This window comes from Rhizobium indigoferae (assembly GCF_034554815.1).
GTDB lineage: Bacteria > Pseudomonadota > Alphaproteobacteria > Rhizobiales > Rhizobiaceae > Rhizobium > Rhizobium leguminosarum.
On record NZ_CP140639.1, the window covers coordinates 57,672 to 115,342 of the forward strand.

Annotated in this window: 47 protein-coding genes, 1 tRNA gene and 8 pseudogenes (2 of these 56 cut by a window edge); 41 read left to right on the top strand and 15 right to left on the bottom strand. The window is 57.4% G+C overall.

The window, feature by feature from the left end:
* The 3 genes from U5G49_RS35540 to U5G49_RS35550 form a co-directional block, all read left to right on the top strand.
* Positions 1–23: the final stretch of an ABC transporter substrate-binding protein gene (locus U5G49_RS35540; RefSeq protein WP_284200519.1), read on the top strand. The gene continues 1,081 nt to the left of window position 1, outside the view; the window shows 23 of its 1,104 coding nt (coding positions 1,082–1,104); its start codon lies beyond the left edge, outside the window; its stop codon occupies positions 21–23.
* 149 nt (positions 24–172) lie between these two features.
* Positions 173–1,267, top strand: a complete 1,095-nt coding sequence (locus U5G49_RS35545; RefSeq protein ID WP_284200520.1) for an ABC transporter ATP-binding protein — start codon at positions 173–175, stop codon at positions 1,265–1,267.
* Positions 1,268–1,283: 16 nt separating this feature from the next.
* Entirely contained in the window at positions 1,284–3,056 is a 1,773-nt protein-coding gene (locus U5G49_RS35550) for an ABC transporter permease subunit (RefSeq protein ID WP_284200521.1), read from the top strand.
* Between the two features lie 210 nt (positions 3,057–3,266).
* On the opposite strand, the gene U5G49_RS35555 is transcribed toward U5G49_RS35550, so the two are convergent.
* Positions 3,267–4,151, bottom strand: coding sequence for a MurR/RpiR family transcriptional regulator (locus U5G49_RS35555; RefSeq protein WP_284200522.1), 885 nt, complete (start codon positions 4,149–4,151; stop codon positions 3,267–3,269).
* Between the two features lie 224 nt (positions 4,152–4,375).
* On the opposite strand from U5G49_RS35555, the gene U5G49_RS35560 reads away from it, so the two are divergent.
* The 6 genes from U5G49_RS35560 to U5G49_RS35585 all read left to right on the top strand — a co-directional run bounded on the left by U5G49_RS35560 (position 4,376) and on the right by U5G49_RS35585 (position 11,876).
* A complete protein-coding gene (locus U5G49_RS35560) occupies positions 4,376–5,701 on the top strand; it encodes an aspartate aminotransferase family protein (RefSeq protein WP_284200543.1) in 1,326 nt (441 codons plus the stop codon).
* A gap of 9 nt (positions 5,702–5,710) precedes the next feature.
* Positions 5,711–6,262 carry a carboxymuconolactone decarboxylase family protein gene (locus tag U5G49_RS35565; RefSeq protein ID WP_284200523.1) on the top strand — a complete coding sequence of 184 codons (552 nt, stop codon included), beginning with the start codon at positions 5,711–5,713 and terminating at the stop codon, positions 6,260–6,262.
* 25 nt (positions 6,263–6,287) lie between these two features.
* Positions 6,288–7,466 carry a M24 family metallopeptidase gene (locus tag U5G49_RS35570; protein ID WP_284200524.1) on the top strand — a complete coding sequence of 393 codons (1,179 nt, stop codon included), beginning with the start codon at positions 6,288–6,290 and terminating at the stop codon, positions 7,464–7,466.
* Positions 7,467–7,606: 140 nt separating this feature from the next.
* Entirely contained in the window at positions 7,607–8,323 is a 717-nt protein-coding gene (locus U5G49_RS35575) for an aspartate/glutamate racemase family protein (RefSeq protein WP_284200525.1), read from the top strand.
* Between the two features lie 31 nt (positions 8,324–8,354).
* Positions 8,355–9,536: a M24 family metallopeptidase gene (locus tag U5G49_RS35580; RefSeq protein WP_284200526.1), complete on the top strand. Its 1,182-nt coding sequence runs from the start codon at positions 8,355–8,357 to the stop codon at positions 9,534–9,536.
* Positions 9,537–10,043: 507 nt separating this feature from the next.
* Positions 10,044–11,876 (top strand): CocE/NonD family hydrolase, encoded by a 1,833-nt coding sequence (locus U5G49_RS35585; protein ID WP_284200527.1) that lies wholly within the window; start codon positions 10,044–10,046, stop codon positions 11,874–11,876.
* 159 nt (positions 11,877–12,035) lie between these two features.
* On the opposite strand, the gene U5G49_RS35590 is transcribed toward U5G49_RS35585, so the two are convergent.
* A complete protein-coding gene (locus U5G49_RS35590) occupies positions 12,036–12,500 on the bottom strand; it encodes an Lrp/AsnC family transcriptional regulator (RefSeq protein WP_284200528.1) in 465 nt (154 codons plus the stop codon).
* Positions 12,501–12,688: 188 nt separating this feature from the next.
* Here U5G49_RS35590 and U5G49_RS35595 point away from each other — a divergent pair, with 188 nt between their 5' ends.
* From U5G49_RS35595 to U5G49_RS35625, 7 genes are all read left to right on the top strand, one after another.
* Entirely contained in the window at positions 12,689–14,092 is a 1,404-nt protein-coding gene (locus U5G49_RS35595) for an aspartate aminotransferase family protein (protein ID WP_284200529.1), read from the top strand.
* Between the two features lie 153 nt (positions 14,093–14,245).
* Positions 14,246–15,655 (top strand): aldehyde dehydrogenase family protein, encoded by a 1,410-nt coding sequence (locus U5G49_RS35600; RefSeq protein ID WP_284200530.1) that lies wholly within the window; start codon positions 14,246–14,248, stop codon positions 15,653–15,655.
* Positions 15,656–15,735: 80 nt separating this feature from the next.
* Positions 15,736–16,434, top strand: coding sequence for a CoA transferase subunit A (locus tag U5G49_RS35605; RefSeq protein ID WP_284200531.1), 699 nt, complete (start codon positions 15,736–15,738; stop codon positions 16,432–16,434).
* Positions 16,435–16,452: 18 nt separating this feature from the next.
* A complete protein-coding gene (locus U5G49_RS35610) occupies positions 16,453–17,082 on the top strand; it encodes a 3-oxoacid CoA-transferase subunit B (RefSeq protein ID WP_284200532.1) in 630 nt (209 codons plus the stop codon).
* 54 nt (positions 17,083–17,136) lie between these two features.
* Positions 17,137–18,318: an acetyl-CoA C-acetyltransferase gene (locus U5G49_RS35615; protein WP_284200533.1), complete on the top strand. Its 1,182-nt coding sequence runs from the start codon at positions 17,137–17,139 to the stop codon at positions 18,316–18,318.
* 14 nt (positions 18,319–18,332) lie between these two features.
* A complete protein-coding gene (locus U5G49_RS35620) occupies positions 18,333–18,830 on the top strand; it encodes a UPF0262 family protein (RefSeq protein ID WP_284200534.1) in 498 nt (165 codons plus the stop codon).
* Between the two features lie 151 nt (positions 18,831–18,981).
* Complete coding sequence (locus U5G49_RS35625; RefSeq protein WP_322790962.1) at positions 18,982–20,394, top strand: Glu/Leu/Phe/Val family dehydrogenase; 1,413 nt, start codon at positions 18,982–18,984, stop codon at positions 20,392–20,394.
* A gap of 411 nt (positions 20,395–20,805) precedes the next feature.
* Here the strand turns inward: U5G49_RS35625 and U5G49_RS35630 are convergent.
* Positions 20,806–21,627, bottom strand: a pseudogene (locus U5G49_RS35630) (aldehyde dehydrogenase family protein); the annotation flags it as partial.
* Between the two features lie 501 nt (positions 21,628–22,128).
* Between U5G49_RS35630 and U5G49_RS35635 the strand changes: the two are divergent.
* The 7 genes from U5G49_RS35635 (at position 22,129) to U5G49_RS35665 (ending at position 30,548) form a co-directional block, all read left to right on the top strand.
* Positions 22,129–23,736 (top strand): ABC transporter substrate-binding protein, encoded by a 1,608-nt coding sequence (locus U5G49_RS35635; RefSeq protein WP_284200536.1) that lies wholly within the window; start codon positions 22,129–22,131, stop codon positions 23,734–23,736.
* A gap of 4 nt (positions 23,737–23,740) precedes the next feature.
* Positions 23,741–24,682, top strand: coding sequence for an ABC transporter permease (locus U5G49_RS35640; protein ID WP_284200537.1), 942 nt, complete (start codon positions 23,741–23,743; stop codon positions 24,680–24,682).
* A gap of 1 nt (position 24,683) precedes the next feature.
* Entirely contained in the window at positions 24,684–25,556 is an 873-nt protein-coding gene (locus U5G49_RS35645; RefSeq protein ID WP_284200538.1) for an ABC transporter permease, read from the top strand.
* A 1-nt stretch (position 25,557) separates the two neighbouring features.
* Positions 25,558–26,565, top strand: coding sequence for an ABC transporter ATP-binding protein (locus U5G49_RS35650; protein WP_284200539.1), 1,008 nt, complete (start codon positions 25,558–25,560; stop codon positions 26,563–26,565).
* The gene (locus U5G49_RS35655) at positions 26,562–27,584 is read left to right on the top strand and encodes an ABC transporter ATP-binding protein (RefSeq protein ID WP_284200540.1); all 1,023 of its coding nucleotides are present in this window, start codon (positions 26,562–26,564) and stop codon (positions 27,582–27,584) included. Before U5G49_RS35650 ends, U5G49_RS35655 begins: the two co-directional genes overlap by 4 nt.
* A gap of 87 nt (positions 27,585–27,671) precedes the next feature.
* The gene (locus U5G49_RS35660; RefSeq protein WP_284200541.1) at positions 27,672–29,060 is read left to right on the top strand and encodes a CapA family protein; all 1,389 of its coding nucleotides are present in this window, start codon (positions 27,672–27,674) and stop codon (positions 29,058–29,060) included.
* Positions 29,061–29,537: 477 nt separating this feature from the next.
* The gene (locus U5G49_RS35665; protein WP_322790963.1) at positions 29,538–30,548 is read left to right on the top strand and encodes an IS30 family transposase; all 1,011 of its coding nucleotides are present in this window, start codon (positions 29,538–29,540) and stop codon (positions 30,546–30,548) included.
* Positions 30,549–30,657: 109 nt separating this feature from the next.
* On the opposite strand, the pseudogene U5G49_RS35670 reads toward U5G49_RS35665, so the two are convergent.
* Positions 30,658–30,899 (bottom strand): annotated as a pseudogene (locus U5G49_RS35670) (IS110 family transposase); the annotation flags it as partial.
* A 401-nt stretch (positions 30,900–31,300) separates the two neighbouring features.
* Between U5G49_RS35670 and U5G49_RS35675 the strand changes: the two are divergent.
* From U5G49_RS35675 to U5G49_RS35705, 7 genes and pseudogenes are all read left to right on the top strand, one after another.
* On the top strand, positions 31,301–32,935 hold the full coding sequence (locus U5G49_RS35675) for an MFS transporter (RefSeq protein ID WP_193444897.1): 1,635 nt from the start codon (positions 31,301–31,303) through the stop codon (positions 32,933–32,935).
* Between the two features lie 375 nt (positions 32,936–33,310).
* Positions 33,311–34,543 carry an ATP-grasp domain-containing protein gene (locus tag U5G49_RS35680; RefSeq protein WP_193444896.1) on the top strand — a complete coding sequence of 411 codons (1,233 nt, stop codon included), beginning with the start codon at positions 33,311–33,313 and terminating at the stop codon, positions 34,541–34,543.
* Positions 34,544–34,773: 230 nt separating this feature from the next.
* Positions 34,774–35,865 (top strand): KamA family radical SAM protein, encoded by a 1,092-nt coding sequence (locus U5G49_RS35685; RefSeq protein ID WP_193444895.1) that lies wholly within the window; start codon positions 34,774–34,776, stop codon positions 35,863–35,865.
* A 103-nt stretch (positions 35,866–35,968) separates the two neighbouring features.
* A complete protein-coding gene (locus U5G49_RS35690; protein ID WP_193444894.1) occupies positions 35,969–37,204 on the top strand; it encodes an ATP-grasp domain-containing protein in 1,236 nt (411 codons plus the stop codon).
* A 560-nt stretch (positions 37,205–37,764) separates the two neighbouring features.
* A pseudogene (locus U5G49_RS35695) lies at positions 37,765–38,049 on the top strand (IS66 family transposase); the annotation flags it as partial.
* Positions 38,050–38,298: 249 nt separating this feature from the next.
* Positions 38,299–39,726 carry an ISNCY family transposase gene (locus U5G49_RS35700; protein ID WP_322790964.1) on the top strand — a complete coding sequence of 476 codons (1,428 nt, stop codon included), beginning with the start codon at positions 38,299–38,301 and terminating at the stop codon, positions 39,724–39,726.
* Positions 39,727–39,972: 246 nt separating this feature from the next.
* Entirely contained in the window at positions 39,973–40,983 is a 1,011-nt protein-coding gene (locus U5G49_RS35705; protein ID WP_284200511.1) for an IS30 family transposase, read from the top strand.
* 141 nt (positions 40,984–41,124) lie between these two features.
* Here the strand turns inward: U5G49_RS35705 and U5G49_RS35710 are convergent.
* Positions 41,125–41,523 (bottom strand): annotated as a pseudogene (locus tag U5G49_RS35710) (IS30 family transposase); the annotation flags it as partial.
* Between U5G49_RS35710 and U5G49_RS35715 the strand changes: the two are divergent.
* The 6 genes and pseudogenes from U5G49_RS35715 to U5G49_RS35740 all read left to right on the top strand — a co-directional run.
* Positions 41,511–42,021: pseudogene (locus tag U5G49_RS35715) on the top strand (ISNCY family transposase); the annotation flags it as partial. The pseudogenes U5G49_RS35710 and U5G49_RS35715 overlap by 13 nt on opposite strands.
* A pseudogene (locus tag U5G49_RS35720) lies at positions 42,022–42,374 on the top strand (transposase); the annotation flags it as partial.
* 120 nt (positions 42,375–42,494) lie between these two features.
* Entirely contained in the window at positions 42,495–42,845 is a 351-nt protein-coding gene (locus tag U5G49_RS35725; protein ID WP_082935752.1) for a transposase, read from the top strand.
* Positions 42,842–43,186, top strand: coding sequence for an IS66 family insertion sequence element accessory protein TnpB (gene tnpB / locus U5G49_RS35730; RefSeq protein ID WP_003592504.1), 345 nt, complete (start codon positions 42,842–42,844; stop codon positions 43,184–43,186). The genes U5G49_RS35725 and tnpB (U5G49_RS35730) overlap by 4 nt, the downstream gene beginning before the upstream one ends.
* Positions 43,187–43,260: 74 nt before the next feature.
* A complete protein-coding gene (locus U5G49_RS35735; RefSeq protein WP_130820205.1) occupies positions 43,261–44,853 on the top strand; it encodes an IS66-like element ISRle3 family transposase in 1,593 nt (530 codons plus the stop codon).
* A gap of 124 nt (positions 44,854–44,977) precedes the next feature.
* A complete protein-coding gene (locus U5G49_RS35740; RefSeq protein WP_193446732.1) occupies positions 44,978–45,286 on the top strand; it encodes a hypothetical protein in 309 nt (102 codons plus the stop codon).
* Positions 45,287–45,324: 38 nt separating this feature from the next.
* Here U5G49_RS35740 and U5G49_RS35745 read toward each other — a convergent pair.
* Together U5G49_RS35745 and U5G49_RS35750 are read right to left on the bottom strand one after the other, a co-directional pair.
* Positions 45,325–45,609 (bottom strand): annotated as a pseudogene (locus tag U5G49_RS35745) (transposase domain-containing protein); the annotation flags it as partial.
* Position 45,610: 1 nt separating this feature from the next.
* Positions 45,611–46,006, bottom strand: coding sequence for a hypothetical protein (locus U5G49_RS35750; RefSeq protein ID WP_097543928.1), 396 nt, complete (start codon positions 46,004–46,006; stop codon positions 45,611–45,613).
* A gap of 151 nt (positions 46,007–46,157) precedes the next feature.
* On the opposite strand from U5G49_RS35750, the gene U5G49_RS35755 reads away from it, so the two are divergent.
* The gene (locus U5G49_RS35755; RefSeq protein WP_097543929.1) at positions 46,158–46,460 is read left to right on the top strand and encodes a hypothetical protein; all 303 of its coding nucleotides are present in this window, start codon (positions 46,158–46,160) and stop codon (positions 46,458–46,460) included.
* A gap of 335 nt (positions 46,461–46,795) precedes the next feature.
* Here the strand turns inward: U5G49_RS35755 and U5G49_RS35760 are convergent.
* From U5G49_RS35760 to U5G49_RS35780, 5 genes and pseudogenes are all read right to left on the bottom strand, one after another.
* Positions 46,796–46,890: transfer RNA gene (locus U5G49_RS35760), tRNA-OTHER, on the bottom strand.
* Positions 46,891–47,199: 309 nt separating this feature from the next.
* Positions 47,200–48,729, bottom strand: coding sequence for an IS66 family transposase (gene tnpC, locus U5G49_RS35765; RefSeq protein ID WP_097543930.1), 1,530 nt, complete (start codon positions 48,727–48,729; stop codon positions 47,200–47,202).
* A gap of 68 nt (positions 48,730–48,797) precedes the next feature.
* Positions 48,798–49,151 (bottom strand): IS66 family insertion sequence element accessory protein TnpB, encoded by a 354-nt coding sequence (gene tnpB / locus U5G49_RS35770; RefSeq protein WP_193446731.1) that lies wholly within the window; start codon positions 49,149–49,151, stop codon positions 48,798–48,800.
* The gene (gene tnpA, locus U5G49_RS35775; protein WP_193446730.1) at positions 49,148–49,534 is read right to left on the bottom strand and encodes an IS66-like element accessory protein TnpA; all 387 of its coding nucleotides are present in this window, start codon (positions 49,532–49,534) and stop codon (positions 49,148–49,150) included. The genes tnpB (U5G49_RS35770) and tnpA overlap by 4 nt, the downstream gene beginning before the upstream one ends.
* A gap of 82 nt (positions 49,535–49,616) precedes the next feature.
* Positions 49,617–49,964: pseudogene (locus U5G49_RS35780) on the bottom strand (RHE_PE00001 family protein); the annotation flags it as partial.
* Between the two features lie 14 nt (positions 49,965–49,978).
* Between U5G49_RS35780 and U5G49_RS35785 the strand changes: the two are divergent.
* The 4 genes from U5G49_RS35785 (at position 49,979) to U5G49_RS35800 (ending at position 55,420) form a co-directional block, all read left to right on the top strand.
* On the top strand, positions 49,979–51,679 hold the full coding sequence (locus U5G49_RS35785; protein WP_322790965.1) for an IS66 family transposase: 1,701 nt from the start codon (positions 49,979–49,981) through the stop codon (positions 51,677–51,679).
* Positions 51,680–52,004: 325 nt separating this feature from the next.
* Entirely contained in the window at positions 52,005–53,153 is a 1,149-nt protein-coding gene (locus U5G49_RS35790; protein WP_193444887.1) for a site-specific integrase, read from the top strand.
* A 303-nt stretch (positions 53,154–53,456) separates the two neighbouring features.
* On the top strand, positions 53,457–54,068 hold the full coding sequence (locus tag U5G49_RS35795; RefSeq protein WP_193444886.1) for a type II toxin-antitoxin system Y4mF family antitoxin: 612 nt from the start codon (positions 53,457–53,459) through the stop codon (positions 54,066–54,068).
* Entirely contained in the window at positions 54,068–55,420 is a 1,353-nt protein-coding gene (locus U5G49_RS35800) for a HipA domain-containing protein (RefSeq protein ID WP_193444885.1), read from the top strand. The genes U5G49_RS35795 and U5G49_RS35800 overlap by 1 nt, the downstream gene beginning before the upstream one ends.
* Positions 55,421–55,585: 165 nt before the next feature.
* Here the strand turns inward: U5G49_RS35800 and U5G49_RS35805 are convergent, their stop codons facing one another.
* From U5G49_RS35805 to repB, 3 genes are all read right to left on the bottom strand, one after another.
* Positions 55,586–55,822, bottom strand: coding sequence for a hypothetical protein (locus U5G49_RS35805; protein WP_193444884.1), 237 nt, complete (start codon positions 55,820–55,822; stop codon positions 55,586–55,588).
* A gap of 229 nt (positions 55,823–56,051) precedes the next feature.
* A complete protein-coding gene (gene repC / locus U5G49_RS35810) occupies positions 56,052–57,266 on the bottom strand; it encodes a plasmid replication protein RepC (protein ID WP_193444883.1) in 1,215 nt (404 codons plus the stop codon).
* Positions 57,267–57,453: 187 nt separating this feature from the next.
* On the bottom strand, positions 57,454–57,671 hold the final stretch of the coding sequence (gene repB / locus U5G49_RS35815) for a plasmid partitioning protein RepB (protein WP_193444891.1). The gene runs 820 nt beyond the window's last position; only the last 218 of its 1,038 coding nucleotides appear in the window; the start codon falls outside the window, past its right edge — the gene reads right to left on this strand; the stop codon is at positions 57,454–57,456.

Sequence of the window (57,671 nt, forward strand, 5' to 3'; positions counted from 1 at the left end):
GGAACGAGTGGATTCTACAGTAGTCCAATTCGTGCCAACGATGTATCGGCGGCGCTCATCAAGCCGGTCGCCTTTCTGGTTCTGATTTGATCAGATAGCGCCGTCCAATCCCACTGCCTACTTTTTGGGACTACGCGTCTGTTGGGCGCGTGGTCCTAACGGAGTATTCGAAATGGCCTTGAAAATGAAAAGTTACCTTCCTACCGAGGACGAATTGTTGGAGAAAGCCCCAGTTCCCGCCCAGATTGAGTTCTGCAACGTCACTAAGTTATATGGGGCGGTTGCGGCGGTCAAAGATATCTCGCTCTCGGTGTCTCGTGGCGAGTTCTTGACCATACTGGGGCCGAGTGGGTCGGGGAAAACCACAGCGTTGATGCTGCTTGCTGGGTTCACCACTCCGAGCGAAGGAGATATCCTGATCGCCGGGAAATCAGTCTCGGAAGTTCCGTCTTATCGACGCGATCAGGGAATTGTATTCCAAAGTTACGCACTTTTCCCGCACTTGACCGTCGCCCGCAACCTCGAATTTCCACTTGAAATGCGTGGTGTCAATAGCGCGGAAAGGGCGAAGCGGGTTAGCCGGATGCTTGAGCGCGTCCGCCTCAGTGAATTCGGTGGTCGCATGCCGTCCCAATTGAGCGGGGGTCAGCAACAGCGCGTAGCCCTTGCGCGCGCCTTGATCGCGGATCCGCCTATCCTGCTGCTCGATGAACCGCTTGGCGCACTTGACCGAAATCTGCGCGAGCAGATGCAGATTGAAATCAAGGATCTTCACCGGGAATTTGGGAAGACGACTATCTGTGTGACCCACGACCAAGAAGAAGCGCTCACCTTGTCTGATCGCATCGTGGTGATGAGATCTGGGCAGATAGAGCAAATCGACACGCCCGAAGCCTTATACGACCGTCCGAACACGCGCTTTGTCGCAAACTTCCTGGGCGAGGCCAACGTTTTGGAAGGCGCAGACTTAAAGGTTCAATCCGATGTCGTGCCTTCGCCCGGAATGGTCGCAATGCTCCGACCCGAGCGCATTTGCGTCAACGCGCCGACTGGGCCGAGGCGCAGCGATGCGGAGCACAGGCAATCTGTTGCCGGCGTCATAGAAGATATGATCTATGCCGGTCCCTTGAGAAAATACAGGGTACGTGTTGGCGACACAGTTCTGATCGCTCGAGAGCACGTCGCCTCCGGGCAAGAGGTGTTCGGCGCAGGCGACGAGGTTCGCCTCGACTGGCTTCGATCAGACGTTCGGTTTGTAACCGCCTAAACCCGGGGGCTCGCTAATGACAATGATACGACGATTGCGCTCAAGCCCGGTTCTGTTGACGGTGCCTGCCTTCGGGGTCATGTTCGCCGTATTCGGCATACCGATGATCCTTCTATTCCTGACCAGTCTCAACTCACCAGAATTCTCCCTTGCCAACTATATAGGGTTCTTCGAGAAGAAGTCTTATGTCTTAATTCTCGTTCAGACGCTCAAGATAAGTTTGGTGGCCACTGCAATCTGCCTGCTGATCGGCTATCCCACAGCTTACCTGATTGCTGTTGCAGGCCGGGCGCGACCTGTCCTTATGGTGATGGTGTTCCTGCCTTGGTTGACGAGCGCCCTGGTGCGGACGTACGCGTGGACAGTTGTGTTGGGAGACAATGGGCTTATCAATAGCTTGTTGCTGAACCTAGGTGTTATCGACCGACCACTCACCCTCATTTATAACCGTTTCGCGGTCTATGTCGGGATGGTGCACATCATGCTGCCCATGATGATCTTGCCATTGCTTAGCGTGATGGTGAACATCGACAAAACTCTAATGGCGGCGGCCCGCAGCATGGGCGCAAAGCCTTTCACAGCGTTCTTGCGTGTGTTTCTTCCGCTTAGCGTCCCTGGAATTAGAAGCGGATGCATACTCGTTTTTGTTGTCTGCCTCGGTTTCTACATCACACCGCAAGCGTTGGGTGGCCTTGGCGACACCATGCTCTCTACTCTCATCAATTCGCAGCTTACGACGTCATTGGATATGGCGCCGACTGCCGCTGCTGCCTTCATTCTTCTTGCCGTGGCACTCGTGGTTCTCTCCACGGCAGGCGTAAATCTCGCCAGCTCACACGGTCAATCTGGGTCCGTGGAACACAAGATCAAGGCGAACCGCTGGCTATCACTCTCCAAGGTAAGCCGCTATCTAAATGAACTTGCAACACCGTTCCGGGCTCGGTACTGGGCGACGAAGCTTTATAAAAGTCACAGGGATACCCGTTGGGCAAATCTCATCGGGGCATCGTTTCTTGCACTTGTATTGACCTTTCTGCTGGCGCCGGGACTGATCGTCATCGTGATCTCGTTTAGTCCGGGCGAATTTCTCGAGTTCCCGCCGACAACATGGTCTCTGCGCTGGTATTACTCCTTCTTCCAGGACCCGACGTGGACTGGTGCTCTGTGGAACAGCTTCAAATTCGGGCTTATAGTGAGCGTCGCATCAGCGATAGCCGGTACAATGGCAGCTTTGGGCCTGAGCCGCTGCTCACCCAGTTTCCGTTCAAGCATGACGATGGTTATTCTCACACCGATCACATTTCCGATCATTGTGGTGGCCGTCGCTGTCTATCTTGGCTTGGCAAGAATCGGTTTGGTAGGAACCAGCACTGGCATCATCTTGGGACATATCATCGGTGCGATTGGTTATGTTGTAGTGATTGTCCTCGCCACTCTTTCTGGGTTTGACAGAAGACTTGAACAGGCTGCAATGAGCATGCGTGCCGGGCCGACGCGAACCTTTGTGCGTGTGACATTTCCTCTAATCCGCTCTGGTATTATCGGCGGCGCGCTGTTTGCCTTTCTAGCTTCTTTCGATGAGGTCATCATTACATCGTTTGTCAGCGGCTATGCGATACCGACATTGCCCTTGAAGATGCTCGAAAATTTGAAGCAGCAGGTCGATCCAACGATTGCCGCAGTGGGGTCCTTGCTCACCTTGCTGCCTATTGTTTGGCTGGTGGCTCTATATTTCACTCTATGGCGAGGACGGAGCTCGCTGCAAAACGCTGCCGCGAACCCGGCTTAAGGCTTAAATTGAGGCCAGTCCTGGTTCAAATCTGGGGCTGGCATTCCCCATCGCCTGCCAATCTATGGTCAGGACGCAACTCGGCAAATAGAATCATCGTCGATCGTGCGGAAGTCGGCCTATCGTCTGGCTGGGTATCGAAGCGAGCGGCTCCGAAACTCAGACTGAGGTATGAAGCGACGCCCACACGTTGGTGGTCTATCAGGCTCTTCAGATTTTTCGACGCGGTATAGATGCAGAGTAGGTATTCATCGAAGAGAGATAGCTGTCGACGCGCTTGAGCTCCTTTAGCGCCGCCTTTCGATCGTGGCTTGCCAAAAGCCCGCATAGCACCTCTGAAATTGCCAAAGCCGGTGTCAATGTATGGAAGAAGGTATGGCTCTCGGTTGGAAACAGGACTGCATGCTCGGCAATCGTAACCAGTGGTGAAACCTCACTGTCCGTGATCGCGAGCACGCTCATACCTTTCTCAACGGCGGCTTCCGCGACTTCTAGCGTATAGCGAGAGTATGGGTTTATTGAAACGGCCAGGAGAACGTCATCAGTCGTCGCGCGAATGAGCGCGTCGCCGCCCGTGCCGGCAGGACCGTCCAAATGGACTGTCTTTTCACCTAATAACGTCATCACGTAATGAAAGTGCCAGGCGACCGAATGGCAGGAACGCAGGCCAAGAACATAAACTCTTCGGGCTGTGGCTAAACGCTCAGCCAGCTCGTTCAGTTTTGAAAGCGTTTCCGGCTCGCATAGCCGGGCAATCTGGGCTGAAATGCTCTGGAGCATAAGGTGCGCGAGGCCCTCATCATTCGATCCAGCTTCGTCTCTTTGCATCGCGCGTGCTGCAAAACCGTCCGCATTTACGCGGATGACGTCAGCATGTTGTACGCGGAAGTCTTCATAACCCGGAAAGCCAAGAAATTTTGCAAGGCGCGTCATGGTCGAGGGCTGGACACCCGCATTGCGCGCCAGTTCGCGCATCGAGACGAGCGCGACCTCTTGTGGATGCTCGAGAATATGGCGAGCTGCTTGTTGCAACTGCTCGGACATGTCGTCGAACCGTTCGATGATGTGCGAGTGGAGTGGACCCTTTTGCAACATTTGCCTCACAATGACTTTGATGAACCAAGCGGACCATGTCTCCAACGGGTTTGGAAGTCAAACACGATATGGAAAGCTGGTGTCGGCGCCTCTCCACGTTGAATAAGAACAAATGCATCATAAGTGGCATTCTTAAAACAGTTGTTGCATTTTTTCGTGAAAACTGGCAATCAATGGACATCCAGAAGCGCCGGCACGCCGGCCGTGAGCAGCCCGAGTTTGCTATGACAAAAATCCTCCATCGAACCATTGGTACAACTTTGCCCAGCGCCGTCGCCGGGGAGGGCGTCCACATTACCGACAGCGAAGGGCGCACATATATCGACGGTTCCGGGGGAGCAGCTGTCAGCTGCCTTGGACATAATCACCCTGAAGTTGTCGATGCCATGAAGGTGCAAATGGGGCGCATTGCCTACGCTCACACGTCATTCTTTACCACCGATGTGGCTGAGGAACTCGCTGAGCAACTTATCGCCCTCACGCCAAGCGGCCTGGACTATGTCTACTTCGTCTCTGGCGGATCCGAAGCTGTCGAGGCTGCGCTGAAGATGGCCCGACAGTATTTCGTCGAAATAGGTCAGCCTCAGCGGCGTCATATCGTTGCGCGCCGGCAAAGTTATCATGGAAATACGATCGGCGCGCTGGCGACGGGTGGGAACGAATGGCGTCGCGCTCAGTTCAAGCCCATCTTGCCGGAAACCCACCACGTTTCCCCATGCTATGCCTACCGGGATATGTGGCCCGATGAAACCACTGAGGCTTATGCCAACCGGCTGGCCGAGGAACTCGAGGATCAGATTCTCAAGTTGGGATCTGACACAGTTATGGCTTTCGTCGCTGAACCTGTCGTCGGCGCGACCCTGGGCGCAGTGGGCCCCGTGGCGGACTACTTCAAACGTATTCGGCAAATCTGCGACAAGTACGGCATATTGCTCATCCTAGATGAGGTCATGTGCGGCATGGGTCGTACCGGCACGATGTTCGCGTTCGAGCAGGAACATATCGTTCCCGATCTGGTGACTATCGCAAAGGGCTTGGGGGGTGGGTTCCAGCCAATCGGCGCTGTCTTGCTTTCCGAGAAGATCTATCGTGCGTTTGCGGATGGATCGGGTCTCTTCCAACATGGGCACACGTACATCGGCCATCCGATTGCGGCGGCGGCGGCTAACAAGGTCGTGGAGATACTCAGGCGCCCGGAAATCATTGCCAACGTCGTCAAGATGGGCGATCGCCTTCAGGCCGGACTCGATGCGGCGCTCGGCCAATCGCCATATGTCGGCGACATTCGTGGCAGGGGCCTATTTCGGGGTGTGGAAATAGTCGCCGACAAGGATACGAAACAACCGTTCGACGCGGCGCGCAAAATCCACGCCAAGATAAAGAAAGAGGCGATGGAGCAGGGCCTGATGTGCTACCCGATGGGCGGCACAATTGATGGTAAGCTCGGCGACCACGTGCTGTTGGCTCCTGCCTTCATCGTCGAGCCTGAGCAAATCGATATGATCGTAGACAGGCTAGCGGCTGCTATCAAAGCCGCGATCGAAAGCTGAGGCCGTGCGATGAATATCTCAAACAAGATGGTATCGTCCTGCCCGCCGATAACCGACGAAGAGTGGCCCGTCGAAATTGATGACATGAAGGCAGGTTTTGCGGGATCACTCAATGTTTACCGCACAATGGCGCACCACCCCGCACTGCTGAAGGCATGGGCTCCATTACGTCAGCATATCGTCAAAGACAGTGCGTTGGGCCCTGTCCGCTCGGAACTTGTCATCCTGCGGGCGGCCCATCGGATGGGCTCAACTTATGAATGGGTCCATCACGTAAGCCGCTCTCGTGCATTGGGCATTTCAGACGCTCGGATTCGCGAGATGAGCGGAACGCCAGTTGGAGAGGACGGGCTGATTGCGCGCGCCGTCGATGCGCTATTCGACGACGCACGCCTCTCTTCGGATATTGAGCAAGCCATTTCTTCATCTATGGGAACTGAGGCTGTGCTCGATCTAATTGCCACCGTCGGGTTCTATTCCGTGCTCGGCTACATCTTGATGACCTTCAACACCCCAATCGACGAGGGTGTCGTCAATGAGATGATAAATCGGCCGATTTGAGTTTTCGACCAGGGTGAGGGCGAGGATGATAAAAGAACTGCACTTCGAACTTAGCGAGTTTCAAGCTCGACTTGCCGGCGTGAAGACGGAAATGGCGCATAGAGGGATAGACATCCTCCTTCTTTCTGAACCGCCTAATCAGAACTATCTCACCGGCTACAATGCCTATTCCTTTTACACGCCCCAGATGGTGATCGTCGCTCAAGATCACGACGAACCTGTCTGGGTTGGTCGATTTATGGATCGCGTTTCGGCCACCATGACTACCTATCTCGCGGAAGACAATATTCGCGCCTATCCGGACACGTACGTTCAATCGGCCACGCTATCAGCCTATGGCTTCATGGCTGAAATCGTGAAGGAACTTGGCGGCGAAAATGCTCGCATCGGGGTGGAGATGGGTGGTTACTACTATCCCGCCCGTGGGCACGTTGACCTCACCCGGGCGCTACCTGATGCCGAGTTCGTGGACGCTGATCTTCTCGTAGGTTGGATCCGCCTGGTGAAAAGCCCTGCTGAGGTTGCGATTATGCGCCAAGCCGGACAACTTGCTGACGTCGCAATGAAGCGCGTCGTCAACACGGTAGAAGCCGGCGTGCGTGAATGCGACATCGCGGCTGCAATCTACCATCAACAGGTGTCCGGCACGGCAGAATTCGGCGGCGATTACCCCTGTTGCCCCCCGGATCTTTGCATAGGCGAGCGCTCGATCGCTCCGCATGCTGCGTGGACCGACGACCGTCTTCCGGACTCTACGGTCGTCAATCTAGAACTCTCGGGGTGCCGGCACCGCTACCAGGTCAACCTCGCTCGTACAATTGTCGTGGGCAAGCCGTCACCGTCGTTCCAAGATCTGTCGGAAATAGCGATCGAAGCGTTGAACGTTGGCCTTGAAGCGGTCCGTCCCGGCCGGACCTGTTCGGAGGTTGAAAGCGACTTCAGACAAGCACTCGCTCGCCATGGAATTGAGAAGGAGTCGCGTATCGGATACCCGACCGGTATTGGCTTCCCCCCGGCCTCGGGCGAACGTACTGCAAGCATTCGCAAGGGCGACGAAACAGTCCTCAGGCCCGGCATGGTCTTCCACATGATGCCAGGCTTGTGGCTCGACAAGGTCGGGATCACCATCACACAGAGCTTTGTGGTCTCAGACACTGGTTATGAGCCTCTGACGACGACCCCACGAAAACTGTTCGTCAAATAAGGTCGTTATTTAAAATGAGCAAGCTCATCAGCGATCTGATCTGCGAGTCGGGAATCGTCACACAGATGCCCCACGTTTTGCTGTCGTCTTCCAGGTTTGCCAAACAGCAGCCTCGGCCATCTGAATGAAAGGAATACATCGTGATTTCACAAAGCAGCGGGATGCTTGGAGTTCTTGAGCTTGACGAGGGTCTGTCGGAATGCACCCCCGCTCCTCGCGAAGGCTCACTCCTGAATCCAGCAACATTCGGCCTTCCGATCCTCACTGAGATCGTTGAAGGTGCTTTAGCTGAGCGCGTCATTCGAGGTGATCCCTCACTCGAAGGCGCCTGCGTGACTGCCGCCCATAAGCTTGTTGAGCGAGGTGCCAGCGTCATTGTTGGAGACTGCGGCTTTTTGATCCGTCATCAGGACGCGATTTCCGCAGCAGTGGATGTACCGGTCATAACCTCCAGTCTGCTCCTCATACCAATTCTACTTCGCCAGCTTGCTCCTGCAAAAAAGATCGCCGTTTTGACAGCTGACACACGGCATTTGGGCGAAGAGCTATTGGGTGTCCAGAATGCGCGCGACCGTGAACGCTTGGTCATAGGAGGGATCGAAGGCGGCATTTACATGCGCAATACTTTGGCTCGTCCTCTCGTGCGAACTGATCTCGAACAGATCGAACATGAGGTTGGCGAGTGCATTGAACAACTGCGCGGCCAGTATCCCGAAGTGGCGATGTTGCTTTTTGAGTGCACCGGGTTCCCTGTCGTCTCGAAGGCTCTTCGGCGCAAAACAACGCTTCCGATCTATGACATCACGGACCTCTGCGCGCTGACGCTCAATGCAGTGCTCGGCCGGACCCCGACCTAGATCCCCGACTGCATTCAAGAAGGAATTAGCAATGAGCGTTGCAACGCTTCGATTTGAACTCACCGAATACAAAATGCGCCTGGAGAAGGCGCGTAACGCAATGGAACGGGCCGGGATCGATCTGTTGGTTGTTACCGATCCGGCCAACATGCACTGGCTCACCGGCTATGACGGATGCTCCTATTATGTACCCCAGTGCGTCGTGGTGACAAAGAGCGATGAACCGTTGTGGTTTGGCCGACGCATGGACGCAAATGGTTGCCGCCGGACCGCCTACATCAGCGAGGACAGGATCAAATGGTACGGTGACGAATACGTGCAGTCCGACACTCTTCACGCCATGTCCGCTCTGGGGGCGATCATTGTAGATGAAGGACATGGCTCATCGGTCATTGGTGTAGAGAAAGATAGCTCTTGCTTTTCCGCCGCATCGTTCGAGGCCCTTGCGGCGTCGTTACCGAACGCAAGATTTCAGAAGGCCGACAGGCTTATAAATTGGCAGCGGTTGGTGAAGTCACCTCGAGAGATCGAGTATTTGCGCGGTGCGGGTAAAATCGTCGAGGCTATGTATCAGCGGGTTTCCGAGGTGTTGTGTCCTGGGATCAAGCAGTCTGACTTGATTGCCGAGCTTTCGTACGTAGGAACACGCGGGGTCGACGGCTATTGGGGGGATTATCCGGCCTGCGTACCGAACCTGGGAGCCGGTGCGGATGCCTCGGCGCCGCACCTCACATGGACCGATCAGCCAATACGCGGTGACGAAGCCATATTCTTTGAGTTCGCGGGCGTGCACAAGCGCTACCACTGCCCGCTTTCAAGGACATATTATCTCGGCAAGCCGACTGTCCAGATACGAGACGCAGAAGCTGCAGTTCTGGACGGCATGCAAGCGGGACTTGAGAGGGCGGTAGCCGGCAATTGCTGCGAGGACATCGCCAAAGCCTATTCGGGAGCGTTGGCGCGGTACGGTTTCGAGAAGACAAGCCGATCCGGTTACCCCATTGGCATCGGCTATCCTCCGGCCTGGGGAGAAAACTCCGCAAGCTTCCGACAAGGCGACAGGACGGAACTGCAGCCGGGCATGGCGTTTCATTTCATGTCAGGGTTGTGGTACGGCGACTGGGGCATCGAGATCACAGAAAGCTTTCTTATCACTGAAGGTGAGGTCGAGTTTCTCTCGAGCGTTCCTCGTAAGCTGCTCGTTATAGACTGAAATCGACGTCTGAATGCCGCGGGTATTATCCAACGCAGCCGTTCGCTTTTGCCGACCGGAAGACTTGGGTAATTTGAGGATGTCTGCTGCTTGCTCTGGGTAGATCGAGGTACACGCGAGAGTGGCGCCACGATAGAAATTTGATCTTGGTTCCGACAAGCATTCTGTGGTGTCGGATCAAAGTCGGGCGATGGCTGTCTTCGCGCGCATGTCCGATCAAGGAGGCCGTTGCGCCCAGCCGGACGCAGCACGCAATTACACCCGCGCTCACTGCATTGCCAGATACTGCGTGATCACCTCGTGCACCACTCAAGCCGCAACTCAGCCTGCTAATTCGATCCGTCAGACATGGCCAACCCGCAGAGGCGACTCATCGATACGTAAAAACCATTCGGCGGTCTTAGCGGGCGGAATATCTGCCAGAAAGCTCACTTGTCGTTTGAAACGAATGTTGCATATTTGTGTGTATGAGACATATAAATCATAGTTTAGTCAGGGAGAAGCGGCATGACAGCCATCAGTCAGGATCAGGTCGAGGCCGGTGCACCAAACGACGTAGATCTTCGTTCACCACGAACTGCCGACTCACAACAAGAACGGCGAGCACTCTTCCGCTTGGACCTCGATGCGGTTGTTGAAGGTAGGCACAAACTAGGCGATTTGAACTCGGTCTATGTGCCCGCAAACGACGGCGTAAGGATAGCCCTGGATGTCACCCGTCCGATGGGTGATACCGTTGACAGCAAACGCGACACTATCTTGGTGATGACGTGCTACGGGCGGGGAAAGAAGCGCGAACCCTCGAATTCTTATGCCGATTTATTTGTCCCGCATGGCTACGCAGTTGTTGTTGGAGACGTGCGTGGTACCGGGGCCTCCTTCGGGGTCTGGCCCGGCCACCGCTCACGCGAGGAGATCCTGGACTTCAGCGATATCTTGGATTGGATCGCAGAGCAGTCTTGGTCCACTGGTAACGTGGTCGCCTATGGGCTGTCTTACACGGCGAACTCCGCAGATCTGATCGCCTCGAGAAACCACTCTGCGCTGAAGGGAATCGTCCCGAGATATGTCGATTACGATATCTTTTTTGAGACTTGGCCTGGCGGTGCTCCCAACCTCACGCTCGACAGGTGGAGCGAACTGGTCGAATCGCTGAACAGGGATCAGAACAGCAAAGATAATTCTAATCGCTCCAGCAATCTCCGAGCGGGCATTCGTCCAGTTGGAAGCGAGGCGGAATTGGCCGCGGCCTTGCTCGAGCATGGGCAAGCACCTTCCTTCATATCCGTGAGCACAGTCACTTGTAGGGAAGAATGGTTGAGCAAGATTTCTGGATTTGATTTTTCGCCGCAAGCCGCCGCGGACCTTATCTCCAAGTCTGGCGTCCCAATGCAAAACTGGAGCAGCTGGTTCGATTCCGGGGCGGCGCAGGGCTCAATTCGACGCTTTCTGCTTCAGTCAAATCCGATGAATGTGATCATCGGACCTTGGAACCACTGTGGCCGCAAAGCTTACGACCCGCTCCGTCCCGACGTTGACGATCTCGTTCCAACCATGCAGTGCCAGCAGGCAAATGACTTTCGTTTCGTGAATGGGTGTTTCAACGGCGAAGCTGTAAGCCAGCCTGATAAGGTCATCCACTACTACACGTGCGGCGAGGGTGTCTGGAAATCGACGCGCTCGTGGCCAGTCCCGGCCACGCGCCAACGCTGGTACATTGCAAGTGGCTCGCGCCTGTCTTCCTTGCCCGAGGAAAGCGGCTTCGACTTGCTGCAAGTCGACCGTGAATTTCGGGACGTGCTGACTAACAGGTGGGACACCAACGGCGGGATTGGGACTGGCGAAGTAGATTACGACGATCGGCAACAGTATGCGGCCGCACGTCTGACCTACACCAGCGCACCATTGGAACGAGACCTCGAAATCACCGGACACCCCATCGCGGAGTTGAATGTCTCCTCGACTCGCGAAGATGGTATCTTCTTCGTCTATCTTGAAGCGGTAAGCCCGGATGGGGTTTCCTGCTATCTCACAGAGGGAGTGTTGCGCGGACCCCACCGCAAAGTCTGGAAGGGTTCCCCTTTCAGTGTTCTAGGTCCGCAGCAGAGCTACTTGAAGAGTGATGCCGAGCCGCTGGTACCCGGTCAACCAGCAAAGTTGGCATTTACGCTGCTTCCTATATCGGCGCTCCTGCCGGCCGGCTACAGGTTGAGAGTATGTCTTGCGGGAAGTGAGAGCACTTCATTCGCCAATGTGCCCTCGGACGGAGACGCGCCCGAACTCCAATTTTATCGCGGCGTGGAAGGTTGCTACATCGACGTCCCGGTTGTTGAACGGTGAACATACCGGGTCGTGTTCGGTAGGAACGGCCCGTCAGGGCAGAATGCAGACCTGAGATAAGCGGTATTGGAATCCTAGGACGGGCGGGCAGATTACTCGTATTGCAGCAATAGCCCGTCGACGGAGGACCTCAGTTGGATCAGAGCTGTCGCTTAAGCTCTAGCTTTCGATAGGGAACACGAAGCCGGCTTTCACTCGATCCATGACCACCATTGTCTTGAATCCTTTGATGTCATTGTTCTCGTAGAAGAAGCGTCGGGTGAATTGTTCGTAGTCTTCCATGTCCTTTGCAGTGACCACGAGCAGGAAATCGGCATCGCCGGTGACGTAGTACCCAATCATGACCTCGCGCGTCTTTCTGATTGCGGATTTGAAACGATCGATGATGTCGGCGCGCTCGCGCTCAAGAGATACGAGAACCACAACGGTGACCTGTCTGCCGACGGCTTTCGGGGAGACGATCGAGACGTCGGCTTCAATAACGCCTTCGGCGCGCAGACGCTTGAGCCGACGCTGGCAGGCAGTCGGCGAAAGGTGTGCTCGCTCGGCCAGTTCCTCGGACGTGAGCCTGTTATTCTCTTGTACGGCACTGAGAAGCACAATGTCGGCGCGATCGAGTTCCATATTTGATCAGTCCTGCAAGAATGAGAAAATTACGCAGGAATTCTGCATAGACAGTGGGATGTTTGCAGTCAACCGGCGGCGGCTTACCTGCACATTGATAAGCCAATTGAGGGGCGAACCGTCCGGCTGGCGCATAGCGTGACCTCGACCGTTCCATGAGATGATAGCAGCTAGGGAAGGACATTTCAGTGACCATCAACATTAAGGACATCGCCGAGAAGGACCGCAACTCGGTCCTGCATCCGTTCACGCAGCTGAAGGACTTTGCCAGCGGCAAGCTTGGCGAGCCGACGATTGTCGAGACGGGGAAGGGCATCCGGATCCAGGACGCTTACGGTAACCAGCTCATTGATGGCTTTGCCGGCCTTTACTGCGTCAATGTCGGCTATGGCCGAACCGAGGTGGCCGAGGCGATCTCGCGCCAAGCCTACCGGCTTGCCTATTACCACTCTTACGCCGCTCACACGACCGACGAATTGGCGATCCTTTCTGATCGTCTGGTGAAGATGGCGCCGGGCAAGATGAGCAAGATATTTTACGGTATGTCCGGTTCGGACGCCAACGAGACCCAAGCCAAGCTCGTCTGGTACTACAACAACCTGCGTGGCAAGCCCACGAAGAAGAAGATCATCTCACGCGAGCGCGGCTACCACGGATGCAGCGTCGTCGCAGGCTCGATGACCGGCATGAGCTTCTACCATGATCACATGGACCTTCCCCTGCCTCAGATCACCCATACCGGCGTGCCGCATCACTACTGGGGCGCCAATCCTGGCGAGACCGAGCGGGAATTCTCCGCGCGCCGGGCTCTTGAGCTCGACCAGCTCATCGAACGGCTTGGGCCTGACAATGTCGGTGGTTTCATTGCTGAACCCGTGCTTGGTACCGGCGGTATCACGCCGCCGCCGGAAGGCTATTGGGAGGCCATTCAGCCGGTGCTTAAGAAGCATGATGTGCTGCTGATCGCCGACGAAGTCATTACCGGTTTTGGCCGCACCGGCTCGATGTTCGGCTCGCAGCATTATGGCATCGAACCGGACCTGATCACGGTTGCCAAGGGCTTGACCTCTGCCTACTTCCCGCTCTCGGCAGCGATCGTCGGCGAGAAGGTCTATCAGGTGCTGGAAGACGGAGCCGACAAAGTCGGCGCCTTCTCGCATGGCTATACCTACTCCGGCCATCCGATCGGCGCAGCTGCGGCCAATGCCGTGCTCGATATTGTCGAGAAGGAAGATCTGCCGGGGAACGCTCGCGACGTGGGCGCCTATTTCCAGGCGCAGCTCAAGGAGAAGTTTGCTCAGCTGCCGATCGTCGGCGAGGTGCGGGGTATTGGCCTCATGGGTGCCATCGAGTTCGTCGGTGACCGCGAGAACAAGACCCGTTTCGATCCGTCGCTGAAGGTTGGTGCACGCGTGTCGAAGGCAGCTCGCGACGGCGGCCTTATCGCCCGCGCCATGCCGCATGGCGACATCCTCGGCTTCGCACCGCCACTGGTCACCACCAAGGAAGAGATCGACGAGATTGTCTCGATTGCCGAGAAGGCAGTGCGCTCGGTCATGGACGACCTGGTTCGCGACCGCCAGAAGCTCTGATTGATATTTTAGCCCTGGCGGTCGGTGATGCCGGCCGCCAGGGCTTGTGATCAACGACTGCATAAAGCCGGAACAGGGCAGGGTGCCGCCTTTGCCTTGAGGTTAAACGCGACCCTCCGACGGGGGGCCATGAGGAATAGAGGACCTGGTAATATGACTGCCGCGAAACTCCACGTCAAAACCAGCCTGGCGCCGATCTCTGTCCACAGCCCCTATGACGGCGCGCTACTTGGAACGGTCGAGGCAACCGACCCTGCCGAGATCGATCGCCTGCTGGCAACTGCCCGCCGCGGCGCCGAGATCTCGCGCAATCTGCCGCGGCACAAGCGGGCGAGCATCCTGGAAGGGGCCGCTCGGATCATCGAAAGCCGCAGCAACGCCTTTGCCGAAACCATTGTTCGCGAAGCCGGCAAGACGATCATCCAGGCGCGCAAGGAAGTGTCCCGCTGTGTCAATACGTTGAAACTGTCGGCGGAAGAAGCAAAGCGCAACGCCGGCGAGATCGTACCCTTCGATGCCTTTACCGGCTCGGAGCAACGCCAGGGCTGGTTCACCCGTGAACCGCTCGGTATCATAACCGCTATTACACCTTACAACGATCCCCTGAACCTGGTCGCTCATAAGCTCGGCCCGGCGATCGCCGGCGGCAATGCGGTTCTGCTTAAGCCATCGAACCTCACTCCATTCTCGGCGATCAAGCTGGTCGAAGCACTACGGGAAGCTGGCCTGCCCGAGGAGGTCATCACCATCTCGCATGGTGACAGAGAACTGGTGACCGCAATGATCACTGCACGCGAGGTGAGAATGGTGTCGTTTACCGGCGGTTTTGCCACCGGCGAAGCCATCAGCCGCTCGGCTGGCCTGAAGAAGCTTGCCATGGAGCTCGGCGGCAATGCGCCCGTTATCGTCATGAGTGATTGCGACTTCGAAAAGGCAGTCGAAGGTTGCGTCTCCGGCGCCTTCTGGGCGGCTGGGCAAAACTGCATCGGTGCTCAGCGCATCCTCGTCCAGGTCGAGCTCTACGACCGCTTCCGCGATGCCTTTGTTGCCGCGACGAGCAAGCTCAAGGCGGGAAATCCGCTGCAGGAAGACACAGACGTCGGTCCGATGATCTCTGCCCAAGTCGCGGAACGCGCCGAAGCCGCAGTCAACGAAGCCGTCGCTGCAGGCGCCAAGCTGCTATGCGGCCAACGACGGGAAGGATCCCTGTATCACCCGACGGTATTGGAAGGCACGCCGCCGACCTGCCGCCTTTGGCATGAGGAAGTATTCGCGCCGGTTGTCATGCTCGCGCCTTTCGACACGCTCGACGAGGCGATCGAGATGGCCAACGATCCAGAATACAGCCTGCATGCGGGCATCTTCACCAATGACATCAACGTTGCGCTCGATGCGGCCAAACGCATCGACGCTGGCGGCGTAATGATTAACGACTCCTCCGATTACCGCTTCGACGCCATGCCCTTCGGCGGCTTCAAATACGGCAGCATGGGCCGGGAAGGCGTGCGCTTCGCCTATGAGGATATGACCCAGCCGAAGGTCGTTTGCATCAATCGTGGGTGACCACCCGCACGCGAGGCGGGTTCTTCGCCGACAACAAGCGCACGCGAAAAGCTGCCTATGCCAGACTTAAAGGGGAGATTATGAACAAGATTTACGAGAGCCCACAGGCAGCCCTTGATGGCTTGCTGTTCGACGGGATGTTTCTCGCGGCCGGCGGCTTCGGTCTTTGTGGTATTCCGGAGCTTTTGATCGCTGCCATCCGCGAGGCTGGCGCGAAGGACCTGACGATCGCCTCGAACAATTGCGGCGTCGACGACTTCGGCCTCGGCGTGCTTTTGAAAACGAAGCAGATCAGAAAGATGATCTCGTCCTATGTTGGCGAGAACGCCGAGTTCATGCGGCAATATCTGAGCGGCGAACTGGAGCTGGAGTTCAATCCGCAGGGGACGCTCGCTGAGCGCATGCGAGCAGGCGGCGCCGGCATTGCTGGCTTCTACACGAAGACCGGCGTCGGCACGGTCGTTGCCGAGGGCAAGGAATTGAAGACCTTCAACGGCGAGGTCTATGTACTCGAGACCGGCATCGTTGCCGACCTGTCGATTATCAAGGCGTGGAAAGCAGACACGACCGGCAATCTTGTCTTCCGCAAAACTGCCCGCAATTTCAATCCGCCAGCCGCTACCTGCGGCAAGATCTGTGTTGTCGAGGTCGAGGAGATCGTGCCGGCTGGCAGCCTCGATCCCGATCAGATCCATCTGCCAGGCATCTACGTGCATCGCCTGATCCAGGGCAGACACGAAAAACGCATTGAACAACGCACAACGCGCGCGGCGGCTTGAGGTAAGGGGGAGAGACAGATGGCTTGGGACAGGATCCAGATGGCAGCTCGGGCTGCTCGCGAACTACAGGACGGCACCTACGTCAATCTCGGCATTGGCATTCCGACGCTAGTGGCCAATTATATTCCCGAGGGTGTCCATGTGACGCTGCAGTCGGAGAACGGCCTGCTCGGTATCGGTCCGTTCCCGATCGAGGACGCGGTCGACGCGGACTTGATCAACGCTGGTAAGCAGACGGTGACGACACTGCCGCACTCGGCCTTTTTCGACTCGGCACAGAGCTTTGCGATGATCCGCGGCGGCAAGATTGCCATGGCTATTCTCGGCGCCATGGAAGTCGCCGAGAATGGTGACCTCGCCAACTGGATGATCCCCGGCAAGCTCGTCAAGGGGATGGGCGGCGCAATGGACCTGGTCGCTGGAGTCAAGCGCGTGGTGGTCGTCATGGATCACACGAACAAGGTTGGCGACTCCAAGGTGCTGAAGGCCTGCACCCTGCCGCTGACCGGCAAAAGCGTGGTTGACCGGATCATCACCAATCTCGGCGTGCTCGATGTGGTCGAAGGCGGCCTGAGGCTCGTGGAGCTCGCCGATGGCACCACTGACAGTGAACTGCGCGCCGCAACAGACGCGACGATCGTCAACTGATCCGGCGCTCTGCGTCCGAACTATTCCAAACCCACCAAAAGCGGAGGAGCTGTCATGAGCACCCCATCCATCGTCATCGTCAGCGCGGCGCGCACCGCGGTCGGTTCCTTCAACGGTGCCTTCGGCAACACACCGGCACACGAGCTTGGCGCCGCCGTCATCAAGGCTGTGCTCGAACGCGCCGGCGTCGAGGCTAGCGAGGTCGATGAAGTGATCCTCGGTCAGGTGCTGCAGGCAGGCGAAGGCCAAAACCCGGCGCGCCAAGCCGCGATGAAGGCGGGCATTCCGCCAGAAAAGACCGCCTGGGGCATGAACCAACTCTGCGGCTCGGGCCTGCGCGCAGTCGCGCTCGGCATGCAGCAGATCGCAACCGGCGATGCGGAAATCATCATTGCCGGCGGCATGGAGTCGATGTCGATGTCGCCGCATTGCTCGCACCTGCGTGGCGGTGTGAAGATGGGCGACTTCAAGATGATCGACACGATGATCAAGGATGGCCTGACGGACGCCTTCTACGGCTACCACATGGGTATCACCGCGGAGAATGTCGCCCGCCAGTGGCAGCTGACCCGCGAGCAGCAGGACCAGTTTGCACTGGCGTCGCAGAATAAGGCCGAGGCCGCGCAAAAGGCTGGCCGCTTCGCTGACGAGATCGTTCCGTTCGTCGTCAAGGGCCGCAAGGGTGACGTCACCGTCGACCAGGACGAATATATCCGCCATGGTGCAACTCTGGAATCAATGACCAAGCTACGCCCGGCCTTCGACAAGGAAGGCACTGTCACCGCCGCCAATGCCTCGGGCTTGAACGACGGCGCGGCTGCAACCCTTTTGATGAGCGAGGCTGAAGCCGGGCGCCGTGGTATCCAGCCGCTGGCGCGTATCGTCTCCTGGGCGACGGCCGGCGTTGATCCGCAGATCATGGGCACAGGCCCTATTCCCGCCTCGCGCAAGGCGCTGGAAAAGGCCGGCTGGTCGGTCGGGGCTGTTGAACTCGTCGAAGCCAACGAGGCCTTCGCGGCGCAGGCGTGCGCCGTAAACAAGGATCTCGGCTGGGATACGTCGATCGTCAACGTCAATGGCGGCGCCATTGCCATCGGTCACCCGATCGGCGCCTCCGGTGCCCGCGTCCTCAACACGCTGCTCTTCGAAATGAAGCGCCGCGGCGTTTCCAAGGGTCTTGCGACCCTCTGCATCGGTGGCGGCATGGGTGTCGCCATGTGCGTGGAAGCGATGTGAGGGAGGCGTCTGTCATGACCGGTGCCCAGTATCGACTTAGCGGTGTCGCACTCGATTGCTCCTTCGGGACACGGGACACGCGCGTCGAGCGTGAACAGGCGCTGGCGATCATCGATCTTTTGGAAACCAACACCTTCACGCCGATTGGTCATGACGGCGGCCCCTATCGACTCAAGATCGAGACGGTGGACGGACGGTTGGCCCTGCACGTTGCAGAGGACAATGGGGTGCATATTGTCAGCCACTATCTCTCGCTTATCCCTTTCCGGCGGCTGATCAAGGACTATACGCGCATCTGCGAAAGCTACTACGATGCCATGTCCCGGCCCGGGCCAGAGCGTCTGGAGGCGATTGATATGGGCCGCCGTGGCATCCACAACGAAGCGGCCGAGCTTTTGAGAGAGCGTCTCTCCTCTAAAGTCAGCATCGACAAGGACACGGCGCGCCGCCTGTTCACGCTGATCTATGCGCTCCTCGCCCGCAATGCCGAGCATAGGATACTCTCGAGTTGAACAGCTATCAGATTGTTGCCCCTGACGGACGGTGGCCGGCGGTCAATAACTATGGAAGGAAGTACCAAGTGCATGCAACGTCACAACAGCCGGCTCCGATCGGCAAACACCATTTTCGAAATCATGCTCCTCAACCCGTGAGGGGCGCGTGATGCAGGTCAGCTCCGCAAGCTTTCTGGAAAGCGTCGATCAGAACTTCCGCCATGCCATGTCATTCCTTGATCTGCCGGAGGGATTGGCAGAGCGGATCATCCAGTGCAATTCGACCTATACGGTCCGCTTCGGTGTGCGTCTGCGCGGCCGCATGTACAGCTTCATCGGCTGGCGCTCGGTCCACAGCGAGCATTGCGAACCGGTCAAGGGCGGTATCCGCTACACATCCAATGCCGATGCCGAAGAGGTCGAGGCATTGGCCGCGCTGATGACGCTGAAATGCTCGCTCGTTGACGTTCCCTTCGGCGGTTCCAAGGGCGCGCTGAAGATCGATCCGCGCGAGTGGACACCGCAGGAACTCGAGCGCATCACCCGCCGCTTTACCCAGGAGCTCAACAAGCGCGGTCTGATCGGTCCGGGCGTTAACGTTCCGGCTCCCGATATCGGCACCGGCGAGCGCGAAATGGCCTGGATGATGGATGAGTTCCGTCGCGCCAATCCGACCGATGTCGTCAATGCCCGCGCCTGCGTCACCGGCAAGCCCTTGTCGAAGGGCGGCATCGCGGGCCGCACAGAAGCGACGGGCAGGGGCGTCCAATTCGCCATCCAAAGCTTTCTTCGCGACACTCGAACAGTCGGGCTCGACGGTCGACGCGATCTGAAGGGCGTCTCAGTCATCGTGCAAGGCTTCGGGAATGTCGGCTATCACGCCGCCAAGTTCCTGTCCGAAGAGGACGGCGCACGCATCACCGTTGTTGCTGAACGTGACGGCTACGTCACCAATACCGAGGGTCTACCTATCGAGGCGCTCAAGCAGCATCAGATCCGAACCGGCAGCATTCTCGGCTTTGAAGGCGCCAAGTCCTTTGTCGGCGATATGACCGGCATCGAACAGCGCTGCGACGTTCTCATTCCAGCGGCGATGGAAAATGCCATTCATGTCGAAAACGCGGAACGCATCAAGGCACACCTGGTCGTGGAGGCGGCCAACGGTCCCGTCAGCTTTGAGGCGGACAAGATTCTGCGCTCCCGCGGTGTGACCATACTTCCGGATCTCTTTGTCAATGCCGGTGGCGTCGTCGTCAGCTACTTCGAGTGGGTTAAGAACCTGACGCATATTCCCTTCGGCTTGATGGAACGGCGCCGGCGCGAGCGGCGCAACCAGACAATCGCTGCAGCGCTCGAGCAGATGACGGGCAAGGAGTTCCCGGCCGACATCCGCGACGAGTTCCTCGAAGGCGGCTCAGAGATCGACCTTGTTCGTTCGGGCCTCGAAGATGTCGTGCGCAGCACCTGGGCCCGCATCGGCGATCTCATGGAGAAGCAACCGGAACTCGGGGATTATCGCACCGCGGCTTATGTTGCCTCGATCCGACAGATTGCCGAAGCCTATGAGGCAATCGGTATCTGATCGGATAATCCATTGATTGGCCGCCGGGCTTCGCCAAGGCAGAACGAAACGCTTGGCGATTGTGCGGTGGCCTGTTCCTATCCAACGCCGGGGACGGATAAACAACGTCCCTGCTACATATGCCAGGAAAAGCTCCCGGCGGGTTAATAATAGGCCGCGGCGGATTCCTGCGTTTCTGTCGGCAACATTGCAGGCTTACGCGTTATTTGCACCGAGAACGCCGTCATGCGTCAGTCAGCTTGACGTATGATCGGTTTCGGTCGAGTTCCTGTCATGGCTACTGTTGCCAGTGACGGCACACAAATGCGCCTCCCAAGCAACTAGGCTGCCGTTGGACAGGTCCCGACGGCAGCGACTTTTTGTGCGCAAGTTGCCCGTTTTCACATCGTTGGCCTGCCCGCCATCCTGCCGCTATAGGCCACCCATGCAGACATACTTCATCTCGAGATAGTCCTCTAGCCCGTGCCGGGAACCTCACGCCCGATCCCCGACTGCCTGATCCCGCCAGACAACATGCGACCTGTGTTGATGCCAACCATGCCATATTCCAGCGCTTCAGCGACGCGCCACACCCGCTTGAGGTTGGAAGCGTAGAAGTAGGCCGCCAAGCCTTAGATTGTATCGTTCGCGTCGTGAACTACGTCATCGGGGTCGTCGAAGCGAATGAGTGGTGCATGCGGTCCGAACGTCTTTTCTTGGGCCACACGCATTGTTTTGTCGACGTCCGTGATCACAGTTGGTTCGAAGAATGTTCCAAAGGATGCAGAGCGGCTACCGACACAGCGAACCATTGCCGCCTTTTGCACCGCATCCGTGTTGTGCAATTCAATCTTTGTGAGCGCGTCCTCGTTGATCAACGGACCAATCATCAGGATCAAATCAGTCGCCGACCTTTAGCAATCGCAGGCGCTCGGTGAACCTTTCAGCGAATTCAGTATAGACGCGGGACTGAACGTAAATCCGCTTGGCGGATATGCAGGTCTGTCCCGCGTTGCGGAATTTTGCTTGGATTGCTCCGTCAACCGCAGCATCGATCTCGGCGTCGTCGAAGACGATAAAAGGGGCGTTGTCGCCGAGTTCGAATCTGATGCGCTTTATCACTGGCGCATGAGCAACCGGCCGACCTCTGTCGGATCGGTAAAACTGATCTTCGCACCTTAGGTTTGAGCAGCGCTCGCGGCCAATCACGTCACCTTCCTACGCATAGATTAGGGACAATACGCCATCGGGGAATGTTATCCCGATGAACTCTGTCTGGTCCGAAAGTCCGACCGCGCCTTGCCCGTTCTACGTCGGCCTCGCCGCCCTTGATGCAGGTAGCATCCGGGTCGACGCCGTTTCGGCTGAACCTGCAGGTTGGCGATGTCAACCATACACTGATCTTCGGCCCGACTCTGCTGAAAAGTTCCTTCACAGAAGGCCATCATGCTGAAGAGACTGTCGACGTCCGGAGTGTAAAGCGCCTGGCAATGGGAGAAAATCGCGTCGAATGTCTCACATGCAGCCATGTGAAACAATCGTTGCAAACGGCGAAAAAGGGGCTTATGACGGTTTACTGCTGATGCAGTTCCGGACCATGCAGTGTGGCAAAAGCAGAGGTCGCAGGAGGCGGCTAGGCATGCCTGAAGGGAAGGTATCCGTTCGAGTTACTAACTGATTGCAACTTCGACTTCCATCAAAGGATGCAATCAATACTTGCATATAGAGCTTCCAACAAGAAAAGGGGAATAGATAATGATCATATCTCGACGCAATGCGCTGAAATTGGGTGTGGCAGCCGGAGCATCACTCTCCATTCCATCCATCCTCCGCGCGCAAACAACTTCAGCCGACGAAAAAAACATCCGTATGGTTATGGGCGACGCCCTAACTGCTTTCGATCCAATCTTCACCTCCAGTGACGTCACGGCCAGCCATGCTATGGCCATTTATGATACGCTGTTCGCCTTAGACTTGCAGCTTCAGGCGCAGCCCCAGATGGTGGAAACATGGACCCTATCTGAGGACAAAAAGACGTACACGTTTCAGCTGAGGGAAGGCCTGGAATGGCATGATGGCACACCAGTTACTGCGGGAGACTGCGTGGCTTCGGTTCGAAGATGGGCTCAGGTCGATGCCGGTGGACAACTCATCATGTCGCGGGCACAGGACATTTTGAAGAAGGATGACAAGACGTTTTCGATCGTTCTGAAGGAGCCGCTGCCAATACTGATAGACATCCTCGGCGCATCCAGTGGATATTACCTTGCTATAATGCGTGAGCAGGATGCAAAGCTGGCTGCTACTGAGCAGGTAACCGCAAACATCGGCTCGGGACCGTTCAAATTCAACCTGGAACTGGCTCGGCCAGGTGCCAGCTTCACCTATGATCGTAACGAGGCTTACGTGCCGCGGAAAGGACCGCAGGATGGGTACGCAGGCGCGAGGATCGCAAAAGTAGATCGGGTCGTTTGGGATCAAATCTCAGATCCGCAGACTGCTGTAGGCGCTCTGCAGGCAGGTGAAATAGATTTCATCGAACGGCCCAGCGCAGATCTGTTTCCAGTTATTGGAATTGACCCGAACCTAGAGCTCCAAGTGTTGAATGAATCCGGCCAGGACTGGTGCCTGCGAATGAATTTCCTTCAACCGCCATTCAACAACGTGAAAGCGCGCCAGGCGGTTCTCCACCTGCTCGATCAAGAAGCGTTCTTGCGCGTAATCGCTCCGGATCCGCTCTACGGCACTCCCGTAACGTCGATTTTTGGCAACACCACGCACTACTCGAACGACGAAAATACCGGTTGGTTCAAGAAGGGTGGCGATGCGGCGAAAGCCACGCAACTTCTAAAGGAAGCGGGGTATGCGGGCGAAAAAGTCATAATTCTTCAGGACTCCACCCAGCCGGCACACAGGGATGCCTCGCAACTTCTCGCAGACTCCCTTCGAAAAGTCGGGATGAATGTTGAACTCGCTGCCAGCGACTGGGGTGGGCTTTCTAAGCGCCGAACGAACAAAGGTCCCGTTGAGAGCGGCGGTTGGAGTATGTTTATGACCACCGATACCGACTTCCTGATGAGCGATCCGACATCGCAGATCTTCATGAATGCAGGTGGTGAAAAGGCTTGGTATGGCTGGCCGAAGAACGAGGAGTATGAGGCACTCCGGGCTAAGTGGCCGGACGTCGAAACTCTAAAGGAGCGTAAGGTGTTGGCCCGACAAATGCAGAAAATCTGGTGGGATTTCGTCGGCGATATCAGACTTGGACAAGAACTGAGGCCGGTCGCCCGGCGCAAGGAACTCACCGGTATTGTCGGCATGCCTATTAACCGTGTCGCATTGTGGAACATGGAAAAGGCGTGAGTCCATGCTGTTCTACATCATCCGCAGGATGATCTCGGCCATCGCCGTCATGGCGATGGTCGGAGCGTTCATTTTCCTGCTTGTCCGATTTGCGCCCGGCGACCCCGCCGTCATTATCGCCGGTCCAACGGCGACGGAAGCGGTCGTCGCCGGTATCCGCGACCAGATGGGCTTGAATGATCCTTTGGCGGCCCAGTTCATGCGTTGGGTTCAGGAAATTGTTAGCGGCAATCTCGGAACCTCAATATTTTCTGGACTTCCTGTTAGTGAGCTCATTGCTCAACGCCTACAGCCCACTATCTCGTTATCACTGCTGACGGCGCTTCTTTCAATACTCGTTGGGGTTTCCTTCGGCGTGCTTGCCGCTTGGCGTGCTGGGGGCTGGGCAGACCGCTTTCTGATTGGTTTCTCGGCAGTTGGTTTTTCTGTCCCGGTATTTGTGATCGGCTATTTCCTCGTTTACGTCTTTGCGATCCAGACTCATTGGCTGCCTGTCCAGGGGTATAAGCCGATAAGTCAGGGTATGACAGCTTGGCTTGTGCACTTAATCCTGCCAACACTAACCTTAAGCCTTGCATACATTGCTTTTATTGCCCGGATCACCCGGTCAAGCATGCTTGAGGTATTGTCAGAAGATTATATGCGAACGGCCGCAGCCAAAGGCGCATCGTCCTATGCAATGCTGTTTCATCATGCCTTGAAAAATGCTGGCGTTCCGATCCTTACAGCGATTGGATTGAGTTTCGCCGGTCTCGTCGGTGGCGTCGTCCTTACGGAAACGGTGTTCAACATACCAGGCATCGGTCGCTTGGTTGTCGATGCCATCAACGGGCGGGATTATCCCATCATCCAAAGCGTTCTAATTATCGTCTCGGGCCTTTATGTCCTGATCAATCTCATGGTCGATCTTGCTTACACGCTCATCGACCCGCGAATCCGGTACTGACATGGCTATCTCAACAACACCAACACAATCTGGCGCTCAGGCTCAATTTCGGATCTCAGTGCTTGCCCGACGCCACCCTCTGGTCCTAACTGGCGGTGGGCTCCTCGTTCTCCTGATCCTTGCTGCACTTCTTGCTCCGTTCTATGCAGGGGATCCGGGAAAGATGGATGCATTCGCTCGCCTCCAGCCTCCCTCCAGTGATCATTGGCTGGGCGCCGATAACCTCGGCCGCGATGTTCTGGTGCGGACCATTTATGGCGCGCGTATATCGCTCATGGTTGGGCTGGCGTCAGCTCTGGTAGCAGCCTTGGCTGGGCTGATGATCGGCATTGTGGCTGGCTACATCCGCGCAGTTGACAATATGGTCATGCGTTTCATGGACGCCTTGATGTCGATTCCGACCATTCTCCTGGCCATTGCGCTAATTTCGTTAACTGGTTCTGGAATCGGAATTCTGATCTTGGCAATCGCGATTCCCGAAATACCGGGTGTGACCCGGCTTGTTCGCTCGATTGTTCTAAGCGTGCGGGAGCGGCCATACGTCGAGGCGGCTGTTTGCGGTGGCGCTCGTCTTCCGAAGGTGTTGTGGCGCCACGTTCTTCCGAGCACTCTTCCGCCACTCATGGTTCAAAGTGCTATTGTCTGCGGAACTGCAATCTTGACCGAGGCCGGCTTGAGCTTTCTGGGCATCGGCGTGCCGCCGGAGATTCCCAGTTGGGGGAATATGATTTCCAGCTCGCGCCTTTATCTTTCCATCGCTCCGCTGACGCTTTTTGCCCCTGGCATTTGCCTTGCCCTTACGGTGCTGGCTGTCAATCTATTCGGGGACGGCTTACGCGATCTGTTCGATCCGCGCGCGAAGCGGAGGCGTTGATATGAAGATGCTGAATATTGTTGACAACGACGTCCTTCTTGACGTTCGCGATCTTGAAACGCACTTCTTTGGCGAAGACAGCATCACCCGCGCTGTCGGTGGCGTGAGCTTTCAGGTCCGAAAAGGCGAAACGCTCGGTGTCGTTGGTGAGTCGGGATGCGGAAAAAGTGTCACTTCTCTGTCCATTCTTCGCCTGCTGCCAAAGCTGACTGCTCGGACAGTTGGCGGAGAGGTTCGGTTCCACGGGCAAGACTTGCTAAAGCTTTCAGATCGCGAAATGCGAAAAATTCGTGGCAACAAGATTGCCATGATATTCCAGGACCCGATGACCAGCTTGAGCCCGGTTCACACTGTTGGGCGACAGATCGCCGAAGCCGTTGAGATACACACTCGGGTCTCGCGGTCGGAAGCAATGACGAAGGCTGAGGAGATGCTGCGTCTCGTCCGTATCGCGGACCCCGAGCGCCGGCTGAAGAACTATCCGCATGAGATGTCGGGCGGCATGCGTCAACGTGCAATGATCGCCATGGCGCTTGCCTGTTCACCGGAGTTGCTGATTGCCGATGAGCCTACGACGGCTCTGGATGTGACAATTCAGGCGCAAATCCTCAGATTGATCGTCGATCTCAAAGAACGCACGGGCACCTCGGTGATGTTCATTACTCACGATCTTGGCGTTGTGGCCGAGACATGTCAGCGCGTCATTGTGATGTACGCCGGGCAGATTGTTGAGCAGGCGATGGTCATCGATCTCTTTGCGCGACCCATGCATCCCTACACCAAGGCACTCATGCGTTCTGTTCCCGACAGGCGTCGGGGAAAGGAACGTCGTCTGCCGGAAATCCCAGGGATCGTACCCAGTCTGCGCGCCCCTATCATCGGGTGCAGCTTTGCCCCGCGGTGTTCGTTTGCGACGGACATCTGCAGGGAAAAAGCGCCAGTCCTGGAGGAACACGGGCCGGGTCACGCCGCCGCCTGCTGGCATGTAGAGAAGGTGCTTAGGGTATGAACGGTCCACTGCTTACGGTCGAGAACTTGACGAAGCACTATCCGCTTGGCGGCGGATTTTCGAAGAGAAACACTCCGGTAATCAGGGCAGTCCAGGACGTATCATTTTCCCTCGAGGCAGGTGAGACCCTCTGCATCGTCGGTGAATCGGGCTGCGGCAAGTCAACGATCGCAAGGCTCCTTATGCGCCTTATCGATCCATCTGAGGGTCGCGTGCTCCTTGAAGGTATTGACATTGCTAGCCTGAAGAAACACGAGCTCCGAAATCAACGCCGTCGAATGCAGATGGTGTTCCAGGATCCCTATTCATCGCTCAACCCGCGGCTCTCGGCAGGCCAGATCATCACGGAACCAGTTGAGAATTTTCAGCGCCTGAGCCGAACGCAGCGGGAGGCGCTCGCGGCAAAGCTCCTGCAACAGGTGGGTCTTGCTCCGGAGATCATGCACCGGCTTCCCTCCGAGCTATCGGGAGGGCAACGCCAGCGTCTCGGCATAGCACGGGCATTGTCCCTTATGCCTGCGATCATCATAGCAGACGAGGCGGTTTCGGCTCTCGATGTCTCCGTCCAAGCGCAGATCCTGAACCTGCTTATGGATCTCCAGCAAGAACTGGGCATCGCCTTCGTCTTTATCTCTCATGACCTTGGCGTCGTCGAGCATATCGGTCACAAGGTGGCAGTTATGTATCTGGGGCGCATCGTGGAACTCGCCAGGTGCGAAGACTTATTTGCAAATCCTGTGCATCCCTACACCGAAACATTGATCGCAGCCGCCCCGGTTCCCGACCCAACTCACCGCGGTCTGGAAGCGCGCCTGGAAGGGGAAGTTCCAAGCCCCGTGAATCCGCCGACGGGATGTGCGTTTCACCCTCGGTGTCCACTAGCAGTCGACCGATGCAGACAGGACGTTCCGACATTGCATACGATGGCGGATGGTCGAGTTGTCGCATGTCATGTACGGGCTCCGACCATTCGTGAGAACTCTGACATTGTAAGCGAGGCACTGCTCCTTAGCCAGTGACCAGCTAGAGGGGCGTCTCCTGACGCCCTCAAATCTTACCCGAATGTACCTATGGCACCCCTAGCGTGCAGGCTATCTGGAGAATTTATGAACGCCGACCAAAATGCATATAGAGACGAACAAGGGCCAGAACTGAACAGCTACGACGTGGCGGGCTCTCTCGAAACCAATATCGCGGACGGCTTTACGCTTGTCGCAGTTGGCGACCTCATTGTGTCGCGGCGATTAACCAACAGCTGCCACCCAGGCTTTGCGCAAGTTGTTGAAATCTTGCAAGCCGCAGATGTGACCTTTGGTAACTTGGAAACCAACATCTTCGACATTCGCTCTTTCGAAGGAAGCCCGCAAGCAGAGTATGGCGGAGCGTATCATGTCAGCTTGCCAGAAACTGGGCCTGATCTAAGGACGATGGGGTTCAATCTGGTCAGCTACGCAAACAACCACGCTTTCGATTGGGGCGTAGAGGGCATGCGCCTTACGTGCCGCGCGCTCGAGGAAAATGGCATTGCCTACGCCGGTGTTGGCGAAAATCTGTCACAGGCTGGTGCCGCACGTTTTGTAGAAACAACCAAAGGACGGGTAGGGTTGGTATCGTCCGCATCCACGTTCACACCTATGTCACGTGCCTGCGACGGAGCGGGCGAAGCTCCGGGAAGGCCTGGCATCAACACTCTCCGATTGGAGAGGAGTATCGTTGTGGAGCCCAAAATGCTCGATAGCCTCCGGATGGTGCGCGATTCACTGCCGAACTTTGGGCGGTCCGGGAGACAGTCAGACCAAGTTAAGGTTGCGAATGTGACTTTCAGAGCCGGCGAGCGGCCCGGGTATTCCTATGAGCCTAATTCTAGGGACGTCGCGAACATCCTCCGAAACATTCGCCGCGGCAAGCAGTTTTCCGACTTCTGCATCTTTACAAATCACGGGCATGAACCGGGAAATTGGAGTGAAGAACCGGCGGATTACGAGAGAGAATTCGCACATCAGACTGTCGATGCAGGGGCTGATGCTTACATCGTACACGGACCGCACCGATTGCGGGGTGTCGAAGTCTATAAGGGTCGGCCGATATTCTATAGCCTTGGCAACTTCATGATGGACGATCTCCGGACCCCTGTGGGCGCTGACATGTACGAAGTCTATGACAAGGACTTGATCGACGCCACAGACGCTGACGTGACCGTGTCCGAAATGTTATCGGGCTACGAAACTTCACCCGGTTTCAGCGCCCCTGTATTCTATGAGAGCATCATTGCGGTAAGCCGCTTCGAGGAAAACAGACTCACCGAGTTGCGCCTGTACCCCGTTGAGCTCGGTCACTCCAAAAGGTTCGCGAACCGAGGAATCCCTAGTCTCGCATCTGCTGCGAAAGCCGAGATGATCTTGAACCGCCTGCAGAAACTTTCCGAGCCTTACGGCACAAGGATCGCTTTCGAGAACGGAGTTGGGGTGATCAGCCTGAGTGGTGGGACAGAATGAATAGCCTCGTGCTTAACAGCGGGAAAAATTCGTAAAGCTCCAGTTCAATGTTCATCCGGACACGCAAGCAAGCCCAAATGTAGTTGTCCTGAACTAGCCTGTCGGCCCGAGGTCAATGATGAGCACGATAGCCACCCCTAGCGCCTTCTAATGGCAACTCAAACGTCGAAACGAAAAAAGCACAACGTGCTGCCCAGCCTTCACAAGGGAAAGGACAGTTAAATGTCTAGGACGGAAGACTCTTGTTCTGCGGATCTGCCGGAAGCTAAGCTGCCGAGTCTGGAAAGAGTTTTGAACTGCGCGGACGCAAATATGCGCGTAAGCTTAGATCGGCTCTTTGAATTCCTGCGCATACCTTCTGTATCCTGCGAACCTCACTATGCGCCGACGATCAGAGTTCCATAAGTCTGGTGGGTTCAAGTTTGAAGCGCGACTTGCGAAAGATGCCAATGGGTTATCGCTCGCAAGGAAAGCGCAATGAGACACACCTACTCCCATATCGACCTGGATGAACGCCGCAAGATCGCTCGCTGGCGGACGGCCGGCATCAGCGTCGAGATTATCGCCGAGAAACTCGGGCGGCATCGCTCAACGATCTTTCGTGAGCTCAAGCGCAACACGTTCGTCGACAAACTGATACCGGATCTCAACGGCTATTACTGCGTGACGGCCCATGACATGGCTTGTGAGCGTAGTGCCAAGTTGCGAAAGCTGGCGCGGTTCTCACATGTGCGGCAGTCCGTGATCGACCGGATCCTGCACGGATGGTCGCCCCAGCAGATCGCTGGTCGCATGCGGCTGGAGCGTCATCCGATCTCGGTCAGCCACGAAACGATCTACAAGTTCGGCTATTCCGCAGATGGTCAGGCCATCAAACTGTGGCGGCACCTGCCGGAACACCGGGCCAGGCGCCGGCCGCGGCATGCTCGACGTCGACACGGCCAGCGCTTCAGCCCGGAATTGAACATCCTGCGCCGCCCGGACGTCGTTGCCGATCGCAAGCAGTTCGGGCACTGGGAATGCGACCTGATCCAGTTCCGCAAGAAATTCGGCAAGGCCAATGTGACATCGCTCGTCGAACGGGTCAGCCGCTTTGCGATCTTCCTTCGCAACAACGATCGGCAATCCCGGCCTGTCATGGACGGGCTGATCCGCGCGCTGCAATCCCTGCCCCATCTTGCCCGCCGCTCGATCACCTTCGATCGCGGCACCGAGTTCACCGACTGGCCGTATCTGCAAGCAAACATCGGCACCCAGACCTGGTTCTGCGATCCGCAATCGCCTTGGCAGAAAGGCACCGTCGAAAACACCAATGGGCGAGTTCGCAAATGGCTTTCGAGAGAGGTCGATCCCTTGTCGGTGACGGACGCAGACCTTCTTGCGGTCTGCAACCGGCTGAACTCAACACCGCGGAAATGCCTCGGCTACCGAACACCGGCAGAGGTCTTTCGAAAGAAATTGCTCGCCCAGATGAGACATGCCGGATAGCTTGAAGTGCTCCGCAAGTCGCGTCTCAGCATGAACTCACACATCTATTGGCTATGGAGGACCAGATCATATAGATTCCAACCGCGTTGCATTCAATCTGGAACCAGCACACGTAAGGCTCGACGTAAGACGCCGGCATCAACCGAGCCTCGTGACCCAGTGCCATGAGAACCCGAGCCCAGTGGTGTCCGGTCGCGCGAGCCTCGATTCCGATCAGGCACGGCGGCAATGCCTTAAAGAATCCAACGACATCGTCGCGGCGAAGCCTGCGGCGGCACACGATCGCGCCAGCACCATTGACTCCGTGAACTGCTTGGCGATATCCAGACCAATTGTGGTAATCTTCTCCATGGACGGCTCTCCCTTATGTGGCTTTCGACAGCCACACTTTGGCACATTGCGATGCCGGGAGCGGAGGCCGTCCACCACATCAGGTTATGGGATACCCAATTTGAACATTAAAATCCTTTCCGCATCATTCCGATTAACGCCCTCGGCTCTCTGCGTTGAGCTCGGCCTCATTGCCCATCGATAGTTTGGACCTTTGGCGTCCGGCGCGTGACGACCGCACGCGACATTGTCCGTGGCCTTGTCGGCTCCGCGAGTCAGATCGCCCTCAACCATGTGTTCAATTTACCCATCTAACTATCTGAACAAAGCAATTGGCATTATTTTAAGTAACTCTACGACCTGGCACGACCTTTGCTGGATTATGCCAAGCCTGGTTCGATGCTTTGAAAGTCACAGAAATCATGCAACGCGAAGACCTTCCTATAGCTGACTCGACGTTCGCCCCCCTCCGCAATGCGGCGTTCCGGTCGATCTGGACCTCCATACAGGTCGCCAATCTTGGATGGCTCGTACAAACGGTCGCAATTAGTTGGCTCATGGCGACGATTTCCGCATCTGACCTGATGGTCGCGCTCGTGCAGGCATCAACCACCCTACCGGCGTTCATCCTCTCGATCGTGGCTGGAGCAGTCGCAGACAATTTCAGCCGTCGATCGGTGATGATCGCTGGCCTTTCTCTGATCGCGCTTGCCTCCATCGTGCTGTCGCTTTCTGTCGGCTTTGGCTTTGTTGGTCCTTGGCTCATTCTCGGGTTAGGGTTTCTGGCTGGCAGCGGCTTTGCGCTGAATGAACCTGCCTGGCACGCTTCGGTGGGCGATATCCTCGACAAACGAGATATCCCGGCCGCAGTGACGCTTATTTCGGTCGGCTACAACATGACGCGTAGCATAGGAGCCGCTTTGAGTGGAGCGATTCTTGCCTTCCTCGGGCCGTTGGCCGCTTTCGGCTTTGCGGCAGTTACCAATCTGGCGCCTCTCGGCTCGGTGTTGCAGAATAAATGGCATGTACGTCCGTCTCCCCTACCGCGGGAACGGATCGCAACGGCCATTCACGATGGAATGCGGTTCACCGCTCTGTCGTCAGATATCAGGGCTGCGATCATTCGCGCGACCCTGTTCGGGCTCGGCGCCATTTCGATCCTCGCACTTCTACCGCTTGTTGCCCGAGATCGTCTGGCTGGTGGCCCCATCCTCTACGGCATTCTGTTTACCGGCTTTGGGACTGGCGCCTGCATCGCCGGATTGATCAACCAGGTCTTGAGGAAGGTGGTCCCGCAGGAGTGGCTGATGGCGCTTGCGTCAATCGCTTGCGCTCTCTGCTGCCTCTCGCTCGCCTTCACCTCCAACCCGATTATTGACACCCTTGCATTAGTTTTCGGCGGCGCAGGCTGGGTCATAACCTGGACCGGTTTCGATGTATGGGTCCAGCTGGCAAGCCCAAGATGGGTCGTTGGTCGCACTGTCTCCATCTATTATGCCTGCCATTCGGGCGGCATAGCAGCCGGCAGTTGGATTTGGGGCACCGTCGCCCAATCCTACTCCTTAGCGTCGTCTCTCGAATTGGCTGCCTGCGCCCTGTTTCTCGTAGGAGCTCTCGGGTTTGTTTTGCCAGTCCTTCTCGGTGCTGTTGGCGACCAGCAGGGCTCCGAGTTTCCAGCCCCGCGACTGGCGCTTGACCTGAAACCCCGCAGTGGCCCCATCGCAGCAAGGACAGTTTATCTTATCGGGGAGGAGAGCCTCGAGACCTTTCTTCGTCACATGCGGGCACGCCGGTTCGCCATGAGCCGAGCGGGAGCGCGTGATTGGACACTCCAGCAAGACCTTCGAATCCCCGCGCAATGGGCGGAGACATATAGCACGCCGACCTGGATGGACTTCATGCGGCTGAACCACCGGCTCTCGCCAGCGGATCAGCAGATATCGGAGCTTCTTTCCGCCCTGCATGAGGGCGACCGCCCCCCCCAAACCGACCTTGCAATCGAGCGAGCGACCGACGCGCAGCCAGTCGAGCGGGCGCGTTTCGCGTCCATGAGGTGATGTGCGTATGGAATCAGCCGACCATTGCAGCCGGGCTGATCCCTTGGAGGATCACAATGTCGCATATGACCCAACTGGTGTACCGCGTCAGCCCCACCTCACTGCAAGCTCGAGGGAAGATTGTGGCCACAATGCCGGCACGCTCCGCGCCGCCGGTTCAGGTGATCACGCCTTGGCCGTCATGCCTCGACAAATGTAGGACGGCCGGAGACCAGCTGTCGGGTTTGTCTGGGCCATGTTAGGTAATTCGCTTTCGTTTGGCTGCAGTCAACATTCTTGAAAAGAAAGCACAAATTCTCTTGCGAGGCTCGATCCGCCGGAGTGGCACGCGTTTTGCTCTAAGAGAGTGGGAACACAACGAAAGGTCAACAACCAATGGCAAAACGAGCACTCATCCTGATCGAGGGCCATAGGAGCAATGGTCCGCTCTACGTCCGAGAGGCCCAGCGTCTTGGTCTTCAACCAATTACCCTGGCGACTGATCCAGCTCAGTACGACTATCTTGCGGCAGAAGGCAGCGAGGCCATCCGGATCGATACCAACGATCTCGAGACGCTGATCCGCGAATGCTTTCGGCTGCGTGCGACCTGTGACATTGCCGGCATTACAGGCTTTGCAAACCCCGGCGAGTCGGTTTTTGTGACAGTTGGCAAGCTCTGCCGGCATTTCAATCTGCCGGGGCCCGACCCCGCGTCCATAGAACGATGCTGCGACAAGTTTGTTCAACGTCAGCTCCTCGCACAAGCCGGCGTTCCGATGCCGGCTTACCGCTTGGCAACAAATGCGAGAGACGTCGAAGGCGCTGCCGCGGAGATCGGCTTGCCGGTGATTGTTAAGCCAGCTATCGGCAGCGCCAGCAGCGGTGTCCGATTGTGCCGCACCGCCGACGAGGTGTCTGACCATGCGACTCATCTGTTGGGCGAAACGCACGTATGGCAGTCTTCACCCCGGATTCTGGTCGAAGAATTCGCTCAGGGATCATATTACGGCGCTAATACAATGGGAAATGAGGTCATTGCGGTTGGTACCGGTGCCTTCGGCCCTCCACCCCATTTCGTCTTTTGTGAATACCTCTTTCCGGCTCCGCTGACAGATGACGAACATGCGCGTATCGTGGATGTTTCGCTGAGCTGCTTGCAAGCTCTCGGTCTTGACTGGGGGCCAACCAACATTGAATTCCGATGGACAAGGGGCGGCCCAGTCGTCATTGAAGTCAATCCGCGCCTTCCGGGCGGGGAATCTGAACTGGTTCAGCTGGCGTACGGCATCGATCTCATCAATGAGCATATCAAGCTTGTGATCGGCGAGGAATGCGATCTGCGCGCAAGGCATTCCCGCACTGCAGCCGCGCGCTTCCTGGTTCCTGATCGCGATGGCATCCTCGATCGGATCGAGGGCACCGGTCTGGCGGCTGCTGTACCAGGTGTCGTTGATGTCCGATTTTATGTCGCACCCAACACTCCGATCGTCAGAAAAGGCGATGCCGGGGACACGATCGGACATGTCATCGCCGCTTCAACGAACTCAGCTCAGACGAAGGCGATACTTCAGCGCGCCGTGGACCTAATTGGCTGGTCGATCACACCATTTCCGGCCCTTGATGAATAGGACCGGTTCGCGCCGTTATCGCGCCTGGGCAGGCTATGCCCGGAAACAGGCGGTATTGGCTGTAGTCTCGACAAGAGACATGCAAGGTGTAGCCAAGGCCCGCCGAGATGCTAACTGCCAGCTTCGCCTTAAAGCTTGGTTGCCTGACGCAGCCGACCTGCGCACCTTGCTTAAACACAGTGAAGAAACTGCCGCGACCGTTTTTCCGGTCTCAGGCTGAGGGGGTCTAAATGAAAACCGATCGAACGAACCGAACCGATATCAAGGCCACCAAGCTCATTGAGGGGACGCGCGCGGTTGCTCCGTGGGAGCTGAAAGCCAAAAGCATCACTCTCTATAAGGTTACAGAATTCTATAGGGAACAGATCACCAACAGTGGCCATTACGATCAGCTCAAGTACATTGTCGAGCCCTCATTCGAAGAGTTCGAGAGCCCCGGCGACCTGGATACGAGTGGTGAGCACGACAACACGATCGTGCCCGGATTTCAGCACAAGTACGCCGCGACCGGGTTAGTGTTGGTAACTGACCGTTGCGCTTCATATTGCCGCTACTGCTTTCGCAAACGCATTGTTGGCAAAGACTCCGAGGAAGTCGCAACTGATTTTGCCCAGATCTCGCAATATATTGGCAGTCATCCTGAGATAACGAATGTGCTCCTGTCGGGCGGCGATCCATTCGTGCTCAGCACTTCCAAGCTCGACCAAATTCTCGATTATTTGCTGCCTATTCCACATTTGGATACCATTCGCATTGGCACAAAAATGGTCGCCTACGAGCCCAAACGGTTTGAGGATCCAACTCTAGCGTCTTTGTTCCAACGGATCCATGAAGCAGGTAAGGCCGCAGTTATCGTAACCCATTTCGACCACATCGGTGAAATCTCGGTCGATGCGGAGCGCAACATTCGATCGTTGCGCGCACATGGTGTGCAGTTCCTCAATCAGTCTGTGCTTCTCGCAAAGGTCAACGATGATCCCGACATCTTGGCTGAGACCTTCTCTAAGTGTCACCAAATGGGTGTCCGCCCCTATTACCTCTTTCAAGGCAGGCCGGTGAAGGGCGGGTCACATTTTCAGGTTCCCCTGCGCAGGGGAGTAGAGATCGTGCACGGAATCAGCCAACGTCTCAGTGGCATCCATAAGACATTCAAATACATCATGTCCCATTACACGGGAAAGATCGAGATCCTTGACCTTGGAGCAGATGGCCGCGTGTATATGCGCTACCATCAGAACAAGTGCTCGCAAGAGATCGGAAAGGTCTTCTCCCGACCATATCTGGAGGGCGCCTGCTGGTTGGACGATTTGCCCGAAGGATGAGACCGAAAGGTGCACAGTGCTAATAAGCGTACACCCAGATAACAAGTCGACGCCGGTTTGCGCTCCAAGTACATCATTGAACACAACGAAAGGTCAACAACCAATGGCAAAACGAGCACTCATCCTGCTTGAAGGTTCGAAGGGCAATGGTCCGCTCTACGTCCGAGAGGCCCAGCGTCTTGGTCTTCATCCAATTACCCTGGCGACTGATCCAGCTCAGTACGACTATCTTGCGGCAGAAGGCAGCGAGGCCATCCGGATCGATACTAACGATCTCGAGACGCTGATCCGCGAATGCTCTCGGCTGCGTGCGACCTGTGACATTGCCGGCATTACAGGCTTTCCTGGCTTCGAAGAGTCGCTCTATGTGACAGTTGGCAAGCTCTGCCGGCATTTCAATCTGCCGGGGCCCGACCCCGCGTCCATAGAACGATGCTGCGACAAGTTTGTTCAACGTCAGCTCCTCGCACAAGCCGGCGTTCCGATGCCGGCTTACCGCTTGGCAGCAAATGCGAGAGACGTCGAAGGCGCTGCCGCGGAGATCGGCTTGCCGGTGATTGTTAAGCCAGCTGTCGGCAGCGGCAGCAGCGGTGTCCGATTGTGCCGCACCGCCGATGAGGTGTCTGACCATGCAACCCATCTGTTGGGCGGGGCGCACGTATGGCAGCCTGCACCCCGGATTCTGGTCGAAGAATTCGCACAAGGCCCACTCTATAGCACTGATACCATGGGCAAAACGGTCATTGCGGCTGGCTTCGCCGAATTTAACCGCCTGCCGCACTTCGTCCCTTGCGGAAGCATGTTTCCGGCTCCGCTGACTGATGACGAGCATGCGCGTATCGTGGAAGTTTCGCTGAGCTGCTTGCAAGCTCTCGGTCTTGACTGGGGGCCAACCAACATTGAATTCCGATGGACAAGGCGCGGCCCAGTCGTCATTGAAGTCAATCCGCGTCTTCCAGGTTGGACCACACCTCGGCTCATTGAACTCGCCTACGGCATCGATCTCATCAATGAGCATATCAAGCTTGTGATCGGCGAGGAATGCGATCTGCGCGCAAGGCATTCCCGCACTGCAGCCGCGCGCTTCCTGGTTCCTGATCGCAATGGCATCCTCGATCGGATCGAGGGCACCGGTCTGGCGGCTGCTGTACCAGGTGTCGTCGATGTCAGATTTTATGTCGCACCCAAGACGCCGATAGTCATGAAAGGGGATTACCGGGATATGATCGGACATGTCATCGCCGTTTCATCGAGCCCAGCTCAGACGAAGGCGATACTTCAGCGCGCCGTGGACCTAATTGGCTGGTCGATCACACCATTTCCGGACCTTGATGAGTAGGACCAATTCGCGCGCTTACCGTGCCCGCGCAGTGCCCGAAATTCGCCTGACGGATGGCAGCTTACCTGCAAGCTCTTTCAATCCCCAAGACCGGATCCAGGTGAACGGACCGTGGATCTTCTTCAACAGCAGGGAACAGGGTTGGTCCAGTTCTCCTGAGCCCTGGCCCGCCGGAAGCAGGATCGTGGTGCAACCGCCGGCAGCGGCGACCGTATGTGAGGTTGTATATGCTCGAAGTGGCCGGCAGAAATATCGAACTCAGACTTGGATCCGAAATGAGGAAGCCAACATGCCACCTTTATGGCTGTTGACGCCAAACTCCTCATGTGAGAGAGATCCGGGCGCCGAACACCTTTCGTGCCAACATGCCACGGCCTACCGCGGCAGGAAGCCATGTCGTGGCTTGTCATGTGCGCGCTCGGTGCCGGCATATCCATTCCGCCGACCTCAGCTGCTAATTCTCCTCTCGGTGCTGCGGTTTGACCCCGCGTTACTACACGGACACCAATCATCATCCAAATTCGCTGACAGGAAGAGAAAATGGACGAGCCAATTCGCTAGCTCTTAATCGGCGGGAGGCCTTCGAAGAGTTCCTCCATGACGGGCGCATCGAGATAGACTCCCACTTGTTGAGCGTGCAATCAGGCCTCAGGCAATTGTCTGGAAGAGTATAGCCTATTTGCCGGAAATGACCGGCGGCGGAAGGACGTGGGCCACGCTCTCTACGCTCATCCAGTCCGCCAAGATGAACGAAGTCGGATCAGCTGGCTAGGCTGACGCAGACGCCTGCGTATCGCTGCAGGTTGGCATCGAGCGAGATCGACGCTCTGATGCCGTGGAACTTCAAGAAGTCAGGCACCGAGCCAAGGCTGATATGCGCATCCGTCCGAAATATTGCACGTAGATTTGGCAGGGTTAACAGTTCCATAAGATATCTTATGCCACTTTTGCATGTAAGGGCTATTTAGTAATGCGACAGTTGGGCCAGTTAGAGATGCGACAGTCTCGCCTCTCGACGCGCTGGTCAATGTCAACGTTGGGAGCAAGGATGACGACCTTCAGCCTGGTCGAGACCATGAGCGGTCGGAGTCGTCATGTCCTTTATGATCACCATGTCGCAGAAAGAGTTGCATCGCCTCGAAGTCATCCAGAAGATCCGTGACCAACGCCTGAGCGTCGTCCAGGCCGGCGAACTGCTTGGGCTTAGCCGAAGTCAGGTCCATCGGCTGCTGCAGGCCTATGACCGAGATGGTCCAGCCGGACTTGTTTCCAAGAAGCGATCACAGCCGAGCAATCGGCGCCATAGCGAGGAGTTTCGCAATGCGGCGCTCGACCTGATCCGCGAACGTTATCTGGATTTCGGTCCGACGCTGGCGCGCGAGAAGCTGATCGAACTGCATCGCATCTCGGTCGCCAAGGAGACGCTACGGCAATGGATGACAGAGGCCGGCATCTGGATCTCGCGGCGTGAGCGAAAGAAGCGGGTTTTCCAACCGCGCGGCCGACGCGACTGCTTTGGCGAACTCGTGCAGATCGATGGTTCGCATCACTGGTGGTTCGAGAACCGCGGCCCCAAATGCGCCCTGCTCGTCTATATCGATGACGCCACCGGCAAGCTTTTGCATTTGCGCTTTGCCGGATCGGAGAACACGTTCGACTATCTGCATGCGACGAAGGCCTATCTGCAGCAATGGGGCAAGCCGCTGGCCTTCTACAGCGACAAGCACGGCGTTTTTCGCTCCACCCATGCGTCGGAGAAAGACCGCACGAGCGGCCTGACGCAGTTCGGTCGGGCGCTCTATGAGCTGAACATCGATATCATCTGCGCCAACACCCCGCAGGCCAAGGGCCGGGTGGAGCGTGCCAACCAGACACTGCAGGATCGGCTGGTCAAGGAGATGCGGCTTCGCGGCATCGATACGATCGAAGCTGCCAATGCCTATGCGCCTGAGTTCATTGCGGATTTCAATTCTCGTTTCGGCAAGCAACCGCGCAATCCGAAGGACATGCACCGGTCGCTGGCCGACCATGAGAACCTCGATGGTGCCATGTGCCGGAAGGAAGTGCGCACGCTGTCGCAATCCCTGACGCTACGCTACGACAAGGTGCTGTTCATTCTTGATCCGACGGACCTTTCTAGGCTGCTGGCGGGAAAGAAGGTCGTTGTCTGCGACTACCCGGATGGCCGCCTCGAGATCATGCACGAGAGCTTCACCCTCCCCTACAGAACCTTCGACAAGTTGCGATCGGTCCATCGAGCCGAGGTCGTTGAGAACAAGCGTTTGGACGACGTGCTGTCGATCGTCGCCGAGCTGCAGGCCGGGCGCGAACAGCAGCGTAGCAAGAGCGGCCCTCGCCGCACTGGCCAGACGGATCATATGTTCGGTATTCCCGATGGCAGCCAGGGCAATGGTTATCAGAAGCGTGGCCGCAAGCCTGGCCGGCGGACGGACTTCATGAATGATCCAAAGGTCATCGCAAAAAGGCAGAAGGCGCTGGCACGAATGGAGGCAGCAGAATAAATGGGGCACTCATAATCTCAAAGCTAAAGCCGAAGTGCTGCTCCTCACCCGCCCCCGCTCCTCCCTTGCAACCCGGCCCAGCCGGTCGGATCGTGGGCTGATCGGCGGAGCCGGTGTCGCGTTTCTAACTGGCTGACAGCGTCGCGCATCTAATCAGCTTTGACATTGCATGTAGCCGGGTGGGTTCAAGGATGAAGTGCGACTTGCGAAAGATGCCAATGGGTTATCGCTCGCAAGGAAAGCGCAATGAGACACACCTACTCCCATATCGACTTGGATGAACGCCGCAAGATCGCTCGCTGGCGGACGGCCGGCATCAGCGTCGAGATCATCGCCGAGAAACTCGGGCGGCATCGCTCAACGATCTTTCGTGAGCTCAAGCGCAACACGTTCGTCGACAAGCTGATACCGGATCTCAACGGCTATTACTGCGTGACGGCCCATGACATGGCTTGTGAGCGTCGTGCCAAGTTGCGAAAGCTGGCGCGGTTCTCACATGTGCGGCAGTCCGTGATCGACCGGATCCTGCACGGATGGTCGCCCCAGCAGATCGCTGGTCGCATGCGGCTGGAGCGTCATCCGATCTCGGTCAGCCACGAAACGATCTACAAGTTCGCCTATTCCGCAGATGGTCAGGCCATCAAGCTGTGGCGGCACCTGCCGGAACACCGGGCCAGGCGCCGGCCGCGACATGCTCGACGTCGACACGGCCAGCGCTTCAGCCCGGAATTGAACATCCTGCGCCGCCCGGACGTCGTTGCCGATCGCAAGCAGTTCGGGCACTGGGAATGCGACCTGATCCAGTTCCGCAAGAAATTCGGCAAGGCCAATGTGACATCGCTCGTCGAACGGGTCAGCCGCTTTGCGATCTTCCTTCGCAACAACGATCGGCAATCCCGGCCTGTCATGGACGGGCTGATCCGCGCGCTGCAATCCCTGCCCCATCTTGCCCGCCGCTCGATCACCTTCGATCGCGGCACCGAGTTCACCGACTGGCCGTATCTGCAAGCAAACATCGGCACCCAGACCTGGTTCTGCGATCCGCAATCGCCTTGGCAGAAAGGCACCGTCGAAAACACCAATGGGCGAGTTCGCAAATGGCTTTCGAGAGAGGTCGATCCCTTGTCGGTGACGGACGCAGACCTTCTTGCGGTTTGCAACCGGCTGAACTCAACACCGCGGAAATGCCTCGGCTACCGAACACCGGCAGAGGTCTTTCGAAAGAAATTGCTCGCCCAGATGAGACATGCCGGATAGCTTGAAGTTCTCCGCAAGTCGCGTCTCAGCATGAACTCACACGGGTACATTCTATTTCCAAGTGCGACATGCCAGTAATTTCAATGGCTTCACTTTGGAGATTTTGGCATGTCTCGATGCTATACGCAGATCACCCTCGCCGGAGCGCAATGGACGACGTTTGCGGCGCGCTTCGGGCAGATGGCGATAGAGGCCTAGCTCATACTCTTCCTTGCTGTAGATGAAGCGATAGATCGTCTCTTTGCAGACACGAACAAGACTTAGCCCCTCCGAAAGCAGGCGTCCGGCAATCTGTTCTGGAGACCAGCGAGCCTCCAACTGGTTGATGATCTCTGTGCGCAAAGTTGGGTGGCGCCGCAGCTTTCTCAGCCGGCGTCGCCGCTCCTTGGAGATATCGTGAGCAACTGTGCTGTAGTACCCGTCGTAGTCCGGCAGTTCACGGTCATGAAACGTATTGCGCTTGATCTCGCGGTAAATGGTCGAGCGATGACGTCCAAGCTGACGTGCCATCTCGTTTACCGGAACCTTTGCCGCCACCAGATGGGTTGCGGGTGTCGCGCGAGACGTTGCGCAGCTGGATGGTGGATGCGGGCCTGTGGCTCTCGCGCAAGCAGCGGCGGACGTTTCATCAGCCGCGCTTGCGGCGTGAAGCCTATGGCGAGCTGGTGCAGATCGACGGGTCCGAGCATCGCTGGTTCGAGGACCGCGGTGATCCATGCTCGCTGCTGGTGTTCGTCGACGATGCGACGGGCAAGCTGATGCAGTTGCGCTTCGTGCGCTCGGAAAGCGCCTTCAGCTATTTCGAGGCGCTGGCGCTTTACCTGCGCGATCACGGCGCGCCTGTGGTCTTCTACTCCGACAAGCATTCGGTGTTCCGGGTGGCGAAGAAGGAGGCCAAGGGTGGCCAGGGCATGACCCAGTTCGGGCGGGCGCTTTGTGAGCTAAACAATTCTCTGCGCAAACTCAAGCCAGGCCAAGGGCCGCGTCGAGCGGATGAACCGGACATTGCAGGACCGGCTGATCAAGGAAATGCGGTTAGAGATCTGCCGGAGGGCAGGAATCAGCCAGGCGACCTACTTCAATTGGAAGAAGAAATATGCCGGCATGTTGCCGCCGGAGATGAAGAAGCTGAAGCAACTCGAGGACGAGAACGCACGGCTGAAGAAGATCGTCGCGGACCTAACACTCGACCGTGAGATGCTGCAGGACGTCATTCGCCGAAAGCTCTAAGGCCTGCTCGCAAGCGGGAGGTGGTGAAGGGCATGTGCCGCGATTGGGCGATCTCGATCCGGCGTGCCTGTGGGGCGCTGAACTTCGATCGTTCAAGCTACCACTACACCTCTCGCCGTGCCGATCAGGCCGGCCTGGAACGTCGTATTCGCGAGATCTGCGGTAAGCGACAAGCTGACCCCATCTGGCGTCAGATGCGTTGGCCGCTGTATTGCGGACAGACGATTCACAAACTGTGAGCTTCTATGTCTGCGCCTAGCTCTGGAACTAGAAACTTCCATATGATCGAGGCTGTTCCGGAACGGCTTGAGGGCGCCCCACGGCAATTTCGGCGCCGCTGGTCCGATGATTTTAAAGCGCGGGCTGTGGCTGAGGCAATGGAGCCCGGCGCAAGCGTCTCGGCCATTGCGCATCGCATCGGCATACATCCCTCGCAGCTATTTGGCTGGCGTCGTGATGCTCGTGACGGACAACGATCCTCCTCGCAAGATCGGGCTGGTCAGACAGAGACTGGGACGATTGGCACACGTGCGATGATCGAGCTTATCATCGGCGACGTCGTTATCCGGGCCGACGCAGATATCGGCGAAGCACACCTGCAGCGGGTGATCCGAGCGGTGCGGTCGGCATGATCCCGTCCGGCGTGAAGGTCTTTCTTGCGAGCCATCCCATCGACTTCCGAAAGGGGCCGGACAGCTTGCTTTCGCTGGTACGGGATGCTGGCAGTGATCCGTTCAACGGTGCACTTTATGTCTTTCGGGCCAAGAGAGCAGACCGAGTCAAGATCGTGTGGTGGGATGGCTCCGGCGTTTGCCTCTATGCGAAGCGGCTGGAAAAAGCCCAGTTCTGCTGGCCCCGGATCGGCCATCATCGCGTCCAGCTCAATCATGCCCAGCTTCTGGCTTTAGTCGACGGAATGGACTGGAAGCGGGTTCGATCCACGCCGGTGAAGCCTCCCGAGATTGTTGGGTAAAACCGCTGCGGCGAAGTGAATCAGGTCCCTGAAAACATGGGCGGAGCGCGGCAAAATATGCTCTGATCATACCCATGACGCGGCCCGAGATTGAGCTCCCGGATGATGTAGAGGCTCTCAAAGCCATGGTTCTTGCCATGGCCGCAAAAGCAGCCCGCGTCGAGGCTTTGGAGAAGCAGGTTGACGATCTAGAGGCCCGCAACGCGGACGCCGATGAGCGCATCGAGCGGCTGACGCAGATCCTGAAGGCTTTCGATCGCGCCCGATTTGGCCGACGCTCGGAAAGGCTTGCGTCATCCACCGTCGATGACGAGCAGCATGCCTTTGTCTTCGAAGAGATCGAGACCGGCATTGCGACGATCAAGGCTCAGGTCACGAAAGGCCGCGGTAGCGCGGACAGCAAACGCGCTCCGCGGCCACGCAAGGGCTTTGCGCCTCATCTTGAGCGCGTCGAGGTCGTGATCGAACCGGAAGAGCTTCCAGAACATGCAGGTAAGACCAAAATCCTGATTGGAGAAGACGTCTCCGAGCGGCTGGATGTCGTGGCAGCGAAGTTCCGTGTCATCGTCACCCGCCGGCCGAAGTATGCCTTTAGGAATGAGGATGGTGTCGTCCAGGCGGCGGCTCCGGCACATATCATCGAAGGTGGCATTCCGACGGAAGCACTTCTGGCCCAGATCGCCGTTTCCAAATATGCCGACGGGCTGCCACTCTATCGCCAGGAAGCCATCTACGCACGCGACAAGGTCGAACTCGACCGCAAGCTGATGGCTCAATGGATGGGCAAGCTGGGGTTCGAGCTCAATATCCTCGCCGACTACATCCTCGATGAGATCAAGAAGGCCGAACGGATCTTTGCCGACGAAACGACCTTGCCCACACTTGCACCTGGTTCCGGATCAGCGAAGACGGCATGGCTATGGGCGTATGCCAGGGATGACCGGACTTTTGGGGGCAGCGGTCCACCGATGGTAGCCTATCGCTTCGAGGACAGTCGAGCCACCGAGTGTGTCGCACGACACCTGAGCGGCTATCGTGGAATCCTGCAGGTCGACGGATATGCCGCTTATAACAAGCTCGTCCGGAAAGATGGAGGCAATGACAGCGCCATCCTGGCCGGCTGCTGGTCGCACAGCCGGAGAAAGTTCTACGAGTTGCATGTCGCAAAGAGCTCGAAAATCGCTACCGACACCGTCGAGCGTATGGCGAGGTTATGGGAGATCGAGGAGCGTGTGCGCGGCCAAAACCCTGAAGCTCGTGTCGCTGCACGCCAGGAGATCTCCGCAGCGATCGTCCGTGACCTCTTCACTCTCTGGCAGGCGACCCTGCCGCGGGTCTCTGGAAAATCCAAACTCGCCGAAGCTCTGCGGTATGCCATCTCGCGTCGAGACATCTTCGAGCGCTTCCTGACCGACGGCCGCATCGAACTCGACTCCAACATAGTCGAGCGAGCAATCAGACCCCAAGCGATCACGAGAAAAAATAGTCTATTCGCTGGAAGCGACGGTGGCGGCCGGACTTGGGCGACCATCGCGACGCTCCTGCAAACGGCAAAGATGAATGCAGTCGATCCGCAAGCTTGGTTGACCCAGACGCTTGAGCGCCTTGCGAATGGATGGCCCAGCAGTGAAATCGACGCGCTCATGCCATGGAACTACGCCGCCTGAACGGCCCCGGCTTGTCGCTTACGGTACACTACGATTTTTCTTTGATTTTGGGGCTGGCGGGTGCTTGTGGGCGGGTGATGATGCTACCCGATCCAAATTGGGCGTCGGACCGCTTGATGCGACCGTGTATGACCTTCAAGGGGATGTCGCACTTCCCCCCCGGCTTTTATTGCCAAGCAACGTTCACTCGCTCATCAACCGTCTTGATCAAGAATATCTTAGCTACCTCAACCCATTGTATCCACCTGATCCAAGCCTCTGGACGCAAGCGAGGTGCGACCGCTTCAATAGCGATGTGGACCAGCTTCTGCTTTTGCTTCAGGTCGAGTTGGGTGCCAACTTCGTGATTATCGATCAGCAGAAACGCCATGCCGAGGACCCGGCTCTTGGCGAATTCCTCGTCGCGAATCCCAATCAGAAGCCAATGCCCTAGAAATAGTCGGGATGGCTGTAATGGGCCGACAGCGGACTTCAGCCGTGTGTTCGCTCCGGGTACTTCCACGGCATCAGCTCGCCGATCCGGCTCTGCTTGTGGCCATTCACGAGGCGGGTGAGCGTGGCGGACAGGTACGCGAACGGATCGACGGCATTGAGCTTGCAGGTTTCTATCAGCGAGGCAATGGTCGCCCAGCTCTCCGCTCCTGCATCGTGCCCGGCGAAGAGAGCGTTCTTCCGATTTAATGCTATCGGTCGGATGGTTCTCTCGACGGTGTTGTTGTCGATCTCGACGCGGCCGTCGGTCAGGAAGGTGCAGAGCTTACCTCCTCCCAATCATTATCTTAGTTTCGAGTTGCCGCCCCCGCATGTTGAGATAAACACGCCCATTCGCGCCTCTGAAAGCCAAGCCAAACTTCAAAACTTCGGTACTTGTGTCGGGATTATCTCCGCCGTCTATAAATTTTTCGACGTAATTCATCAGAGGTTGAACGGTATAATAGTCGTTTGCCCAGTCGCTAATCTGTTTGTACAGGACGGCGTCTATGCGTTTTCCTTCCGGGGTAAAGTCGACCGAATACCTGCTCGTCGCGTGGGCGAGGTTCAGCGTAGTGAGAAGCTCGATAAACTTTGGCCTCTCCTCATAGTTGAGTTGATTGTCCCGAAAGCCACGGACAGCGTCAACGTGTTCTTTCGGAAAGTCGTCGATTGAATCCATGTACGGCGAGCCCAGTGCATTGCCAGAACGCTTCAATGTGGCAGGAACGGATTTCAACAACAAGATAGAATGGGCCCAAAATCTCGCGGTAGTAGCTATGCAAGGTAGGCGTTCTGACGGAAGAAGAGACTAAAAACAGATCGGAGTCGCCGTGTTCACATTGATCGTTGACTACGCCATCGCACCTGATGGCGGCTCGCTCGCTCTGTCGGTTGAGCGACTTGACGGAAAAACGGAGTGCTTCGTCATCAACCGCTCCTTCGCTTCTCACGGGACGCCAGACTATAACGCAGTCAGCTCGAATCTCCGTTCCCTGTCCGCGAACGAATGTGAAGAAATCGCGAGACATCTGGAGGAGCTTGTTGTCGACTCGACTTCAATCGATCTGGTCACGGAGTTTATCAAAACCTTGAAAGCGCATTCTGGCAAAACACCTGAGCCGCCCGCACATTGACAATAAAGTTGCGTTCAAAGGAAATGGCTCGACAGCGGACCGAAGCGGAAATGAGCCCGCCATATGCACCAGCGGGATCGTTGCAGCTTTGTTCGAGGTCGGCTGCGAGTTGATCGCGGCCGCCGTTATCGTTCGCCATGACGACAGATGATTTGGCGTCAGCCTCACGACGAACCCTGATACACGCTTACAGCGTTGCGACAGGTCGATCAGCTCATTCGTGGGCACACGGGTGTAACCTCCGCTTCATGAAGATGGTAGATGGCGAAGCCCAGATCGAATTGTCGAGTAAGGCCACTGGCGAGAAGCCGGTGGCCCCCTACTGCAACGAAAGAAGTAAGGCGACAGGATTCGAACCTGCGCGAGCCCGAAAGCCCGGAGCGGGTCCCGTTGGACAGCCGCCCGCGATAAGCCACTCCGCCACGCCTCCTCTAAGATAGCATACGGATACCGCTATCTGAACCAGCTATTCAATTTCACAACGCTTTGACCAGATTTGCGGTAGGGCAGCATCCATCCCAGTCATCGTGACGCATCTGTTCGACCGCCGGTTTCGCTCCTCAGCGCGGCCCCGACACCGTTCTACGACTGGAGAAACTCCCTTGGCTCATCCAGCCAATCACAGATCACGGTCAATACAACATGGGGTAGAACATCGCTTACCACGCACACACCCTATCGGGCCGATGATTTTGTTCAAACAGTCAGATTTCCCAGCCTGACGAATATCTCCTCGCCTTCATATACAGCGCCATGGCATCAGCTCGTCGATCCGGCTCTGCTTGTGGCCATTGACGATGGAGGTGAGCGTGGTTGTCAGGTAGGCGAACGGATCGACAGCGTTGAGCTTGCAGGTCTCGATCAGTGAGGCAATAACCGCCCAGTTCTCCGCTCCAGCATCGTGTCCGGCGAAGAGAGCATTCTTACGACTGAGGGCAATCGGACGGATTGTTCGCTCGACAGTGTTGTTGTCGATCTCGATGCGGCCATCGATGAGGAAGATACAGAGGCCATCCCAGTATTTGGCGATATAGGCGAGCGCCTCGCCGAGCGGAGACTTACCAGCGACGCGGGCGCGATGATGCGTCAGCCAAGTTCGCATGTCTGTGATCAACGCTGCGGATCGTTCCTGCCGCCCGGCGAGGCGAGCTTCGGCAGGAAGTCGGCGCAGCTCTGCTTCGATCCGATAGAGTTCGCCGATCCGTCTCACGCCTTCCTCTGCAATGGGTGCTGACCCGGTGCGGGTGATCTCGACCAGCTTGCGACGAGCATGCGCCCAACAATAGGCAAGCCGAATGTCCGTTCCAACGCGATCCGGTGCGATCAGCCGATTGTATCCGGCATATCCATCGACCTGAAGAATGCCCGTAAAGCCTTGTAAAATCCTCTCGGCATGTAGTCCGCCGCGACCAGGAGCATAGGTGAAGGCGACGCCTGGCGGCGCACCTCCGCCCCAAGGGCGGTCATCGCGGGCCAGCGCCCAGAAGTATCCGGTTTTGGTTTTGCGGGAGCCAGGATCGAGGACCGGCGCACGGGTCTCGTCCATGAACAGCTTCGTCGACCGCTTCAGGTCGGCGATCAAAGCGTCGAAGACCGGACGTAGTTCGAACGCCGCCCGGCCGACCCAATCCGAGAGCGTGGAGCGGTCGAGATCAATACCCTGTCTGCCCATGATCTGGGCCTGGCGGTAGAGCGGCAGATGATCGGCGTACTTCGACACCAGCACATGCGCGATGGTCGCCTCCGTCGGCAACCCGGCCTGGATCAATCGTGCAGGCGCTGGAGCCTGAGATACGCCGTCGGTGCAGGCACGGCAGGCGTATTTGGGGCGACGGGTAACAATGACGCGGAACTGCGCCGGAATGATATCCAGCCGCTCGGACACGTCTTCGCCGATGCAATGGAGACCTCCGCCGCAGGCGCAGATCCGGCTTTCCGGTTCGATGATCTCTTCTATCCGTGGAAGATGAGCTGGAAGAGAGCCACGATTGGCGACGCGAGGTTTGGGCTGTGGCTTACCCTGAGGGCTATCGGCTTCATCTTCGGCATGGACGGCCGCAATGGCCGTTTCCAGGTCCTCCAGTGCGAGATCGAATTGCTCGGGATCGGCCTTCTCGGATTTGCGGCCAAAGGCTGCCTGCTTGAAAGCAGCGACCAAATTCTCCAGCCGCTCGATCCGCTCATCCTTACGGACTTCACGCGCCTGCGCTGCGATCAGCATCGCCTTCAAGGCAGCAATATCGTCCGGCAAATCGGCGGCGTCCAACATGGTGGAAATTTATCAAATTCTGCCTCGTCTCGCCGCCGGAATTTGTCGCCCGAGTCATCGTGACGCATCTATTCGATGGCTTCAGGCGCTCTCGTCTCCACGGAACGGACCCGACGCCAGTCGAGCCCTGCAAACAGAGCCTCGAACTGAGCATGGCCCAACGTCATCAGGCCATCCCTGATGCCCGGCCAAGTGAACGTGTGCTCCTCCAGCCGCTTGTAGGCCATCACCAGACCGCTGCCATCCCAGTAGATCAGCTTCAACCGATCCGCTTTGCGCGACCGGAACACGAAGACCGTCCCGGTAAACGGGTCCTTGTGCAGCTCGTTCTTGACCAATGCCGTCAATCCATCATGGCCCTTGCGGAAGTCGACCGGCTTGGTGGCAACCATGATCCGAACCCGGTTCGATGGAAAGATCATGCCGGAACCGCGCAAGCACGCGCGACAGCGGCGATCCGGGCGGCAGACGCGCCTTCTTCCAGACGTATCGTGACCGCGCCGACGATGATCTCCGGACGGCTGGCTTTCTTGATCGGTCGCTCCGAGGAGGGTGGATCGACGATAACCGCTGCGAACTCTACCGCATCCTCGGGTGCAGGTAGAACCAGCTTGCCCTGCCGCGCCATCGTTCGCCAGGTGGAGAGATGGTTCGGCTTCAAGCCGTGGCGCTCTGCGACCTCATTGACCATCGCGCCTGGCCGAAGGCTTTCCGAAACGATCTGCGCCTTGACCTCGTCAGGCCACTGCCGATGCACCTCACGTCCAGACCTTCTGGTCGTGAGAACCTCCAATGTACTCTCCATGGAGAAACTCCCGTTGCTCGTCCATGGATAGGCGATCACAGATCAGCGCGGCGAGGACAAGGTGGGAGCGGAACACCGGTTACAAAGTTCGGATACCCTCTGACGACAACGCCCAATCCGGCGACTGCGCGGCAATGCGCCGGCGGGTTCGCAACACGTCGCGGGCAATGGTGAGTTCATGGGTGGGTGTGCGGGTATCGCGAAACGCGTCGTGGAGGACGAGGTCTTCGAGGTGGACAAGTTCGCCGTCGATCCACAGTGAGGCGCAGGCGTCGGTGAAGTGGGCACGCTCGAGGAAGCCCGTTCCGACCGGAGAGCGCGTAATCCGTTCGTCCAGGCGCGTGAGCGCGAGACCGGCGTCGAAAGCCGGCCGCATCAGTAACTGGAGCAGATCTGGTGGCAGAAGGGATTCCTGTTTTTTGTGAATCATGATTCACTTCCTTTATGACGAAGCGCCGCCTCCCCATGGCCGAGCATGCCGACACGCTGTCGCTGAAGGCGCTGCGGGAGTTGGTGACTGGTCTGGTGGAGCGGGCTGATCGGGCAGAAATCCGGATCGAGAAGCTTGAGGCTGACAACCGAAAGCTTCGTGAAGACAACGACCTGCTCAGGGTAGAGAACACGCGGCTGAAGGTCGACAACCAGCTTCTGCGCGACGAGATTGCGCGGCTCAAAAACCTGCCGCCACGCCCACCCTTCAGGCCGTCGGGTATGGACCAGGCAACGAGTGACAAAACGGTTGCCGGCAGCCGAAAGCCTGCGCGGCGTCGCGGGCCGAAAGGCGACAAGAGCAGCGTCACGCGCGAAGAGGTGCTGCCTGCCAACGCACCACCCGGATCGCGCTTCAAGGGCTACAAGGATTGCGTGGTGCGGGATCTGGTTGTGCGGGCCGAAGTGGTGCGCTATCGCCGCGAATGCTGGGTGGCTCCGGATGGACGCACGATCGTCGCGCCGCTGCCTGCGGGGATAAAGGGCGGCTACGGCGCCAGTCTGCGTCGCTTCTGCCTGATGCTTCATAGCCATGGGCAGGTGACGACGCAGCGATTGACGACCTTGCTGAACGATGTCGGTATCGAGATTACAGCGTCATCGCTAGCGATGATCGCGACCAAACGCCAGGTCATCCGGTTTTTGACAGAGCGGCTGGATGGCTTTCATGCCGAGGATGCTGCCGTGCTGCTTGCGGGCCTGATCTCGGCTCCCTTTGTCACGGTTGACGACACTGGCGCCCGTCATGCCAACCGCAATTTCCACACGACACAAATCGGCGGCGAACATTTCACTGCCTTCCGCACGGCGCCGTCGAAGTCGCGGCTGAACTTTCTGGCCCTGCTGCGCGGCAACTATCAGGACTATGTTCTCAACGATGCCGCCTTCACCTTTCTGGAAGACCGTCAGGTCGACCCCGCCCTTCTGGCGCGGTTGAAGACACGCCAATCGCGGCGGTTTGCCAATCAAGTTCCGTTTCTCGAGTATCTGGCCGCCAATGGTATCGACATCTTCGACAAAGAAATAATCCGCCCGTTTGCCGAGGCCGGCATCTGGGGCGCCATCCGCCATCATGGTCTGGTCGGCAATGCGGTGATTGTCTCCGACGATGCCGGACAGTTCCGCGTCGGCACCCATGCGCTGTGCTGGGTCCACGCCGAACGGTTGCTGCACAAACTGATGCCGGCGACACCCGGCCAAGTACGGCATGTCGAAACCCTGCGGGATCTCATCTGGCGCTTTTACAAGGCCCTGAAAGCCTATCAGCGAAGACCTGATCCGCGTGCAGCCCGGAGCCTTCAGGCCCGGTTCGATCGGATTTTCTCGCTGCGCACCGGTTATGGCGACCTCGACAAACTGCTGTTTCGACTGAGACGCCGCAAGGCAGAACTGCTGCGGGTTCTCGAGCGGCCTGAAACCCCGCTCCATACCAATGCGTCGGAAAGAGATCTGCGCGGACTTGTCATCAAGCGAAAGATTTCCGGCGGCACGGTCAGTCGCGACGGTCGCCAAGCGCGTGACAGCATGCTCGGCCTGATGAAGACCTGCCAAAAGCTCGGCCTGTCGTTCTGGCACTATCTCGGCGATCGGCTGGGGATCAGTGACGAAGATCATGCTGTTGCACCCCTCGCCTCCCTGGTTGCAGCTCGCGCCTGAACGCTCTCGGCCCTTCGAGCACCCTGCTCGGCGTCAGACATGCTGATTGTGTCGGCATGGCCACCAAATCAGCCCCGCTTACCCGAAACAGGATCTGGACGGGCAACTTCGACAAATCGTAAGACGCTGAAATCATGGTAAACTTGCCATTAACCAGAAGCGACATCGAGCATTGCTTCCGCTGCTGCTGATGATTGGAGGGTGCCGTTCTAACCATCGATAAGTATAGGTTATCGATGGTAGTTGATCTGGAGTCGCAAATCAGCAAGAATCGGGGCATATCACGGCCCTGGAGGCCGCCGAATACAGCGATTTTGGAGCGTCCGTGGCCAAATCCAAGACATCACTCACCGCCGTCGAGCGGCGCGCCGAAGAGCTCGACACCATCGCTGCCGTGCTGCCGATCGAGCGCCGCGACGAGCTCGCCGAGCTGCTCACCGACCAGGATGTCGAGACGCTGCGCCATCTCGTCAACCAGGGCATGGGCGACAACACACTTCGCGCCCTGACCTCGGATCTCGCCTATCTCGAAGCCTGGGGACTGGCGGCCACCGGAAAATCGCTGCCCTGGCCGGCGCCCGAGGCGCTGCTGCTCAAATTCGTCGCCCATCACCTCTGGGACCCGCAACGCCGCGACACCGATCCCGACCACGGCATGCCGGCCGACGTCGACGAGAACCTTCGAAGCCAAGGTTTCCTCAAATCCGTCGGTCCGCACGCGCCCGCAACGGTGCGCCGGCGGCTGGCGAACTGGTCGACACTGACCAAATGGCGCGGTTTTGACGGGGCCTTCGCCTCCCCTGCCCTCAAGTCCGCCATCCGCCTTGCGGTTCGCGCCGTCCCCCGGACGCGGGGTCGCAAGAGCGCCAAGGCGGTCACCGGCGACGTGCTGGCAAAGCTGCTGGCGACCTGCGCCACCGACAGCCTGCGCGATCTGCGGGACCGGGCAATCCTGATGGTCGCGTTTGCCTCCGGCGGCCGGAGGCGCAGCGAGGTCGCCGGGCTGCGCCGCGAGCAACTGACCGTCGAGCCGCCGATCCTGATCGAAAATGGCGCCCCCCTCCCCTCTCTCGCCATCCATCTCGGCCGCACCAAAACCACCTCCGGCGAACAGGACGATGTCGTCTATCTGACCGGCCGGCCGGTGGAGGCGCTCAACGCCTGGATCGCGGCCGCGAAGATCGACAGTGGAAGCGTGTTTCGGGGGATCGGGCGGTGGGGGACCGTTGCGCGCCGTGCGCTCGATCCGCAGTCAGTTAATGCAATCCTCAAGCAAAGGGCTGAGATCGCTGGGTTGGACACTAGCGAGTTCTCTGCGCACGGCTTACGGTCGGGATACCTTACTGAGGCCGCCAATCGCGGTGTCCCCCTACCAGAGGCCATGGAGCAGTCGCGTCATCGCTCGGTGCAGCAAGCATCGAGCTATTATAACAGTGCGACGCGCCGCAGCGGTCGAGCGGCGAGAATGCTTTGATCAAGATGTGTGCTAAATAACTGATAATTTTGGATGATCGGATGTCCCTGTCATTATATTGAATGGCCAAATCATCGGAAAACAACGAATTCATCGTCAATAGAGCTCAGCGCCGTGCTCCGCGCGGCCCTATGGAGGGCGCCGGAAGCTGCTCCCGAGCGGGAACGAATGGTTTCGGTGCGCACGAACTACGATCATCGATGTTCCCGTACAGTAACAGAAAATTTGTCTTGCTCCCGTAAGGGTGCAAGACCGCTTGTGATCATTCAATGAAGGTGATATGTTCCCGCTCGGGAGCAAAGGATGATGAAATTGCCTAAGAAATCGTTCGACTCAGTGAGTGAAATCCAGAAGTTGGTCGACCAAGCCACCCCGGCGATGGAGCTAGCCCGCACGCTGGCCTCGATCGACGCGCCCGCGCAAGCCTCAAAGAATCTCAGTAAGAGTTTGAATGCAAACCCCGATCTTATGAAGTCGATCGAGCCTGCATCCGAGATTGCCAGGCGGCTGACGCAGCATTCGGACATGACCAACAAACTGACCGAGGGATCGCCGAAGATAGATCTAAACCTCCCAGATATCTCCGCAAAGATAAAGACCTCCTTGCCAAAGCAATTGGCGGATCTCTCGGCCCAACCAGCCGCGCATGCCCCGCTCGCCATGCCAAAAGCGAGTCCAGAGGCCTTCACACAAGCGGACGTCCAACTCGATAGCATCGGCGATCTTGGGCGCATGGTCCGCCGCCTTCGGGAGCGCCGGAAATTGTCGCAGCAGGAGTTTGCAGATCTCGCAGGAGTTGGACGCCGGTTTATCTCTGAACTGGAAAACGGCAAGCCGACGCTGGAATTCGCAAAAGTTCTCCAGGTCGCTCGCGCGGCCGGGATATCTCTTATCGCGCGCGGCCGATTGCTGTAATGGAAGCCCTAGCTCTCGACGTCCGCCTGGACACCTCCGCCGACCCGGTGGGAGTTCTCGTCCGAGATCAACGTGGCGGTCTGGCATTCGCCTATAGCGAAGCTTATGTCTCACAACCAGGCGCGATATCTCTGTCTCTCTCCCTGCCCCTGACACCAGAGCCGTTTGAAGAGGCCGTCACCCGGCCCTTCTTTGACAACCTGCTCCAGGAGCGTGATGGCGCGCTCTCCGACATCATGGCTCGCGAAGCTATTGCTCGTGATGATATTGCGGGCTTGTTGTTTCATCTCGGCAAGGATTGCGCAGGCGCCCTCTCGGTTCTACCCGTTGGCTCACCTCCAACCAAGGTGCCCGGAGACTATCAGAAAGACTACCAGCCGATCGAGGGCGACCGACTGGACGCGATCGTTGAGTCGCTCCACAAGCGACGACGATTGCCTGCGGGTACCGATGACCCCTCCCCTCTTGCTGGCATGCAGAGCAAAATCGCTCTCACTGTCCTGCCCGACGGATCTCTCGCCGAGCCCGTGCCCAGTTCTGGCGCGCCGACGACCCACATTTTGAAAGTTCCGGACCAAGACCATATCCACGATGGGTCTCTCGAGTATGAGGCAATGCGACTGTCTCAGGAGATCGGGTTTTCAACCGCGGATGTCTCACTGCTCCCAATCGCCGGCGTCAACGTGCTCCTGGTCACGCGGTTCGATCGCGCTCGTGACAAAGACGGTCGCATCGTCCGAATTCATCAGGAGGACTTCGCGCAGGCCCTTGGCCTCCCCTCGGCACTCAAATACGAACGGCGAGGAGCTCCCGGTCGGCGTTTTGATGTCGACGCGGTCCGGAGGATTCTCGATGCGACTTCCGATCCCGCTGTCGAAAGAGAACTCTTCATTCAAGCGACGCTTTTTGACCTGTTCGTCGGGAACGTCGATGCCCACGCCAAGAACTTCGCGCTTCTCCATGAGCCAGGCGGGGGGATCAGTACTTCACCCCGCTACGATATTCTCCCCACGCGTCTCGACGACACACTCACCGACGAACTTGCCTACAAAATTGGCGATGCCACGACTCTGGACGAGATACGGAAGGAAGATATTGATCTCTTCCTCAAGACTGTTGGCATTCCCAGTGCCGCGGCGCGCCAACGCCTTGCGAAAAGGTATGCCACAGAGGTCGCAAACAAGCTTGCCGGACACCTGGACCGGGTTGGCAAGGGCGGGCAGAAGCCGCTCGCCGATCTCATTGCCTCCAACATGCGCACGCTTCTCGGCGCGCTGGATATCGAGGTCCCCGACCCAGCGAAAGACCGTGACGCGTATATTGGACGAGCCGGTGGGTGGCTGTTAAGTTAAGGGTATCCGCATGATCGAGACGAGATGTCGGCTCCATGGCAGGTTGATTGTATCTCGCCTCTCACATCTAGGGCGAAATCGAGCCGCGGATTGTGGCGAAACACTGACGCCGTTACTCAACTCGCTAGGCCGATGAGCCGATTCTGTTCGTCTGAGTCGCATAACTCATTGCGAGCGCGTGGCTGCCCATACAACGTCGACACCGTCTAGAAAATTCGCGCGTCTCTGTGCGCCAAGGCGCTCGATATTTACCTGACGGTCGACGTCGCCCTTGATCGTTTCGAAATGGCCGTAAACATACCCATCTTCACAGCCGACAAAGTTCAGCTCTTCGCCACAGTAGCCCTGGGTCCTGGGGAAGCCCCGCCCCTTTTGGCGTATCTTTTGGATCTCACCCGCCATAGTATTTCATCCATGCGATGTTGCAGAAGAGTAGTGGCACACTGCGGTTCCCCGATCATCTCAGTCGCAAATTTTCTTGGCCACCGCCGTCGGAACCGGCGACTTTGCCAATAACATCCGCAGTACCCTAATCCGCCTAGCCTGGCCGCGGATTAGGGTAGGCGCGAGCCGCCAGGTATCCTTGAACCAAAACCCTGACAGCTGTCAGGGTTTTTCGTATCGCCCGCTCCTAGCCGACGGCCCTATCGCCTTGCTCATGCGCTCTCAACAGCGCCATAAGAACCCGCCCCAAAGAAAATTCGCCCCGTGCCGCCTTGCGTGTGAGATCTCGGAGATATCCGCCAGGCGAGTTGATGTGCCCTGCCCGCTCGAGGATGCAAGCGATCGCGGTTGCCGCATTTTCCGGCCCCATCACATCGCAGGCCTCTTGATAGGCCGACGGGCTGACGCCCAGCATCGACCGGACGACGACCGCTGCACCCATCATTTCGCGCCAACTTCCGATCATACCGCCCGGCCCATATATCGCGATCTCGGGGCAAGCCCGCATCACCATACCAAGCGGAAAATTGCGGACTGGCTCCCGCTTCGGCCGATCATCGTCCACCGCCTTTGCGCCCGGCTCGCTTCTTGAGCGTGGTTCAAGTTCATAGATGGATTTGGTGTTTGAATTCTGTATGTGGCACTCATTATGGTCACCATTGGTGGTATAATTCTCGTCTTTTTGCTGCATTTCCAGGATGTTGATGACCTCCTGCAGCAAGAGCTCCATCTCGTCCAAGATTGAATTCACCTCACTGAGCGTCGGGGAGCGCGGAATTCTGTCCACGAGACCGATGTACATCGCTTCGATGCTTTCCCAGTTGCCCGACGCACCTTCCTCGATCGCCGCAGAAATGAGCTTTCGAACGTCGCGCCGGCATATCGTTAAATCTTCCTTCGCCCGACGGAGGGCAAAGCGATCGGAAACGACCTGTTGCGCCATCACGGCAAGCTCTTCCGCTCGCATGAGCAACGGTGACAGATCAAAGCCGAATGCGCTATCGATCGCACCGGCCTTGTCCTTCCGGGCGAAGCGCTTTCCATTCGCACTGTCCTTCCGCACGATCAGTCCCGCCTCTACGAGAAGGGCCAGATGTCTGCGAAGCGTGGCACCTGCTATGCCGTGTGCACGAAGTGTGAGCTGAGCGTTGGACGGGAAAACGATGAGCTGCGCGTCTTGGCGCAATTCGGTGTCCGGATAAAAGCTCAGGAGCGCGTCCAGGACGGCAAGGCTGCGATCCTGCAGTCCAAGCAACTCCCTCGCTTCGGAAGCAGCCCTAAACACCTTCCATTTGTCCGCGGTCTTACCTGGCTTGATCTCACTCGTCTCGATTTGCCGCCTCACCAAGGCAAGCGTCATCGGCCGCCGCCCAAAGGGCGTCGTCACACTTCCAATCTCCATTTTCTTCACCTTCAAAAAGGCAAAAGAAACCTGCTCACCAAATTACGGTGCCAAAAACTCTTGACTGTGATTCGGGGAAATGCGATTCTCTAGTTGTCACACATTGAGAGAGGCTTCCACGACGGCAACGTTTGGGGGCCTTTTTCTTTTGCTGCTTCTTTCCTTCACTATGAAACCCTGACAACTGTCAGGGTTTCTCGTTTTCTCGCAGGCGGGCAAAGCGCTCAGTAAGCGCTGGGAGCTCCGCCTCAACGAACTTCAAAAATTCAATCCCGAGTGTGCCCTCGGCCGAAATTCGAACCTCTTTCGAGGACATCGACAAGGCGCCGAGCTTCGTTCCGCTCTTGTCTGTAATCGGACTTGGCGCCCGACGATCCGTCGATGCTGGCTTGATGGCGTTCAACG

What these genes read in the sequence shown, in the direction of transcription:
- U5G49_RS35545 (WP_284200520.1), top strand. Translation starts at nt 173, where the DNA reads ATGGCCTTGAAAATGAAAAGTTACCTTCCTACCGAGGACGAATTGTTG.
- U5G49_RS35615 (WP_284200533.1), top strand. Translation starts at nt 17,137, where the DNA reads ATGAGCACCCCATCCATCGTCATCGTCAGCGCGGCGCGCACCGCGGTC.
- U5G49_RS35580 (WP_284200526.1), top strand. Translation starts at nt 8,355, where the DNA reads ATGAGCGTTGCAACGCTTCGATTTGAACTCACCGAATACAAAATGCGC.
- U5G49_RS35625 (WP_322790962.1), top strand. Translation starts at nt 18,982, where the DNA reads ATGCAGGTCAGCTCCGCAAGCTTTCTGGAAAGCGTCGATCAGAACTTC.
- U5G49_RS35795 (WP_193444886.1), top strand. Translation starts at nt 53,457, where the DNA reads ATGATGAAATTGCCTAAGAAATCGTTCGACTCAGTGAGTGAAATCCAG.
- U5G49_RS35735 (WP_130820205.1), top strand. Translation starts at nt 43,261, where the DNA reads ATGACGCGGCCCGAGATTGAGCTCCCGGATGATGTAGAGGCTCTCAAA.
- U5G49_RS35600 (WP_284200530.1), top strand. Translation starts at nt 14,246, where the DNA reads ATGACTGCCGCGAAACTCCACGTCAAAACCAGCCTGGCGCCGATCTCT.
- U5G49_RS35665 (WP_322790963.1), top strand. Translation starts at nt 29,538, where the DNA reads ATGAGACACACCTACTCCCATATCGACCTGGATGAACGCCGCAAGATC.
- U5G49_RS35620 (WP_284200534.1), top strand. Translation starts at nt 18,333, where the DNA reads ATGACCGGTGCCCAGTATCGACTTAGCGGTGTCGCACTCGATTGCTCC.
- U5G49_RS35680 (WP_193444896.1), top strand. Translation starts at nt 33,311, where the DNA reads ATGGCAAAACGAGCACTCATCCTGATCGAGGGCCATAGGAGCAATGGT.
- U5G49_RS35610 (WP_284200532.1), top strand. Translation starts at nt 16,453, where the DNA reads ATGGCTTGGGACAGGATCCAGATGGCAGCTCGGGCTGCTCGCGAACTA.
- U5G49_RS35725 (WP_082935752.1), top strand. Translation starts at nt 42,495, where the DNA reads ATGATCGAGGCTGTTCCGGAACGGCTTGAGGGCGCCCCACGGCAATTT.
- U5G49_RS35685 (WP_193444895.1), top strand. Translation starts at nt 34,774, where the DNA reads ATGAAAACCGATCGAACGAACCGAACCGATATCAAGGCCACCAAGCTC.
- U5G49_RS35585 (WP_284200527.1), top strand. Translation starts at nt 10,044, where the DNA reads ATGACAGCCATCAGTCAGGATCAGGTCGAGGCCGGTGCACCAAACGAC.
- U5G49_RS35645 (WP_284200538.1), top strand. Translation starts at nt 24,684, where the DNA reads ATGGCTATCTCAACAACACCAACACAATCTGGCGCTCAGGCTCAATTT.
- tnpB (WP_193446731.1), bottom strand. Translation starts at nt 49,151, where the DNA reads ATGATCTTTCCATCGAACCGGGTTCGGATCATGGTTGCCACCAAGCCG.
- U5G49_RS35640 (WP_284200537.1), top strand. Translation starts at nt 23,741, where the DNA reads ATGCTGTTCTACATCATCCGCAGGATGATCTCGGCCATCGCCGTCATG.
- U5G49_RS35805 (WP_193444884.1), bottom strand. Translation starts at nt 55,822, where the DNA reads ATGGCGGGTGAGATCCAAAAGATACGCCAAAAGGGGCGGGGCTTCCCC.
- U5G49_RS35660 (WP_284200541.1), top strand. Translation starts at nt 27,672, where the DNA reads ATGAACGCCGACCAAAATGCATATAGAGACGAACAAGGGCCAGAACTG.
- U5G49_RS35785 (WP_322790965.1), top strand. Translation starts at nt 49,979, where the DNA reads ATGACGAAGCGCCGCCTCCCCATGGCCGAGCATGCCGACACGCTGTCG.
- U5G49_RS35550 (WP_284200521.1), top strand. Translation starts at nt 1,284, where the DNA reads ATGACAATGATACGACGATTGCGCTCAAGCCCGGTTCTGTTGACGGTG.
- U5G49_RS35655 (WP_284200540.1), top strand. Translation starts at nt 26,562, where the DNA reads ATGAACGGTCCACTGCTTACGGTCGAGAACTTGACGAAGCACTATCCG.
- U5G49_RS35635 (WP_284200536.1), top strand. Translation starts at nt 22,129, where the DNA reads ATGATCATATCTCGACGCAATGCGCTGAAATTGGGTGTGGCAGCCGGA.
- U5G49_RS35705 (WP_284200511.1), top strand. Translation starts at nt 39,973, where the DNA reads ATGAGACACACCTACTCCCATATCGACTTGGATGAACGCCGCAAGATC.
- U5G49_RS35570 (WP_284200524.1), top strand. Translation starts at nt 6,288, where the DNA reads ATGATAAAAGAACTGCACTTCGAACTTAGCGAGTTTCAAGCTCGACTT.
- tnpA (WP_193446730.1), bottom strand. Translation starts at nt 49,534, where the DNA reads ATGGAGAGTACATTGGAGGTTCTCACGACCAGAAGGTCTGGACGTGAG.
- tnpB (WP_003592504.1), top strand. Translation starts at nt 42,842, where the DNA reads ATGATCCCGTCCGGCGTGAAGGTCTTTCTTGCGAGCCATCCCATCGAC.
- U5G49_RS35590 (WP_284200528.1), bottom strand. Translation starts at nt 12,500, where the DNA reads ATGGAACTCGATCGCGCCGACATTGTGCTTCTCAGTGCCGTACAAGAG.
- U5G49_RS35700 (WP_322790964.1), top strand. Translation starts at nt 38,299, where the DNA reads ATGTCCTTTATGATCACCATGTCGCAGAAAGAGTTGCATCGCCTCGAA.
- repC (WP_193444883.1), bottom strand. Translation starts at nt 57,266, where the DNA reads ATGGAGATTGGAAGTGTGACGACGCCCTTTGGGCGGCGGCCGATGACG.
- U5G49_RS35690 (WP_193444894.1), top strand. Translation starts at nt 35,969, where the DNA reads ATGGCAAAACGAGCACTCATCCTGCTTGAAGGTTCGAAGGGCAATGGT.
- U5G49_RS35555 (WP_284200522.1), bottom strand. Translation starts at nt 4,151, where the DNA reads ATGTTGCAAAAGGGTCCACTCCACTCGCACATCATCGAACGGTTCGAC.
- U5G49_RS35800 (WP_193444885.1), top strand. Translation starts at nt 54,068, where the DNA reads ATGGAAGCCCTAGCTCTCGACGTCCGCCTGGACACCTCCGCCGACCCG.
- U5G49_RS35565 (WP_284200523.1), top strand. Translation starts at nt 5,711, where the DNA reads ATGAATATCTCAAACAAGATGGTATCGTCCTGCCCGCCGATAACCGAC.
- U5G49_RS35650 (WP_284200539.1), top strand. Translation starts at nt 25,558, where the DNA reads ATGAAGATGCTGAATATTGTTGACAACGACGTCCTTCTTGACGTTCGC.
- U5G49_RS35675 (WP_193444897.1), top strand. Translation starts at nt 31,301, where the DNA reads ATGCAACGCGAAGACCTTCCTATAGCTGACTCGACGTTCGCCCCCCTC.
- U5G49_RS35560 (WP_284200543.1), top strand. Translation starts at nt 4,376, where the DNA reads ATGACAAAAATCCTCCATCGAACCATTGGTACAACTTTGCCCAGCGCC.
- U5G49_RS35750 (WP_097543928.1), bottom strand. Translation starts at nt 46,006, where the DNA reads ATGGATTCAATCGACGACTTTCCGAAAGAACACGTTGACGCTGTCCGT.
- U5G49_RS35605 (WP_284200531.1), top strand. Translation starts at nt 15,736, where the DNA reads ATGAACAAGATTTACGAGAGCCCACAGGCAGCCCTTGATGGCTTGCTG.
- tnpC (WP_097543930.1), bottom strand. Translation starts at nt 48,729, where the DNA reads ATGTTGGACGCCGCCGATTTGCCGGACGATATTGCTGCCTTGAAGGCG.